Here is a 50,103-nt window from a genome sequence, read left to right as displayed (position 1 = left end):
CCACGCCCACGGCGAACTCCTCGTCCATGACACCGCCCGGGACCTTTGGTGGTACCCCGACGCCGACCTGACCCCACGCACCCAGCCGCTCGGCGGTGGCCGTCACCGGGTCGTACTCACCGGTGAAACACCCATCGACCCCCTCACCCTGGCCGGCGGCCGGCCCATGGAACCCGGCACACATGTGGTGTGGGCGAGCGCCCAACTCCTCGGCGTGGGCCGCAGAGCGCGCGTGACACCCGGCGCCGACACAACGCGCCGCGCAGGCCCCGGGGTCGGTGTCAGCTTCGGCTCTGCCAGGGTCGGAACCCCACCGCGCCTGGTCATTCCGGTCTGGGACGGCCCGGACGGCCAGCTCCGCCTCTCCGTCCGCCCACCAGGGCCGGCCACACTCCCCCACCACCTCTACCTGCGCACCACCTCGGCTCCGCCCGTACGCCGGGTAGCCCGCACCGTCCTCCACCGCCTCCCCGCCGACGTACGCCGCCGAGCGAAGAAGCTGGCGCGCAAGGCGGATCCTTGGAGCGGCGGCCGGCCGTAACAGCCGCACCTACGCCCACGGGAGCTGTCCGCTACGGACACAGGAGATGACCAGATGCAACCCGGCTCGTACGGTCACAGGGTGCGGGGAGGATGAGAGCAGTGACGTCCAGGAGCAACCAGTGCGCGAGCACGTGCGCAGCAGGCTCAGGACAAGAAGAGACACGGAGTTAGGGGCAGATACCGAGGGTGCCTGACATGGGCTGGTTCGCGCGGCCTCGGCGTAGGGGTCGAAGGGGCCATCGCCCGTGAGCCTGTGGTGAGTGAGCTGCTCGGCGACGGCCCGCGCGGGCTTGGCCGGTGCTGTTGTCAGTGGCGGCAGGCAGGATGACCACATGACCACACCATCAGCTCCGATCGTGGACGCCGCGGCCTACGCGCAGGCCGTCGAGGCCCTCGTGGCGGCCGCAGCCGCCTACTACACGGACGGCACCTCATCCCTCGACGACGACGCCTACGACAGGCTGGTGCGTGGTATCGCGGAGTGGGAGGTCGCGCACCCCGACCAGGTGCTGGCGCACTCCCCCACGGGTAAGGTCGCCGGCGGCGCGGTCATGGGCGATGTGCCGCACACGACGCCGATGCTGAGCCTGGACAACGTGTTCTCGCCCGAGCAGTTCACGGCGTGGACGGCCTCCCTGGCCCGCCGCATCGGCCACGAAGTCGAGAAGTTCAGCGTCGAGGCCAAGCTCGACGGTCTCGCCGTGGCGGCCCGCTATACCGAGGGGCGCCTGACGCGGCTGATCACCCGTGGCGACGGGATCGCCGGGGAGGACGTCTCGCACGCGATCGGCACCATCGAGGGCTTGCCCGAGAAGCTGGCCGAGCCGGTCACCGTGGAGGTGCGCGGGGAGGTCCTCATGACGACGGCCCAGTTCGAGCACGCCAACGAGGTGCGCACCGCCCACGGCGGACAGCCCTTCGCCAACCCGCGCGGTGCTTCCGCGGGCTCCCTGCGGGCCAAGGACCGCGCATACACGGTGGCGATGACGTTCTTCGGCTACGGCCTGTTGCCCCAGCCCGACACCGACGCCGAGTTCGCCGAGCATCTGGGCACCCTCGCGCACAGTGACCTGATGGTCCTGGCCGCCCGGCTGGGAGTGCACACCCCGGCCGCCACCGCGGCCCCCGGGATCGTCGCCACGACCGTGGAGGAGGTCCTGGACCGGGTGCGGGAGATCGCCGCCCTGCGCGCCGGGCTGCCCTTCGGGATCGACGGCATCGTCATCAAGGCCGACCTGGCCGCCGACCAGCAGGCCGCGGGATCCGGGTCGCGTGCGCCCCGCTGGGCGATCGCCTACAAGCTGCCCGCCGTGGAGAAGATCACCCGCCTGATCGAGGTGGAGTGGAACGTGGGCCGCACCGGGATCATCGCCCCGCGCGGCGTCCTGGAGCCGGTGCAGATCGAGGGCGCCACCATCACCTACGCCACCCTGCACAACCCGGCCGACATCACCCGCCGCGACCTGCGCCTGGGAGACCACGTCATGGTCCATCGCGCCGGCGATGTCATCCCGCGCATCGAAGCCCCCGTCGCCCACCTGCGCACCGGCGACGAGCAGCCGATCGTGTTCCCCGAGGTGTGCCCGCGGTGCGGCTCCGCCATCGACACCAGCCAGGAACGCTGGCGGTGCGAACAAGGCCGCAACTGCCACCTGGTCGCCTCCCTGTCCTACGCCGCCGGCCGCGACCAGCTCGACATCGAGGGCCTGGGCACCACCCGCATCGTGCAGCTCGTCGAAGCCGGCCTGGTGGCCGATCTCGCCGACTTGTTCGCCCTGACCCGTGACCAACTACTGGCGCTGGAGCGGATGGGCGCGACCAGCACCGACAACCTCCTCGCCGCGATCGCCGCAGCCAAGGACCAGCCGCTGTCGCGGGTCCTGTGCGCGCTCGGCGTCCGTGGCACCGGCCGTTCCATGTCCCGCCGCATCGCCCGCCACTTCGCCACCATGGACAACATCCGGTCCGCCGACGCCGAGACGATGCAGCAGGTCGAAGGCATCGGCACCGAGAAAGCTCCGTCGATCGTCGCCGAGCTCACCGAACTCGCCCCGCTCATCGACAGACTCACCGCGGCGGGAGTGAACATGACCGAACCCGGCGCCACCCCACCGGCGCCCGCAGACGGCAACGCCGAAGCCTCTGCCGGCGACCAGGAGGTGCCGGCCGGGCCGCTGGCGGGGATGACGGTCGTGGTCACCGGTGCGATGACCGGCGCACTGGAAAAACTCAGCCGCAACCAGATGAACGAACTCATCGAACGCGCCGGCGGCCGCTCCTCCTCCAGCGTCTCCAAGAAGACCACCCTGGTCGTGGCCGGGGAAGGCGCAGGATCCAAGCGAGCCAAGGCCGAGGACCTCGGCATCCGCCTGGCCACCCCAGACGAATTCGCCGCCCTGGTCGCCGACTTCACCACCTGACCACGGTGACGGCTGTGCTCCAGCTCACCGCGGTCAGGGCAGCGAGCGGGAACACCTGACGACGGTTGACCGTTCCTCTGTATGTGGCTGGTGGAGGGGACAGAGTCCCCGGGCCTCACGCTCCGCCCCTGGGGACGATCGTACGGCTGAAGCCCCATGGAGCACCCCGCCGCGTGGCGACCGCCCTCCGCCCGCCACCACCCACGGCCCCGGCTGGCCTCCCCCGTCCAGCCGGGGCTTTCGCCTGCCGACCACCGGCACTTCTACTCAGCGGGGACGGCGCCGGATCACACGGGGAAGATCCGGTGTCCGTCCAAACGGCGATGAGGCGTGAGGAGTTGGAGGCCGCGCCGTTGAGGTCGAGCTCTCCGATGATTCCGTTCTCGAAGAACAGGGTGTCGCCGTTCTGCACGCCCGCCGGACAGAGCCTTACGCCGGGGTGCTCATCGATGACGCCCACGACTACTCCGAGCCGCCGCGTTCACAGCCTCACGGGCGACGAGACGCGCCCGGTGTCACACCGTGTGCCGCTCGCGGTGCTCAGGGGTGGGCGCCGGGTTTGTTGACGACGCCCCAGGCGGCGCGGGCGCTGACCGTCTCTCCGTCGTCGCGGGTCTGCCCGAGGTAGGCGTAGCTCTCGGGATCGAAGAAAATCTCCTGTTTGCCCTGCGAGCCCGAGGGCGCCCTCTTGGCATAGTTCACGCTCACGCCGATCGCCGCGCGGCCGAGCGGGTCCTTGACGCCGGTCGTCACCCGGGCGCCGGGGATCTTCGCGAGAGCCCGGAACAGGCCTGCCTGGACTTTCGGCGGGATCAGCACCGACCGGTACAGGACGTCGATCTCCCGCCAGTCGCGCTGTGCGCGCGTCTCCCCGTCGATGGAGCCGATGGCGTGCTCCTCGCGGATGCGCTTCATCATGCGGTCGGGGTCGCTCGGCAGGGTGGCGAGGAAGCGGTAGAACTGCCGCTGGGAGCGGTCGTCGTACCCCTCCCGCTTCCATTTCTCCTCCTGGTTCGGGCCGTACCAGACCTGGAGCTCGTCGGGGTCGAAGTCCGAGATGTCACCAGCCCGGGGGATGCCGGGCAGTTTGGCCTGGCCAGTGCCGTCCCAGCGGGTCCACTCCTCGCTGCTTTGCGGCTTGCCCTCGACGAAGACGGTGCTCTTCTCGTACACCCACTGCTTCGGGCCGGGTTCGGTGCCGTCGTGCTTCTCGACGGTCGCGGCGGCCAGTTCGAGGGCGTCGACGGAGGCGCCCGCCGACAGCACCTGGGGGCGCTTCCCGACGGGGGCGCGGGGGCTGCCCTCGGGCAGAACCGCGACGATCCCGGCGGTCACGGCGAGGGCCCCTGCGGTGGCGGCGCCCACCATGATCATCCGGCGCCGGGGAAGGGCTGCCCGCCCGCGGTGGGTCTCCTGCCGGAGCACCGCGGTGAGCCGGGCCCGCGGCGCGGCGAGCTGGTCGGCGTCGGGAAGGGGGGCGTCGGCGCGCAGGGCACGGGTTTCGGAGAGCTCGTTCATGCGGGATCGCCTTCGTGTATGCGAGCTTCGGTGAGGGGGCCACCGGCCGCGCCGGTTGCGGTACGCAGCTTGCGGCGGGCGCGGTTGAGACGGGAGCGGACGGTGCCGACGGGAATGCCGAGGGCTTCGGCGATCTCCTGGTAACTGAAATCGGCCCAGGCGAAGAGCAGCAGGACGTGCCGGTCACCCGCGGAGAGACGGGCCAGCGCCCCGGCCAGTGGGCGGGTGGCGGCCTCGGCAGCCAGGCGGTCGTCGGCGGATTCGGTCCAGCTATCGGCGACCGGATCGTGGCCGGTGCGGGCGAGCAGCTTCAGCGCCCTGACCTCCTCCCGGCGCTGCCGGCCGATCTGTTTGGCGGCGATGCCGTACAGCCAGGGCCGCACGCCGGCGCGGGCCGGGTCGAACCGGGCCCGTATCCGAAAGGCCGTCAAAAACGTGTCGGCGGTGACGTCGTCGGCTGCGTCCCGGCCCAGGCGTCGGGCGACGTACTGGTGGATCGCCGGGGCGTGACGCTCGAACAGCGCCGCGAAACGCTCGGGTTCGGCGAGTGAGGCCGTGATGAGCTCGGCGTCGCCGCCGGCCGAGTCGGTCATGGACTGTCCGTCCGTTGGTGGGGTCGGTGAGTGTCAGGATGGCTGGTGTTCACACCCTGTACTTGCCGATCCGCGGCGAACGGGTTCACGCCCGGCGTCATAGATGGACAGGGCCCTGGCCCACTCCGTGCACCGGTGTTGCGCCGCACCGCGCCCGAGGTGTCCCGGGCGTTCCCCCTGGGGCGTCGCCGGTGATGACGTTGTATGACGAGCTCCGGTTCGCGGCGAGCTTCGCCCGCGCCTTGAAGTCGCCGATGCCGTTCCCGTCCTACGGCGTCCGCGCCTTCTCTGAACTACGAGCACGCGGGCGGCACGGTAGTTGGAGCACGCTGGGCCAGTCGGCGGCATCCGTGCGAGACATCGGTGTTCCGGTGGGCCTCGTCAGGTCACGGCTTGGAACGGCGGGCGGAGCCGCACGACAGCGGCGTCTCCGCCCACTGCCAGGTTCTCGGTTACCACCCGTGGGCGGCGGCGCGTGTGCTCGGAGCTGTTCGCTTCAGAGACGAGCCGATGTGCCCGCCTGTTCCGGCCCCTGCAGGGTGACGTCGGCCACCCGCAAACAGTCGCGAGGGCACTGACCCGCAAGGCGCGCACACGCCGCCGCTTCCGATCACGCTGCCGAGTGGCGAGCAGGTCATCGTGCCGTTCACCTCGAGGTTCAAGGAAGCTGCCGCGCACCATGGCCTGGTCGTCGGCTATCAGTAGCCGGACGGGGGTCACGTCGGTCGTGGTCATTGGTTCTCTTCGGCCGGCGGGCGGACGGACACCGCGACGCCCTGTGCAGTGGACGACTCACAACCTCAACCTGGCCGCCACTGGCAGGTGGTCGCTGCCGGTGGCAGGCAGCGTCCAGGACGCGCGTGGGTCCACGCCGCGTACGAGGATCTGGTCGATCCTCACCACGGGGAACGAGGCGGGCCAGGTGAGGCCGAACCCGGCACCCGCCTCGGACTGGGCCGAGCGCAGTTGTGAGGTGACGGCGGACAGCGCCCGGTCGTCGAGGGTGCCGTTGAAGTCACCCACGAGCACGATGCGAGGGAGCGTTTCGGCGCGCAGGGCGGCGCCGAGGCGCCGCCCTGCGGCGTTGCGGTCCTCGGTGGTGAAGCCGGAGGAGGTGAAGCGGACCGACATCAGGTGGGCGACGAAGACGGCGACCGGCCCCTTGCGCGTGCGGACAGTGGTGCGCAGGGCGCGCGCCCAGGGCGAGATGTCGACCGGCCGGGTATCGGCGATCGGGTAGCTGCTCCACAGGCCGACGGTGCCTTGCACCGAGTGGTACGGGTAGGTGCGGGCCAGCGTGCTGACGTACTCCGGTGTCTCCGCGCCGCCCAGCTCTTCGAGGGCCACTACGTCGGCACCGGAGGCCGCCAGGGCTCGTGCCGTGCGTACCGGGTGCGGATTGTGCTCGCTGACGTTGTGTGTCACGACGGTCAGATCGCCGCCGCGGGCCCGCTTGTCGACGAGCGTCCCGCCGAAGAGCGAACACCAGATGACCGCGGGCAGCAGGACGGCCGCGGCGGCGGTCACGGACCGGCGGACCAGCGCGCACACCAGCAGCAACGGCACGGCCAGGCCCGTCCAGGGCAGGAAGGTCTCGATGAGGCTGCCGATGTTGCCAACCTTGTTGGGGATGTGGGCGTGGCCCAGCATCACCAGCGCGGCCAGCAGTGCGAGGGCTGCGACAATCCTGCCGCGTCGCCAGGCGCCGGTGCCCAGGCCGGGCTCGGGTACGGGAGAGGGCGCCGGTCGCGGGGAAGGGGTGCTGAGCGTCGATGTCACTGTGGTCTCACTGCGTCCCGGGCTCGGTCTGCGCGAGCCATAGCCGCACACGGTCGATCAACGCGGCACTGTTGGCCAAGGCGGCCTGGAGCCCCTGCTGGGGGCTGGTGCCTGCTTGCTGGTGGAGGACGACGCCGAGGATGAGACGGTCGCGTCCGCTGCCGTCCGGCGCGGTGGCCGCCCACATCAGGTTGCCGCCGGCCGGGGTGCTGGATCCGGTCTTGAGGCCGATCACGCCGGACGTGCCCAGCAGCGCGTTGGTGTTGGGGATAGGGCCAGGTGCGCCGGGGACGCTGGTGCTGGGCATCGCGGCTATGGACCGGATCACCTCGTCGCGCATGACCTGCCGCGCCAGCTTCATCTGGTCGGCGGATGTGCTGGTGGTTGTGGGCTCAAAGCCGCTGGAGCCGGTGTAGGTGGTGCGGCGCATGCCCAGAGCGTGGGCCGCCTGGTTCATTTTCGTAGTGAACGCCTCCTGCGAGCCGGCGTCCCAACGGGCCAGCAGGCGCGCGATGTTGTTTCCGGAGGGGATCAGCATCAGTTCCAGCAGCCGCCGTTCACTCAGCCGTTGCCCCGCCCTGACGGGCACGCTCGACTCCGTGCCGCCCGGCACGTACTCGCCTTCGGCCTGCTGGTCGACGGCGATGTCGGGACCGGCCTCGCCCATCCGCAACGGGTGGTCGCGGAGGATCACGTACGCGGTCATCACCTTCGTGAGGCTGGCGATCGGCACTGGCATCTGTGTGCCCTTCGTCCCGAGATCACCACGATCACCGAGGCCCTCGACCAGGACGCTCGTCTGGCCCTCCCGCGGCCAGGGCAACGTCCCCGCGGCCGAGCGCGCGGTGGTCGGGCCGACGCGCGAGTCGCCGTCGCCGGAAGTGAGCCGGACGGAGACGCCGAGAACGGCCACGCTGATCAGGGCCATGACGCCGACGCCAAGGAGGACCAGGGAGGGGCGGACCGGCCGGTCTGTCCGGCGAGGAGGGAACCACGGGCGGCCCGTCGACGGTGGCCGCCATGGTGGTCTCACCTGGCGCGAGCCGCGCAGGCCGAGAACACGGAAAAGACGCATGAGAGCGGTACCTCCTGGCGGGCTGACGAGCGGCGTTCGCACGTCAGCCACCTTGGGCGAGGAGGATCTCCGCAGGGCCGTGGCCGTGGATCCGGCAGCGCTCGGCCGGTCATCCGTCGTGTATCAGCCCTGTCGCGTCAGCCGGTCGGCGGCAGCCGGAGCGTGGCGACGGCTCCGCCTTCGGTGGCGTTGGAGAAGGTCAGCGACGCGCCGATGACCTGGGCCTGGCCCGAGGCGACGGTCAGCCCGAGACCGTGGCCGCGGCCACGGTCGGCCGTGCTGGTGCGGAAGCGCTGCGGCCCTTCCGCGAGGAGGCTGGCGGGGAAGCCGGAGCCGTGGTCGCGGACGACGACCGTCGTTCCCTCGAGGGTGACCTCGACCGGCGGACTGCCGTGCCGGTGGGCGTTGACGACCAGGTTGGCCAGGATCCGGTCGAGTCGCCGCGGGTCGGTCTCGGCCACGACGGGCGCGCCGCCGACTGCGAGCCGCGCCTCCACGCCGGTGCGGGCCAGCGAGTCCTGGACCACGTCGGCGAGGACGACGGGCCGCAGTTGGGCGCGTTCCACGCCCGCGTCCAGCCGGGAGATCTCCAGCAGGTCGTCGACGAGGGTGCGCAGTACCCGCACCCGGTCCCTGACCAGATCAGTGGCCTCACTCTCCGGGAGCAGCTCGGCGGACGTGACCAGACCCATGAGCGGGGTGCGCAACTCGTGTGCGACATCGGCGGTGAAGCGCTGTTCGGTCAGCAGTCGGCCCCGCAGACTGTCGGCCATCGAGTCGACGGTGTCCGAGATCTCGGCGATCTCGTCGCCGCCCCGGCCGCGCATCTCGGTCCTGGCGGCCAAGTCCCCCGCCGCGATCCGGCGGGCGGTCCGCGCCACCCGTCGCAGCCTCCGGTTGGGCAGTTCGGCGGCGAGAGCCGAGAGGGGTACGACGACGGCCAGCGCGAGCAGGGAGTACTGCCACATGTGCCGGTCCAGGGCGCTGCGGCTGAGCTGGTCGGGGGTCATGTCGACGAAGGTCGCCGCCACTCTGCCGTCAGACAGCAGTTGCCCTGCCCACATCCGCGGCTGATAGCGGTTGCTCTCGTCGTACAGGGCGGCCTGGCCATGAGCCCGCACGCTCCGCGCCAGGGCCGGTGGCATCCCCTCGGGGGTGTGGACAAGGCTGTCCGTCGCCTCCGGGCTGTCCGAGGTGAGGGCGGTACTCAGGGCGGTGTAGGCCCTGGCCGCACCGTCGTTCATCGACCGCTCGTAGGTACTGCGGTGCACCAGCAGGCCGACCGTCAGCGCGATGCCGCAGCATGCCACGGCCACCAACACGGCGATCTTCCAGCGCAGCGACCGCCAGTGGAACAGGGCTCGGACGGTGCCCATCTCAGCGCCGCAACTTGTAGCCGAAGCCTCGGACCGTCTCGATCCGCTCGGACCCGATCTTCTTCCGCAGCCGCTGCACGCACAGGTCGACGACGCGGGTATCGCCGTCCCAGCCGTAGTCCCACACGTTGCGCAGAAGGGTCTGCCGATCCAGGACGATGCCGGGATTCGCGCCGAACTCCAGCAGCAGCCGTAGTTCTGTGGGGGCCAGAGCGACCGACTCGCCGGAGAGGAACACCTCCAAGCCGGCGGTGTCGATGGCCAGATCCCCGAAGACGAGCAGAGCAGGCTGGTCGGACTGGTCGAGATGGCCCGACCGGGCCGGTGTGCCTGACTGCTCCGGTCCGCTCGTTGCCGCGGCGGTTGGAGTGAAGCTGGCCCGCCGCAGCAGTGAGCGGATGCGGGCCACCAGCACAGCGGTGTCGACCGGCTTGACCACGTAGTCGTCGGCGCCCGCCTCCAAGCCGGCGACGACGTCCAGCCCGTCACCACGTGCCGACATCATCAGGATCGGGTCCATGCTGGTCTCCCGGATGCGGCGGCACAGCCCGATGCCGTCGAGCTCCGGCAGCATCACGTCCAGCAACAGCAGGTCGTGCGTGCCCTCCCGGAACAGTTCGAGACCGGTCAGTCCGTCGCCCGCCGTCCTGACGTCGTAGCCGTAACGCTCCAGCGCCATCGAGACCGACCTACGGATCACCTCGTCGTCCTCGACGAGGAGGATCGTGACGGGAGCGGGATCGGGAGCGCCGACACTGACGGACGAGTAGGACATCTTCTCCGACCTGTGCGAGGGGGTGGCGAGGGCTCCATCAATGCCGTCAGGAGCTCTTCGAGAGCCCGGGGGCTCCGGGGCCTCCCAGTCCGGGTGCCCGGGCATGGGCAAGATTTTCTCACCGTACAGCCAACTGCTGAAGTATGAAGTGACCATCGCCGCCGTCGAGGCCGCAAGCGCGGTGAACGCGATACGGCGGCGCCGCGTCCGGCGTGCCGGGCAGGGACCAGAGAGCAGGGGGCCTTGGGCCAAGCCCCATCGTCGTCCGTCGGGAACGCCCGCACCCCGGGGCCCAACTGCCTGTCCGACCTTGACGAGAGCATGCGTCACCACGCATTCCTCGCCGGCACCACCTACGGCCAGGGCTCCCTGCGACAGATGGAGGGCCGTCATCGTGCACACCCTTCGTGATGTCGCCCTTGGCTGGGCGCCTGGGCGTCAGGAGCCCTGGAACCCGGCCACTCGGTGGCCCATGCCGGAGGCCCCCGCTTGGTGCAATTCATCGGCTGAACGGGCGCCGACCCGGCGGCGCGGTCATGACCGCGGCAGTAAGGCCGAGCGCGATCAGCCGGAACCCGCGTACGCCAACTGAGCGCTGCCCGAAACATCCCTGAAGCATGACTGCGGCCTTCGCCCACCAGCCTTGTCGGGCGGCGTCGACTCCTGACGCCGCCAGGACTGCCTGCCTTGCGCCGGAGCCCGTCGCGTTCCGTGAGCGCGGCAGGGTGGGTGAGGATCCAGCGGGTGACGGCGCGGGCTGACGGTGGTGGCCGGGGCCCGATGGGCTGGGCTTGCCCCGCAGCGTGTTCCTGACACCTTCCCAAAGTTTGCAGGCGCTGGTGCAGCCGTCTTGCCAGCGTCGGTCGCGGTAGGGCTTGAAGGCATCGAGCCTGGTCGGGCGGTTTTGCCACTGGTCGGTGAACAGGTCTTCCGGGGTACTGCCGCGGGAGAAGCGCAGGAAGGCGTTGAGGCCCATGCCGGGTTGTCGGGCAACGGACCGCTTGCAGTGTCCGGTGGCCAGGGGCGTGAACGGTCGCGTGCTTGGCGCGGGTTCGCTCGGTGGACAGGTGACTACGCATGGACAGCTCTCCATTGCCAGGCCCTGTTTGTGCCCGTCGCCGCCGCAATCGTGCCCCCTACTTCGCCGACGGCGCGGTAGACGCATTTCTCGACTGTTTCGCCCAGGTTGTGCCAGAGGTGCCACCTGTCGGCCACCTGAAGGGCTTGTGGAACACCATGGGTCGGGGAACGGAACGCCGTGCAGCGCTCGACCTAGACGCGATGCCGGGAGAAGCCCAGCACCTGGGCGACCGCGGCCCCGAGGTTGTCGTGACGGGCCTTGCCGGTCGGCGGGCCGCCCACCTCATGAGACCGGCGCCCGCGCCGCACGCGCCACCGGGCGGTGCCGTGGTCCGCGTGGCCGGTACGGAGCTCCTGTGCCCGGCCGGAAAAACATCGCCGACCCGCACAACCCTTTGATCATCCCGGGAGTCTTGCGAGCACTGTCCATGACAGCGTCATGTCACGTTCCGCTGCACGCTCCCTGGAGTAGCCCGTGCGTAAACGCACTCTGCTGATGTCCGCGACCCTGCTGGCCTCCGGCCTCACCCCCCTGGCCATGGCGAGTGCCGAGGCTGCCGTGGGCACACCGGGCGACGTGAACAAGGACGGATACCGCGACGTCGTCGTCTCCGCCCCGAATGCCACCGTGGCAGGGCACGCGAAGGCAGGTGCCGTGGTGGTGCTCTACGGCACCGCGCACGGCATCGACCCCGCCCGGCGCACCGTCCTCACACAGAACTCCACCGGCATCCCGGGCGCGGCCGAGGCCGGTGACCTCTTCGGGGCGGCCGTCGTGGTCTCCGATCTCAACCGGGACGGTTACAGCGACCTTGTCGTCGGTTCACCCGGCGAGGACGTCGCGGGCGACGACGGCGGAGGCTCGGTCACCGTCGTCTACGGCACGTCCTCGGGACTGACGAAGGCGAAGCCGGTCCAAGACCCCTGGCCGTCGTCCCACGACGCGTACGGGCGGACGCTGGCCGTGGGCACCTACAACGGCCTCAACCCGGTCAACGACGGCAAGCTGTCGATCGCCGTGGGTGCCAACGACGCCGAAGTCACCTTCGTACCCGCTGACCTGACGGCGCAGTCCGGGACCTCGGGCAACGGCTTCGCGTTCAACCCCGCTTACGGCATCGTCGCGTTGACGGCGATCGACCTGCCGAACACCGATGACGACCGCCTGATCGTCCACGGCCGGGGCGTCGGGGACGGCGGCTGGGGCGCCGACGGGACCGGCGACGACCCCGGCACCCACTTCGCGGACCCGGCCGGCTTCGAGGGTGGCGACCTGCCCGCGGGCACCACGTCCGCGGTGGGGGACCTGGACGGCAACGGCTCCCCCGACCTCGTCATCGGCAACCCCGAGGACCCTTCGCAGAGCCCGGACGCCTCCCTCGGCGGCGAGGTCACCGTCTACTACGACGCCGGTTACTCGGGCTCGCCCAGCCGGGTCCAGACCATCACGCAGGACACGGCGGGCGTACCCGGTGCCGGTGAGGCGAAGGACCGCTTCGGCGCCTCCGTCGCGATCGGCGACACCGACAAGGACGGTCGCGCCGACCTCGTGATCGGAGCCCCGGGCGAGAACGGCGCGAGCGGCGCGGTCACCGTCGTACGCGGCACGACCGGACTGCTGGACGCCGCTCACGCCCGCCTCTGGACGCAGAACACCGCGGGTGTGGCGGGCAGTTCGGAGACCGGCGACGCCTTCGGGTCGGCCGTGCGGATCGTCGACACGAACAGGGACGGCTACGGCGATCTCGTCGTCGCCGCCTCCGGTGAGAACGGCGGCGCGGGAGCGGTGTGGTCGCTGCGCGGCTCGGCCTCGTCCGTCACCGCGGCCGGCTCCGTCAACCTCGGCACCGGCGGCGCGGGCCTCGGCTCCGCGGGCGCCGCCCGCCTCGGAAGCGTGGTGACCGGCCCGTGACGCACCTCCGCCCCGCCCCGCACGCCCCCGAACCTGGAGCCGTCATGCCGCACCCCCCGCAGGTCCGCACCTCCCGCGGATTCTCTCGCTTCCTGAGCGCGGCGATCGCCGTCAGCGCGACCACCACGCTGACCGCGGTCGTCCTGCTGGCCGGCCCGGCAGCCGCCGCCGCGCCTTACCGCGGCGCCAACACCGCCGCCGTACAGGATGACTTCAACGGTGACGGCTACCGTGACCTGGCCGTCGGAGCGCCCGGAGCGGCCGACGGCGCGGTGGACGCCGCGGGTGCGGTCGTCGTGCTGTACGGCTCGGCGAGCGGAGTCTCGGCCGCCCACCGCACGGTCATCACCCAGTCCACCACCGGGGTACCCGGGACGTCGGAGGAATGGGACGGGTTCGGCACGGCCGTCACGTCCGCCGACCTCGACCGCGACGGCTACGCCGACCTGCTCGTCGGCACACCCTCCGAGTCCGCCGGCACCATGGGAGGCGTCGGCTCGCTGACCGTTGTGTGGGGAGGCCCGGCCGGCCTCAAGGGCGGAGCCTCCATCTCGACGCCGACCGGGCTCGACGAGGGCTGCGGTTTCGGGGCCGGTCTGGCCGTCGGCGACGTCACCGGTGACGGTGCACCCGACCTCTCGGTGACCGGCGACTGCGGCGCCACCACCTACACCGGTCCGTTCACCCGTACCGGCGGCGCCGCGCAGCGGCACTTCGTCAACGAACTCGGCACCAACCGCGGAGTCGTCATGGGCGACGTCGACGGCGACGGACGCGCCGAACGCTTCTGGCTGCCCGGCCCCACCGACGGGGACGTGAGCGGACCCGTCCACGCCGAGGGCGACGACGGCCGCTACACCGAACTGCCTCTCGCCGACGGCCTGTCCGGGCAGATCGGCGACATCAACGGCGACGGCTACGGTGACCTGGTCACCGGCGTGCCCTACGACGCCTCCCTGATGTCCGGGACCACCCCCGCCCACCGCGGCGGCGAGATCGAGGTGCTCTACGGCAGCGCGCAGGGCATCTCCCCCACGCAGAAGCCCCAGATCATCCACCAGGACACCGCGGGCGTGCCCGGCGCCGGCGAAGACGGCGACCTGTTCGGGATGTCCCTCGGCGTCGGCGACACCGACGGCGACAAGTACGCCGACGTCCTCGTCGGCACTCCGGGGGAGGCGGTGGGGTCCGCCCGCTACGCGGGCGGCGCGACCCTGCTGCGCGGATCGGCCTCCGGTCTCACCACGGCCGGAGCGAAGGGCTACACCCAGAACACCAGTGGCGTGCCCGGGGCCGCCGAGAGCGGCGACAGATTCGGCGCCGCCACCCACCTCGTCGACGTCACCAAGGACGGCAAGGCCGAGGTCATGGTGGGGGCGCCCGGCGAGAACTCCGACGGTCTGCTGTGGACCGCCCGGGGATCCGCGGCCGGGCCCGTGACCAGCGGCTCCACGGTCACGGGCGGAACCGGCGCCGGACTCAAGCGCAGGTACGCCGACATCGACTTCGGCGCGGCCCTGCCGGGGGCCCAGTCCACCGTCTGACGGGCCGGACGGCGCACGTGCCGGGTGGCGTGCCGCAGGGAGCGGCCCGCCACCACCAGCCAGGCAAGGACAAGTGCGGTGCACCTAGTGCTGTAACCGGGATGGTTCACCGTGATCGGAAGGCGCCTGGGACGAGCGCACGCGAAACGGCTGGTATTACTGGGGTATGCAGGAAGAGACCGCACGCTCCGCGATCGACACGTTCATCTCCGCGTTCAACGCCTCGGACGACAGCTATGTGACTGCCCTGCTCTCCCAGGCCCTGACCTCGGACGTGGTCTTCTGGGGGCCGTTGGGTCGCAGCGAAGGAATCGCGGCGGTTGAGCAGTTCGTGCTGGACATCCGGCGCCACCCGGCGGGAACCGGCACGATGGTGCGCTGCTCAGCGGTGGACATGCCCGACGAGTGGGCCCGGTACCAGTGGGTCTTCACGACGCCTGACGGAGGCCCCCGCCTGGCGGGAACGGACGTCGTCCATCTGCGACGGAGCCTCATCGACCAGGTCATCGTCTTCGCGGGGGAGATCAAGCCGTCCGCCCTGTGAGACGGTCGGCCCTGTCGCTTCCCCTCTCCTGCACTTGCCCCTGCGGCGTTCGGGGACTGCGGTTCACGGTTGGTCAGGCTGCGGTGATCGGTCAGAAAGAGCCTTCGCTCCCGTCGCTCAGCTCGCCAGTCCGTGCCGGAACGCGTAGACGACCGCCTGGACGCGGTCGCGGAGGTGCAGTTTGGTGAGGATGCGGGAGACGAACGTCTTCACCGTCTCCTGGCTGATGACCAAGGAGGCGGCGATCTCGCTGTTGGAAAGGCCGTCCGCGATCAGCCGCAGGACCTCCAACTCGCGGGGGGTGAGCGGGATGTCCGCCCGGGTGCCGTCGGTGGGGCGGATGCGGGCCGCGTACCGGCCGACGAGTTGGCGGGTGACGTCGGGGTCCAGCAGCGCCGCTCCCATGGCGACCGTGCGGATACCGTGCAGCAGGCGGTCGGGCGGGGCGTCCTTGAGCAGGAAGCCGCTCGCTCCGGCGCGCAGCGCCTCGTAGACGTACTCGTCCAGGTTGAACGTGGTGATCACGAGGACCTTGACGGGGTGGGCGACCCCGGCCCCCGCCAGCAGGCGAGTGGCTTCGAGGCCGTCGAGGACCGGCATACGGATGTCCATGACCACGACGTCCGGCGTGTGCTTGCGCGCGAGTTCGACGCCGGTCTGTCCGTCACCGCATGCGCCCACGACCTCCATGTCGGGCTGCGCGTCGATGATGGTGACCAGGCCCGTGCGGATGAGCGCCTGGTCGTCGCAGACAAGGACGCGGGTCGGTGCGGCCCCGGGTGGCGACGTGGTGCTCACGAGCGGCTCCCGGCCGGAATCCGCGCCCGAACTACGAAGCCGCCGCCCGCATCGGTGCCTGCGCTGAAGTCACCGCCGAGGACGTCGACCCGCTCGCGCAGACCGGCAAGCCCCCGTCCGCTGCCACCGACGGCGGCTGCCCGTGAGCCGGTACCGTCCGTGCTGACCTCCACGCTGATCTCCCTCTCGCCGTGCCGCACGGTGACCGAAGTGCGGCTGCCGTGAGCGTACTTGAGGGCGTTGGTCAGTGCTTCCTGCACCACCCGGTAGGCCACGAGGTCGGCGCTCCCGGTGGACACCGGCGGAGTGCCCTCCTCGGTGAACGCCACCGGCTGGCCCGCCCGGCGGGTCTGCTCCACGAGGGTGAGCAGGCGGCCGACGGCCGGTGACCTGCGCTCCCCCGGGCCGTCGCCACCGGTGCCGTGATCGGGATTGAGCAGGTCCAGAAGATGCCGTAGATCGGTGATCGCTCGTCGTCCGGTGTCGGAGACGGCACTCAGGGACTGCTCCAGCCGCTCCGGCGCGGCGGTCAGGTAGCGGGCGGCCTCCGCCTGCACCACCATCGCCGTCACGTGATGGGTCACCACGTCGTGCAACTCCCGGGCGATCCGGGTGCGTTCGGCCGTCCGCGTCTCCGCCGCGATCCGCGTACGGCGCTCGGCTTCCGCCCGCCGGGTGGTGCGCAGCCATCCTCCGGTGCCCCACGCCAGGCCCAGCGCCAGGTAGAACGTCACGAACCCTGTCACGTCCTCGCCGGAGCCGACCTGGGAGAGGGTCACCGCCAGGGCCACGTACGCCGCGGTCAGGCCGAACACGCAGATGTGGCGGTGCCGTTCCAAGTGCGAGCCGGTACTCACCAGCATGACGGGCATCGCGGTGGCCGCGAAGGTGTGGTAGCCGAGGAGCTGGTCGATCGCGAACCCGCAGGACACCAGAGCCAGGGAGAGGGCCGGCACCCGGCGCCGCACCGCGAGCGGCAGGGACTCCAGCAGGATCACCACGACGGCCAGCGCGTCGTGCGGGCGGTCGGAAACGCCCCCGAGAACCGTTCCGTTGCTGCGCAGCGCCGGGACGAACGAACCGGTCAGCAGGAGCAGCCCGAACGGAAGGTCCCGCACGACGACGTCCAGCCGGTACCAGGCGTCCCTCAGTCTCTTCTGTACTGCGGCCAGCCGGCGCTGGCTCCCGCTCAGTCGGCGGCGGACTGCAACCTGCACTCCTGTGGGCGGGAACGGCCGGAGCCGGGACCCGGCCGGCCGGTGCCCGGCTCCGTCCTCGCGGTGCCCGCCTGCGTGCGTCCGGTGCTCCGGCGTCTCGGCGGATCGCTGCTCGGACATCAGCGGGCGAGTGCGGCGAGGGTGTTCGCGCGCTCGGCGCGGCGCAGCGGGACGATGTTGCCGCGGCGGTGGGCCACGATCAGGAAACAGAGTGTCAGCAGCGTGCCGAAGAGCACCGCGTACACGCTCGCCTCGGGGCCGAACTCGCCGCCCGTGACCAGCTTGTTGCCCGACAGGCTGGCCTCCAGCAGACCGTGGTTGTCGCCGTTGCCCGACACCTGGGTGCTGAAGATACCGGCCTCCATGTAGTTCCAGGCGAAGTGCACGCCCATCGGCAGCCACAGGTTGCGGGTGGCGGCGTACCCGGCGGCGAGCATCGCGCCGGCCTCGACGGCGATGGCCAGGGCCCCGGCGAGAGTGGCGTCGTCGTTGAGGAGGTGCATGCCGCCGAACACGAGCCCGGACAGTACCAGCGCGATGTACGTGCCCGCGCCGCGTTCCACGAGCCGGAACAGCAGACCGCGGAAGACGATCTCCTCGGTCGCGGCGGCGCCGGCCATGAAGCCGATCAGGCCGATGGCGCCACTCACCGAGTCGATGCCGTGGACCTCGTAGTCACCGAGGAAGTAGATGTTGCCGATGACACAGAGGAACATCAGCGTGCCGAGCAACAGGCCCCACAAGGTTGCGCTCGTCGCGTTCTTCCCCTCGAGCTCGGTGACCTCACGGTTCTCGGTGCGTCCCACCGCCCACCGGTAGACGAACACCATGGCGGCCACCGTGAGGGCGCCCGCCAGCAGCGACAACCACGGATTGTCCTTCACCCCCGTGCTGACGCCGCCGCTGATCGCGTAGACCGCGAACACGGCAACTATCTGCAGGACGATCTTCATGACCTTCACGACGTGGGCTCCCTCTGCCAGTTGCGTCCGGTACGTTTCCCCGGCCCGCGGTGCGACGCTCCGCGACGAACCGAACGCTACGGAGCCGACACTCGGGAATCGTCACCACGCAGTGGACACTCCTGCGTAGCTCGCAAGGGGGACAACGAAGGCAGAAATGGCTCGCGAGAGCCCAACCGGACACGGACAAACGTCAGTTGAGGCCGGAGCAGCCCTCAGCCCCCGCCAGGAGCGATACGGAATACCCCGGCGCGGCCAGGTGCATCGAGGTGGACTGCGTCAGCAACGTCGGTGATGGCCCTCAAAGGAAGAACGTCATCACTGACCTGCCACCTCGCGCACCGCTACGGCCTCGAGGCGAGGGCCTTGCACTCGTACTGGCGGCGGAGCAACACCCCATCCCCGCGCCGGGATTGGCATGTCCCCGTAATCGGCTAGCCTCTCGGTGATCAGCGGAGCGGACACGGTTCCGCACGTCCAGCGGCGGGCCTGCCGCCGGAGGGGGAAATGATGAACAGACATCTGCGCGCCAGACCGACATGGTCGGGACTGCTTCGGTCCTTGTTGGCTTCCGTGCTGCTGACCTTCGGTCTGGCGCTCGTGCCGGCGGCACCCGCACACGCCGCAGGCGACTGCAGGGCGTACGGGGAGACCAGCGTTCAGGGGGCGCTCGCCGTGAAGGCCGCCTGCGACGAGGTGGCGGCCGGCACCATGTACTCCTGGGGAGGCGGCCACGGCCCTGTGCCCGGCAAGACGCACGGCACCCCGGACGGCGGCGGCGACGAGGCGTGGAACGACGGCAATGTCGTCGGCTTCGACTGCTCGGGGCTGACCCGCTGGGCATGGTCGGTGGCCACCGGCCGGGACATCCTCGGGCCCGGGACAACGTCCGACGTCTTCGACCGCTACTGGCCGGTCCGCTTCGCGGGCAGCGACGGAACGGCCCATCTCAAGCCCGGGGACGTGCTGTTCTGGCAGCGCACCCGGTTCTATTGGCAAAGCACCACGCACACCGCGATCTATCTCGGCGACGGGAAGATCGTGGAGGCGGCGGAGTCCCAACACCCCCTCCAGGTCGCCGACTTCAGCTCGCATTCCAGCAGCATCTACGTCGGGGCGATCCGGCCGGGCGAGGGATCGGACTCGGCTTCACCGGACAACTCCGGCCTTCCCGGCCAGCTCTTCAGTACGTGGGGCGAGTGGGTCCGGGCGGGCGACGAACCGCGCCGCGGATCAACGGTGCAGCACACCTTCCCGGGTCCCACCCAGGTGAAGATCTCCTGCCAGACGCGCGGCGAGTCGATCACTGCGGAGGGGATCACCAACGACCTGTGGTCGTACCTGCCCGCATACGACGCCTGGATCACCAACATCTACGTGCGCGGGCCCGCCGCGCTGCCAGGAGTGCCCGACTGCCTCAGCGGGGGCCCCGTCGGCGGGGCCGACCCCGGCGGACGGTTCACCACCTGGGGCGACGGGGTGAACGTACGCTCGCAGCCCACGCTCACCGCCGCCGTCCGGCAGACGATCGGCGGCGAGACGTCGGTGCGTGTCTCGTGCCAGCAGCACGGCGACGTCGTCAACGCGGAGGGCTTCGTCAACACGGTCTGGTCCTATCTGCCTGACTACGACGGCTGGATCACCAACATCTATCTCCAGGGTCCCGCCGTGCTGCCGGGGGTTCCCGACTGCGCCGGTGGCGCGCTGGGCGGTGGCACCGCCACGGCGGGCTGCACCGACGGCGGAGCGCCGAACGGAGCGGACGCCCGCTCGCCGCGCTCGGTGTCGATCGCGGGTCGCCTGATCGAACTGCGCTACAGCGACACCACCGAGTGCGCCTGGGGGCGCGTCACCGGCGGAGCACCCGGCGACGAGGTGTGGGTCGACCGCAGCATCACCGGCGGGCAGTCATGGGACCAGCTCGGCTTCACCAGGATCACCAGCGGCTCGGACGTGTTCACTCCCGAGTGGAACGACCACAACGTGGTGATGCGGGCCTGCGGCAGCCCCGGCGACAGCGACACGGTCGTCTGCACCGACTGGTTCTGACAGCGGGCAACGGTGGCGGACCGCCGGCGGGGGCTGATGACAGGCCGCCGGCGGTCCGCCACCGCCCGTACGACCGTATCGGCCGGGCGATGTGGGGTCGCCTCCAGCGCCACGACCGCATCTACGACGCCGGCCTCGATGCAGGACCACTACAACCTCATCCACCGCGAAGCAGAGCGGGAGATGTTCCCTCTCTGCGCCGACCAGGGCATCGGCGTGATCCCGTGGAGCCCGCTGGCGCGGGGCAGGCTGACGCGGGTCCGGGACACTGGCACGGCGCGTGCCGCAACACCTGGCCTGGGTCATGCGCAACCCGACGGTGACCTCGCCCATCGTCGGGGTCACCAAGCCGGCCCAACTGGCCGACGCGGTCGCCGCGGTGGACGTCGAACTCGACGAAGAAGAGGCCGCCTACCTGGAGGAGTCCTTCTACAAGCGGCAGCCTGTGGCGAGATCCCGGTAGTCCCGGCTACCGCCGTATCCCGGATGTTCCGGCTTCGCGCGTGAACGCGGAGCCTATGCCACGCTGGTCCCGGTGGGCTGACTTCCAGACACGGCAGGTAGCCGCCCTGTTCGAAGCCCACAAAGCACACTGCTGCCGCGTGGCTGGTCGAACTCGTTTTGGCCCTCAGGGTGTTCGGCCGCATCGCGCGGCGAGCTGCTCTCACAGCCCGTACATAGGGAAATCCCTGGAAAGGCCGGCGTGCTCTTGTCGCTGCCACCTGCAGGACGCTTCACTGGCGCTGCTGCACCCCCCACAGGAGAACACCCGTCCCGTCAGTAGAAGGGTTTCTCTTGACCGCCCTACGCGCCTCCGCCGTCACCGCCGCGGCCTGTGCCGCCGTGCTAGCCACCGCGCTGCCGTCCTCGGCCATCAACTCGTACAACGCGACACCCGCACCCGAGCGCACCGAGGTCGGCGCGCTCGTCGCGACCTGGGACAACGACGGCGACCCCACGACACCCGACCGGGTCGACTGGGTCTGCTCCGGCACCATGATCGACGCGGACACGTTCCTGACCGCCGCGCACTGCACCACCGACTGGCCCGACAACGTGAAGTTCTACGTGTCCCTGGACCAGGACGTGCAGGCCGGCCTCGACGCCGCCGCGAAGAAGTACCCCGGCGATCCGGCCGCACAGGCAGGCACCGTCGCCGTCGAGGGCACCGCGCACAGCCATCCCGACTACCCCGGGCCCGCGTCCGACGCGCACGACATCTCGGTGATCGAGCTACCCACGACCAAGGTCAAGGCCCGCTGGACCTTCACCCCGGCCACGCTGCCCACCGTCAACCAGCTCGGCGCGCTCGGCCCGCAGTCGCTGAACTCCACCGACTGGTTCGTCGCCGGATACGGCACCCAGGAGGCCGAGCGCGGCCCCGGCGGCCAGACCCACCCCGGCGGCGGTGTCCGGATGAAGGCGCCTGTCACCTTCGACGCCCTCAACAACGCGTGGGTCCGCCTGGGGATGACCGAGCCCCAGGGCAACGGCGGTGCCTGCTACGGCGACTCCGGCGGCCCCAACTTCGCCGTGATCGGCGGCCGTAACGTGCTCGCGGCCACCACGATCACCGGCGACGGCCCCTGCTACGCGACGAACGTGTCGTACCGCCTGGACACCCCGGGCGCCCGCGCCTTCCTGGCGCCGTTCGTGCAACTGCCGTAGCGCCCCCGGCCGGGCAACAGTGCCATCTCCGCAGCGCCTTACCGCGTTGCCCGGCCCGCCGCCGACGGCTCGGACGAGCCGTCGGCGGGCTGATCTCGGACGGTTCCGGAGCAGTTCGGCGAGGTGGGCTGGGAGCGCCGTTTTGCTGCCTGCCGTGTCGAGCTCCCCCAGCCGACCGCGATGGCGCCGAGACAGACGGGCCGGCCCCTTGACCAGAGCGGGAGGCGTGGAGGCCGCCCATGCCCTGCCAGTCCCGCCCCGCACCCCGGGTTCCCGCCGACCAGGTGCAGCCCCGGCCTCTCCTGCACCGACCAGCCGGCGCCCCCGGCGTTCGTGACGTCCGAAGCGACTGCCGTGCCTGAGTCGTCAGAGCCGCCCGAGCAGCGCGCGAGCCGCCGCCCGAGCCGCCCTGAGGCGCTACTCCACGCTGATGTTGAGAGTCGTCTCCGCGTACATGGGTGGCGTGTAACAGTCCCGCGTCTGCACATTGACCACGTAGCTCGCTTCGGCGTCCGCCGGGAAGGTCCCGGAGATATGCCCCTTGTCCACAGTGACGCCCGTGGGCAGCGCCGGGTTCACCTGGGTGGTGACGAGCGAGCCCTGGAAGATCGAGTCCCCGCCGCTGAAGATGCGGACGTCGAACGCCGATCCCCGCTTCACCGTCAACGACTGGGTGGGTGAAACCGCTTGGGGCCGGTGCGCGTGGGCGTCGGACGCCGCGGCGCCCTGGAGGATCAGCGAGGCTCCCGCCATGAGCCCGTCGGCGACGGAGATGAGCGCCCACATGTGCTTCCCCACGCCCTCGTGCTCGGCGAAGTTGCGAAGCACCTGAACCATCCTCGGCATCGCGTCGAGCACCGAGCCCGCCATGTTCATCGCGTACAGTGAGTACGGCAGTTCGGGGTCCGTCCGGTGCGCCGTCTCGGTGCCTCCGACGTTGCAGATGAGGACGCCGACGCCCAGGACCGCCTGGACGATCGAGCCCGGCACCAGGCTCTTTGCGGCCGTGTCCTTGTCGGTGTCGTACCCGAGGTTCTTGAGTACGGAGGTGACCTTTCCGGTGCTCTCGAAGAACATGGCGGCGATCGAGGAGGCGAGGTCGAGGACGAGGGCGATCGACTTGACCGTGCACCCCGCGATGCCCCAGCCGTCCCACGGCTCCCGCGGAGAGGTCACGGAGGGGATGCTCAGCGCGTAGGACCAGGCGTTGCCCAGGATCTCCAGCGTGTTGAGGATGCCGGCCGCGATCTCCTTCTTGGGGTACTCCGGGATGAAGTCGGTCGGTCCCTTGAGGAGGTCGGTGAGGCCCACCACGAGGGCGAGCATCACGCCGGCCGGGATGGCGCTGCACTGGAACTCCACCAGCCGCATGTTCTCGGCCGGGTCCTGCTCGCCAGGTCCCGCGGAGGGGTCGTCGAAGGACGGGATGGGGATCGCCACGAACTTCCCGCCGGGGAAGGGCGGGTTGTCGACACCGTTGATGAGCTTGTAGAGCGCGGTGACGAAGAAGCCCAGGATGAGGCTGGAGAGTCCGAGGAGGCTCGGCTTCTCGCGGTGGTCCTTGTCGATGTTGGCGCCGGCCTGGACCCAGTCGTAGAGGGTCGCGACGAAGCCCATGTCCTCCAGGGGTGCCAGCAGGAACGCGGCAAGTTCGTCCACGGCCTTGACCGTGAAGTCGACGAAGGACTTGACGAGCTTGCCGGCCGCGACGAGGAAGTCGTCCACGAGTTTCTGCACGGCGCGTACGAGGGTGACGACCTTGGCGCTGGTCGTGGTGCCCGCGTCGGTGGGGTCGAGGAAGTCGAGCAGGGCGCCGCCGAGATCCCCCAGGTCGCTCAGGAGGGTGGTCCAGGCCGGGTCGTTGACGAGGTCGGTGACGAAGGCGTCGAAGTCCTCCAGGAGCGTGTTGGCGCCGGTCACATGGAGGACCTCCGCGAAGGAGGCGGGGAGGTCCGTCGAGCCCAGCGTCTTGTTCTGCATCCAGTTGGCCTGGGGTGTGCTGAGGTCTCCTTGTGCGACAGCGCCTCCGGATTCCGTGGGGATGTCGCCGGTCTTGTTCGGGAAGTCCCCGACGCGCGTGTCGGCGTACTGGGCGCAGACGAGGTCGAAGTACTCCTTGCACACGGGGCGCTGCTCCTCGAACCACCGTTCGGAGCGGTTGCCGAACTTCTGGATCATGGTCCTGCACAGGGGCAGCGCCGTGTCTGTCAGCGAGGACTGGATGGCCTTCTTCGTGTCCCAGATATCCGACATGTCGAAGAGCGACTTCAGCCAGTCGATCACGCGCATGACGGCGTCGGCGATCATCTGGAAGACGGCCTCGACCGCCTGGATGGCCTGCTCGACGGCCTCGATGATCATCTCGCCGAGGGAGACGATGGCGTCGCCGATCCAGACGGCGATCTCGACGACCGCGGAGACGAGGACCTCGGCGACCTGCGTGGCGCCGGTCTTGATGCCCTCCCACACGTCCGAGGCCCAGCTCGTGAAGTCGTCCCACCAGCCCCCGTAGGCCGGGTGCCCGGTGCGGTAGCTGTGGTAGGCGTCGATCTCGCCCTGGTTCCGGAAGGCCTGGAAGGCGGGCCGGTCCGGGTCCCAGAGCTGGATGACGTAGCCGGCGACGGGCTCGGCGCTCTCGCCGTCGAAGGAGAGCCTCAGCTCCTCGGTGCCGGCGGCCTGCGCGTACATGTTGGTGCAGTGGTCGACGACGACCTGCGGGGTGAGTCCGCGTTCTTCGAGAGCGGGCCAGTCGGCGAGCCGGCTTGCCCTCAGCTTCTTGTTGTTCGGGGTGACCTCGGCGTTCTTGAGGACTTCGGCCGAGAACTTGCCCGTCTGGGAGGGCAGGGTGCCTTCGCCGGCGAGGAAGGAGTTCGCCTGGGCGGCGAAGTCGATCGCGGCACCCTGCTGCAGATTGTCGGCGTTGAGGTGCACGACGGGCGGGTTGAGACCGCGGGCGGCGATGGAGACGACGAGCTTGCCCGACGGGTTGGTGGTGACGGCGATGGTGCGGCCGGGGCCCACCTGGTAGGACACCTCGTCGATCTGCACCTCCACCAGGGAGTCGGCGGAGACGCTCACCCGGTGCCCGTTCATCGGCCTGCCCTGCGTGGACAGCAGTGTCACCTCGGCGACGTAGTGGGAGACGACGAACGGTTCCTGGTTCGTGGTCGGCGGGATACGCACCTTGTCCGTCTGCCACTGGGAGGTCGTGACGTCCTGGGTGCAGACGCAGTACGCCTCGGCGGGGCTCATCCCGCTCATCTTGATGAGCTCGGACGGCTTGAAGTCGGGGTAGGGGTCCAGTTGGAAGTCGATGATGTCGGCGTGCAGTCCGACCGTCACGAACGTCGAGGGTCCGGGCGGCGCCTGGTAGACGGGGGCCATGCGGCCGCCGCGCTGCCCCATCACGGAGACCTTCCCGCTGCCGGGGCGGTAGGCGGCCAGGTACTCCATGCTGCCGGTGCCGGCGTAGTCGTACGGGGTCACCGTGTCCGCCGACGAGGCGAAGTCGTATCCGCCGATGCCGTAGCGGTTCCAGATGTCCCGCGTGTACTGCGTGGGGGCCGTCCGGTCGCGCTTGAGGATCCACACGGTCTGGTCGCCGTACTTCGGGACGTCGCCGGGGCGGTAGGCGAAGATGTGGTCGTTCTTCCCGAGGCCGGAGAAGTCGAAGGGGACGAGGCGGTCGTTGGGGCGGATCAGGTCGTAGCCGCCGAGGCCGTGGGTGTCGCTCTGCACCTCGGCGTAGAAGACCCCGTTCTTGTCGGTGCCGAGGATGTACGCCTTTCCGGTGCCGGGGCGGTAGGCCAGCAGGTGGGTGTCGCTGCCGGAGCTGTCGTAGTCGAGACCGACGACGATGTCCGCGGGATGGTCCAGGCTGAAGCCGCCGAGACCGGTCGTGGAGGTGACGGCGGGGTGGAAGGTCCCGTCCTTCTGCGGTGCCAGCACCCAGGCGGTGCCGGTGCCGGGCCGGTAGGCGAGGAGGTGGTCGTTCTTCCCGGAGCCGGTGTAGTCGAACGGCACCAGCCGGTCCGCCCCGCTGGCGAGGTCGTACTTCCGTCCGGGCTCACCGATGCCGCCGCTGGTCGCGGAGACCACCGAGGTGAAGCCGTCGGCGCCGGCCTGCCTCTTGAAGATGGCGAACTTCCCCGCCCCGGGCCGGTAGGCGAGCAGGTGGCGGGGGCTGCCCGCACCGGTGTAGTCGTACGCCACCACCTGGTCCGCGGGGGACGCGAAGTCGTATCCGGGGAGCCCTGATTCGGAGTGGTACACGCGGCCGAAACCGCCGGGTGCGGCGGTACGACCGACAACCCACACCACCCGCGCTCCCGGGCGGTACGCCAGCAGCCGGTCGGCCTTGCCCTGACCGGTGTAGTCGAACGCCACCAGGCGGTCGGACGGGCTGAGCAGGTCGTAGCCTCCGATGCCGGTGGGCTCGGACGCCACCCTCGCCGACGTCCACGCGGGCTGCACCACCCGGGCCCGGTCCGGGCCCGTCCCCCGGTCGATGGTCTGCCAGGTGGACTGGTGGAGGACCTGCAGGTTGCCGGCCGCACCGCCCTGGTCCGAGGAGGTGCCGAACACGTGGAGCAGCCCGTCGGCGTCCTGCCACACGCGTGCGCGGGCCGCGGGGTCGAACCCGGTGTCCATGACGGGGTCCATCATGAGGTGGTGCCCGGGCGTCATGTACGAGCCCGTCACCAGGTACTGGCTGTCGAGATAGGCGAAGCCCACGTCCCCTTGCGGGTTGTCCTGATTGAGGTTGGGGACGTAGTAGCTGCCGCAGAACTGGTCGACGGTCCTGCTGATCTCGTAGGGGCCGCGGAACTGTCCGGCCGTTTCCTCGTAGCGCAGCAACTGCTTCCCGTTCAGGAAGTAGTAGACGTACACGTTCTTCTGGCCGGTCGCCGGATAGTAGGGCAGGAATCCGCCGCCGACGATCGGAAAGCCGGGCGCGTACATCGTGGTGTAGTGCTCGGCCCAGGCGGGGCCGTCGCCCTTGAACGTGGGGAGTTGCGGAAGCAGCACGAAGAACGACGCGCCACCCGAAATCTCGAGCGTCGAACCCAGCACCAGCGGCCCGCTGTTCGGTGAGTACGACACGCACAGCGAACGCGCATACGCGCTTTCTATGGCGAAGTCGGTCCTGCGCTCCCATGCGCACTGCGCCGTGCCGGCGGTCTCGGCCTGAACGGTGAGCACCACGCCGAACGGGCTGGCTCCTCCGTCCGCGCACGAGCAGATGGCCCAGACCTCGCCAGACGGATGCACGACGGCCAGCACTTCGGCGACCGGCGGCACGCCCTCGACGTCCTGCTGCTCCCAGCCGGTCTCGGAGGACTCGGTGCGCTGCAGGTAGGTCAGCTTTCCCGTGGGGGTGACGACCAGCGCTTCCTCGCGTCCCTGCTTGAAGGGGTTCGCGAACAGCGCCTCCTGGTTGATGCCGTCGCCGACGGAGACGCCGACGGCGCGCACGGCGTCCTGCATCATTTGTGTGGTCACGGATAACGAGCCCGGCGCTATCGGAGCGGCGGGTACCTCGTCCGCGAATTCGGGTGAGCGGGAAAATGTCTCGATGCCCATGGAAACTCCAGGGAATTGCGTGCGTCGAACGCGGTCGGAAACGCAGCCGAAGGCCGTGGAACCGAAGTAAATGGGCCCGTAGGCCGGGTCGCGAAAAGGCGACAACTCACAGGGGAGCACGGAGAAATGATGTGCCCTCAGGTGGCTCGCCCGGTGCACCGGTCGGCCATACCGCCACCTTAGGCCGACTGAAGAGGCTGTCAACTGCGTGCGTCCAAGAAACCGCGACATCACTCGCTGTGAAGCTGAACCGAACGCTTATGAAGCAGCCATTCCGTATTTGTGTGCCACTCCGGCATGCACATGAAGAATGCGGTTGCGGGCGTGCGTTTATCCGAATGCGCTCAACAGCGTTGCGGATGAGCGCAGTTGGCATGCGACTAACCGTGCACGTTTACAACTACCGCCACGAGAGGTCGAGTTAAGGCATGGGCACACCCCGAATCCGCAGTGGGCACACCCCGGCACTCGACCCCTCGGAACAGGTGCCCCGACTGCCGCCCGACAGGCGGAAGCTGGTGGTCGTACTGCGACGCCACCGTCGTGATGTCGGCCTCCGGACTCGACATCGACCACATGGTCCCCCTGGCGGACTCGATGGGCAGACAAGATCTTGCCCATGCGCCCGCGCCGCCGAGACCGGCAGCACCAGCGTCGAGTTCATCACGGAGCCCCCCGAAGCGTCCGCAACTCCCCAGCCACAGCCTGGCTTTGGATCCCCCACTGGCCGCAATCATCCAGCATCACCTGAGCCGCACCAGCGATTCTTGTGCGGTCCTGGTGAGGCCTGGTAGGACTGTCACACGCCGTCACCGTCACATGTTCGATTCTGCGGGGGTTGCATGTGGCCGCCACGGCCTTGACTTCTTCGCCCGGGCCGCGCCCTGGTGCCCCGCGTTCCCGTCGGCGGCGGTTGCCGGCCGTGGTCAGGCGGGCCGCCCAGCACGGGTCGGCGCTGGCCGCTGTCGCGGTGACCGTGCTGCTGTGTGCGACGGCGTTGGCCGCGCTCGCGGCGCTGGCCGGGAGTTCCGTGCAGGACGGAGCCGTGCGGCGGCTGGCCGGTCGCGTCGACGCGCAGGCGAGCGTCAGCGCGTCCTTCCGGGCCGGTGGGATGGCTGTCGCCGATCGGGATGTGCGGGCGGCCGCGGAGCGGGTGTTCGACGGGGTGCCGCAGCGGACCTACGTCGGGTTGCTCGGTGTGTCGCCGGTCTCGGTGACCGGGATCGGTGACAAGGGCGGCCCCCCGCGTGTGCCCGGTGCCGGTGGGCTGCATCCGGTTGCCGTCCAAGGGGCCGGCCGGTTCGGGCAGTTGGTTGCCGGGCGGTGGCCCGCCGGCACGGCCGACGCGCAGGCCTCCGCGTTCACCTCCCTCCCCGACGTGCGGGTCGCCACCGGGTCCACCGCCCCGGTCGACGCTGCGGTGCCGGATGCGCTGGCCCGGCGTCTGGGCGTCGGACCCGGTGACGCGGTACAGGTGGAGGACGCCTTCGGGCGTGCCATGACCGTACGGATCACCGGTGTCTTCCGGGCGCGTGGGGCGGTCGGATTCTGGCCGGCCATGGCCGGTGATCTGGCTCCTGGGGCGACCGCCGACCAGAGTCTGCTCGTGGTGTCGGCGTCCGCCATCAACGGCAGCGCCGTCCTCAACGGGCATCTGACGGCTCATTGGAGTGTGCAGCCCGACTTCTCCCGGATCGACACGGGCGACCTCGCCGGGTTGCAGGAGCGGCTGCGTGCGTTCTCCGGGAGCGAGAGTCGTATATCGGTGTTCGGTGGGCGGCAGCCGTCGCTGGACGATCTGACGGTGGTCTCCGGTCTGCCGGGGGCGATCGACGACCTGACGGTGCCGACGGTGGCGGCCCGGTCCTCGGTGTACCTGCCGAGCGTGATGCTGGCGGCCCTTGCCCTTGCCACCCTGGTCCTGGCGGCGCGTCAGTTGACGGTGCACCGGCGCGACGAGCTGGCTCTGCAACGGGCCAGAGGCGCCGGCACGCCACGGTTGCTGGGGGGTGCCGCGGCGGAGTGGGCGCTGACGGGTATTCCGGCCGCTGTGGCCGCGCCTTTTCTGGCCGGACTGCTGCATCCCGGCGCCCGGAGTCCCGGCGCATGGGCGGCGGTGGGGCTGACCCTGCTCGCGCACGCCGCGGCGGTGCTGCTGCCCGTACTGCCGTCCACGCGACCGCACCCGGTCCGGGGTGCCCGGGCCGCCGCCGCGCAGCGTTGGGGCGCCGACCTGTCCCTGGCGGCCGTGGCTGTCCTGGGCTATGTGGAACTGCGGCGGCACCACTCGCTGCTGGCCGGGCTGGGTGGCGGCGGTGCGGCCGCGGACCCGGTGCTGGTTCTGGTGCCGACGCTGGTGGCGGGCGCCGCCGCGCTCTTGCTGCTGCGACTGCTGCCGCTGGCCTCCCGTTTGCTGGACGCGCTCAGCCGTCGTAGCCGGGGTGTGGTCCTCGCGCTGGCCGGCTGGCATCTGGGGCGGCGGGCCTCGCGCAACGCGGGCCCGGTGGTGCTGATGTGCCTGGCCGTGTCGGTGAGCGCCTTCGCGACCACCGCGCTGGCCTGCCTCGGCGCCCTGGCCTCCGAGGAGGCCGCGTTCACGGTGGGCGCGGACGTGCGGATCTCGCCGTCCGCGGCCGGCAGTTACCCCTCCCCCGTGCTGAGCTCCTCCTATCGCGCGCTGCCGGCGGTGACCGCCGTGGCGCCGGTGACGCGGTCGACGGTGAATCTGCCCGGCGGTGCCACCGTGGACCTGGTCGGCACGGTCGGCGGACCCGCTCCCCGCACCCCCGCCCCGGACGTCCACGGCATACGGCTGCCCGGGCGTCCGAGCGCGCTGCTGCTGGACGAGCGGCTGAGCAGTGACGGCAGCCGGGCGGCGCCGGGTCTGGAGCTGACCGTGCAGGACGCCTCGGGTCTCGTCAGCAGGGTGACCACCCATCTGCCCACCGCCGACGGAGCCCGGCACACCGTCGTCGTCCCGCTCGGGGTGGCTCTGAGCGGCGGCCACCCGAGGCAGTACCCGCTGACGGTGACCGCCGTCAGCCTTCTCCCCCAGCCGGACACACGTCCCGCGCGACTGGACCTGGAACTGATCCGGGTGGGCGCGCGCGACACCGCTGACACCTGGGTGACCCGGCTTCCCCGTGGGCAGGTCTGGGCCGACGGCACGGAGCGCGCCTCCGACGCCACCGCAGGCGCGTGCGAGGGAAAGAGCTCCGGTGTCTACGAGCCCGGCACGCCCGGGGTGTGCTCCGTCGCGCGCGGCGGCTCCGAGATCCTGCGGACCACCGTCAGCACCGGTCTGCGGCCCTCACAGGCCGTCGATGACGTCCTCGGCGGCGAGTTGTCCGACAGCGACTACAACACGCGGCCCGCCGGTCGGGTGCGATTCGTCGCGGACCCGGTCGGCCGTCCCGCTCCCCTGCCGGTGCGCGCCGACGACGCGACGCTGGGAGCCGCGCGCCTGAGCGTGGGCGCCACCACGACGCTGGATGTGGGAAGCGCCCGGATCACGGCCAAGGTGGTGGGCCGGGTCGACTCGTTGCCCGGACTGGGCCGCGGACAGGGGCACTTGATCGCCGACCAGCGCCGACTCGCCGCCGCGCTGACGCGCGCCGGTCGTGACCCGGAGGATCCCGCGTTCTGGTGGCTGCGCAGCACCGACAGCGCCCGCACGGCCGCAGCCGCCGAGGCGCAGCCCGCGCTGGGCCGCGTCACCACGACGGAGCGTACCGCCGCGTCCCTGCGGGCAGACCCGTTCCGCAGCGGACTGCGCCGGGCACTGGAACTGGTCCGGTATCTGGCCCCCGCTTTCGCGGTCATCGCCTTCACCGTCCATGCCGTGGTCTCCACCCGGCAGCGCCGCAAGGAGTTCGCCCTGCTGCGGGCGATCGGCGTCCGCGCCAGACCCCTGTCCGCGTTGCTGGGCACCGAGCAACTGGGGCTGGCCTTGTTCGCGGTGGTCCCCGGGACGCTGATGGGTGTGGCCCTCGCGTCGGCGGTGCTGCCCCTGGTCACCGTGGACGACAGCGGGCGGACGCCCTATCCGCCGCTGCCCCTGGTCGTGCCCTGGGCGACCGTGACGCTCTTCACGGTCGCCACGGCTGTCGTCATCAGCGCGGTCGTCGTGGTGCTGGCCCGGCTGCTGTCCCGCGTGGACCTGGTGCGGGTGCTGCGAGCGGGTGAGGACCGTTGAGCCCGCGGCCCGGCATGACGGACAGGGACGGCGCCGGACACGATGGGGAAGGACGGACCGTGACGCGACCCGTCGGGGAAGGGGCAGCCGTGACACGACCCGTGGGCCCGGCGGTGACGCGCCGTCTGATACGCAAGGAGAGCCGCGGTGACCTGCCGCTGCTGGCCTGCCTCGCGGCCGTCGTCCTGCTGCTCACGGCGCTCTGCGCCTGGGCGCCCGCCTACGCGGGCGGCCAGGAGGACCGGGCACTGCGACAGCGTGTCGACGCCGCACAGGCACAAGCGCCCCTGATCAGTCTGAGCACCACCCCCCAGGTCTTCGACACCGTGCCGCCCGCGCTCGACGCGGCGGGGCTGCTCGACGGCGGCAGCGCTCTCACCGAGCAGCTCACGGGCTCCGCCGCACGGCATGTGACCGTCACCGGCGGCAGCTACGACTACGACCAGGCGTCCCTGGTCTCACCGCGCCCGCCCGGCCCGGCGAACACCAGCACCCGGCTGGCGCTCAGCCATCTGCCGTCCGCACAGGCCCACTTGCGTTACGTCAGCGGTCACCCGCCCGCCGACAAAACGCCGTTGGGCACGGCTCCCCAGATCGGGTTGTCCCAGGCCACCGCCCAAGCGCTCGGTGTGCGAGCCGGCAGCCGGCTGACCGTCGAGTTCGCCAAGACGCTCGGCGTGCAGAACGCACCGCCCCGGGCGAAGCTGCTCGTGAGCGGCGTCTACCGCACGTCGGCCGCGCGCGACGCCTTCTGGTCGGGCCGCGAGACACTGGACCAGCCGTCCCGCTACCCGGCCGAGCACTCCGCGGGCACCGTGCTCGCCGTCCGCGGCCTCGTCGGCCTTGACGCGGCGGACCTGCTGGCCGGGGCCGGCGTCGGCGGCCCCCGAATGACCTGGCAACTGCGCGCCGACCTGTCCGGGGCGGCGTTCGACCGGGCCGGCGCGCTTATCGGCCCGCTGTCCCGTTACAGCGCGGACCTGAGCGATGACCTGTGTCAGGGAGCCGACCCCCTCACCGGCGACGTCGCCTGCCATGTCGGCGGCCAGGCCACCGGCCCCCTGCTGGTGATCGACTCCCTGACCCCGCTCCTGGCCGCGTTCACCGCTCAGGACCAACAGGCGCGAGAACTGGCGACGTTCGCCGTCGACGCGCTGGCCGCGGTCGCCCTGGCCACCGTCATCGTGGCGATACGGCTGCTGCTGCGCCGCAGGCAGGAGCATCTGAGGTTGCAGCGCGCGCGGGGCGCCTCCACCGTGCGGTTGGTGCTGCTGCGGTGCGCCGTTGCCTGGCCGGTGGTGGCGGTCGCCGCACTGCTCGGCTGGGTGACCGGCGGGGCCCTCGCTCCCGGCGGCACGTCCGGATCGCCGCAACCGATGACCGCCGTCCTCGCCGCAGCGGCCGTGGCCCTCACGCTGCCGCTGATGACCTGGCTCGCGGTGCGCGAACCCCGCAGACCCGGCCGACTGCGCCGCTCACGCCGGAACACCGTCGTCGGCCGGCGTGTGGTCCTGGAGCTGACGGTGCTGCTCGTGACGGCGGCGGGCGTGGTCGCGCTGCGCTCGCAGGGCCCCGACGGCATCCTCGGCGCCGTACCGGCACTGGTGGCGCTGACCGTCGTACTCGCCCTGCTGCGCTGCTACCCGTTCGTGCTGCGCCTGGTGCTGCGGCAGGTCCGGCGCGGCCGGGGGACGGTGGGCTTCATCGGGGCCGCCCGGGCCGCGCAAGACGCCCCGGCGACCGGGCTGGCCCTGTTCGTCCTGGTCCTGACCCTGGGGACGGCCGTGTTCGGCGGCCTCGTCGACCGTACGATCGACGACGGCCTCGCCACCGGCGCGGCCTGGACCACCGGCTCCGACGCGAGCGCGACCGTCGCCGGGACCGTCACACCCGCGTCGGGCACCTCCACCACCGGAGCACGCACCGCGCTCCAGCATCTGTACACCCTCGACCTGACAGGACAGGCGGACGGTGCGGAGATCTCGCCGGTCGCCGTGATCGCCGTACAACCGGAGCAACTCGCCGCGCTCGCCCCGAAGTCACCACTGGCCTCCACCCTGACGGCCCGGCTCGCCAGGACCGCGGACTCCCGAGGCGACGCGAACGCCCCCCTGCCCGCGCTCCTCTCCCCCGACCTGCGGGCGGCCGAGCACACCGGCGGCTTCACCAGCAAGGTCGTCTCCGAGAGGCGGCGCTCAAGGGATGTGGTCTTCGCACCGGTCGGCACCCTCACCACCGCCGAACTGCACGACCCACTCCTGGGACCGGTCACGGCGCAGGTCGCTGCCGGGACGCCCCTGCTGATCACCACCGCCGAAGCCGTGCGCCTGCTCCCCCCGCAGTCCTCGGGAAGCACCGTCCTGCTCCTCAAGGGCGAGACTCCCGCCGCCTCGTCACCCGCCGCACTGCGGTCGGCGGCGGCCAAAGCACTGGGGCCGCTGGCCCGGATCCGCGTCCGCTCCGAGACGCTGAGCGCTCTGCGCAGTGATGGCCTGACCCAGGGGCTCGCCGGCCTCTACACGACCACCTCGATCCTGGCCGCGCTTTCGGGACTGCTCGCCCTCGTCCTGGAACTGACCCTCACCTCGCACGAACGCAGCCGGACGACCTCCTTCCTGCGCACCCTCGGTCTCGGCGGCACACAGGCCGGGGCGCTGCACTTCCTGCAACTGCTGCCGCTGGCGCTCGCCTCAGCGGTGGGCGGCACACTGCTCGGACTGCTCGAACCGCGGCTGATGGCCCGGACGTTGGACCTGCGGCAGTTCACCGGCGGACCCACCCAGCCGGCGCTGCACACCGACTTCTCACTGACCGTCGCCCTCGTCGTCGGCGTGACCGCGCTGATCCTCGCCGCCGCGGTCACCGAAGCCGTCCTCGCCCGGCGGCGCGGACTGGGAGCCGTGCTGCGCCTCGCGTGAAGCACCGCGTCACGGCACAAGCCTTGCCGCCCCGTGCTCACGCGCTCAGCGTTCGGAACCCCCGCCCGCCGCACCCTGCGTGTCCTGCGCGTCCGCTCGCGCCCGACGGGCGGCCTCGTCGGGCCACACACCCACATGGTCGCTCTCCAGCACGAGCCGCACCCGCTTGCGCAGATGCAGACGCTCGGTGAACTCACCCGGCAACTGCAGTCGGCCGCTGCCGTCCAGCACCGCGTACTCCTCCGCGGTGTGCACCTCGACGCCGTCCTCGTCGGTGGCGACCCGGCGCAGCACCTCGGTCGACGTGCGCCCGTCGCGGATCCGTACGGTGCGCTGCACCTGCTCGGACACCAGCGCGTCGTGGGTGACGACGACCACGGTGACGCCCAGCTCCTCGTTGGCCCGGCGCAGCGCGGCGAAGACCTCGTCGCTGGTGGCGGTGTCGAGTTGACCGGTGGGTTCGTCGGCGAACAGGACCCGCGGCTCGTTCGCGTTGGCGACGGCGATCGCGACCCGCTGCTGCTCGCCGCCGGAGAGCGTGTCAGGGGTGCGGTCCCGGCAGTGGGCGACGGACAGCAGGTCGAGCAGTTCCTCCGCCCGGGCCCGGCGCCGGGAGCGCCTGATCCCGGCGTATGTCATCGGAAGCATCACGTTCTCGGCGGCTGTGAGGTACGGCAGCAGGTTGCGAGAGGTCTGCTGGAGGACGAAGCCCACCGTCCGACGCCGGTAACCGAGGCGCTCGCGGCGCTTCATCGCCAGCAGGTCGTACCCGGCTACCTCGGCACCACCCGCCGTGGGCACGTCCCGACCGGAGAGGATGCCCAGCAAGGTCGACTTGCCCGAACCCGAGGCACCGACCACCGCGATCATCTCGCCCTCGGCCACCGTCAGGTCGAGACCTTGCAGAGCCTGGACCTCGACGCCCTCGGTCTGGAAGATCCGTACCAGGTTCGCGCACACCACCAGCCCCGCCTCGGGCTGCGGGGCCCCGGCCTGGGCCCGCCGCCGCAGTTCGTCCAAGTCCGGTGCATCGGTGGGCTGTTGGTGAACTGGCACACGGTCTCCCGAGACGGTGAACTACGCGGACAACGCTGTCAGGCAGTCGCCAGGGTAATGCGCACGTCCCTACGAGGGGCCGGATCCACGTGTTCGCCCCTCACGCTCGCTGAGCCGGACTCGTGCTGCGCAGCAGGGTGCGTCCGAGGGGGCCGGCGCGACCGCACGGCCCCCATCGATCGCCTGTCCGTCAGCGGCGGCGCTGCCCTGCCATCCACTGCCAGATGTGTGTTCCGTCGATGCCGGGGTCGTTGCGGGCGACGTAGATCCACGACCAGTGACCGTTGAACTGGTGGCCGTTCCAGACGACTTGGTCGTAGAGCGTCATTCGTGCACCGGGGATCACGTCGTGTGCGTGCACGGTGTTGGCCTGTGGGTCCACGGTGGGGTCGTCGCGCGAGGCCACGAGCCAGGTGGGGGTGGTGATCCGGGCCAGCTCGCTGTCGGGGATCAGGGGTGGGCCACCGGGCGGGAACGACCCGACGACGCCGCAGATCGGCACGGACGCGGCGAACAGAGTGGGATAGGCGGTGGTCATCTTCATGCTCATGTAGCCACCGTTGCTGCACCCGACGACGTGGATCCGGTCGCGGTCGACGGGGTTGCGGCGTACGACGTCGCTGATGATCTCGTGGATGAGCGGGGCGAAGCGGGGGCCGTCCTCCATCCAGTACGAGGTGCTCTGCGGGGCGAGAACGTAGGCGCCGTCGAAGACGCGCTGTGCCTGGGGGGTGGCGAAACCCAGGGCGCCGCGGTTGGCTCGCAGCGTGGTCTCGTTGTCGTAGTAGCCGTTGGGCAGTGAGGCGCCCTCACCTCCGCCGTGCAGCCACACGACCAGCGGACGCCTCTTGTGCCGGGACGTGTGGGAGGCACGGGGCGAGTACAGGCGGTACTTCATTCCCGACCCGGAGATGTGCGAGCTGAAGGCGTCCACCTCGGGGTCCGACAGCCGCGGGTTCTGCACGAACCTGTCGATCGTGATCTTGCGGTGGTTGCGCAAGGGGATCGGGGCGTTCTGGGTGAGGGTGTAGACGAGATCGAGCATCACGTTGCGGCCCGCGCGCGCGAGGTAGCCGAGCGTGCCGCCCCCGGTCTGGCCCTCGCCGTGGCTCAGTTCGAGCACGATGTCGCCGTGGTGGTCGAGGCGCACGGCGGTCACCGTCCGGTCGAGGTCGTACTCGCCGTAGATGATGTCGCCCGCGGGGACGGGAAAGGGGCTGGTGGCCTTGGCGTGCACGCTGAAGGTGCCGGTGGTGAGGCCGGCCGGGTCGATCGGGCCGAGCCGGGAGGTCCTGAGGGTGATCGACGTGACCTGCTCGCCGCCGTCGAGCACATGGGCGTTCAGGGTGAATCTCACGCTGGTGGTCGCACGGTCGTCTGCGTGGGCGGTCACGCCGGGCAGGGACAGGCCGACGGCGCCCGCTCCGGCGGCCAGAACGGTGCGACGGCTGATACGTGGTGCCATGCGGACTCCTTATGGGGGTTCGGAGGTTTCACCGCGACCTGTTGCGCCGAACTCGGCCACTGCACCGAGGAGCGAGACAGTCGGCCGCGTCTGCAAGGGCTCACGCAACCGGACTCCCGTCGACGGCAGGAGTCAAGAGCGCGACGCAGTCGACACGGCCACAGCCGGCGCACGGTCAGCGCCGAATCTCCTGAGAGGTCCGTGCATCGGGTGAGACGGGCGACGGGGCGCCCGGAGGAGGAACGCCCCGTCACTGTCTCGTAGTTGCCGGTCAGTCAGCCGGGGTCAGGGCGACCTCGGCGCTGCCCGAGAGGGACGGCAGGCCGGCCGGGGGTGTGTCGGTGTAGGTGGCGTTGAAGACCGCCTTGAGGTTGTCCGAGCCGGAGTGGCCGCCGTCCACGAAGGTCTTGAACGATCCGGAGCAGCCGTTGCTCGTCGACAGCGGGTGGCCGTGCGAGTCGTGGCCGAGGATGAACGAGACGCTGACCTTCGCGCAGTCCACCGGCTGGTCGTCGGTGACGGTGACCTGCCAGGTCACCGTGTCACCCCAGTGGAACGGGGTGCCGCCGTGCGGGGCCGGGTCGGTGGTGAGCGAGACGACCGGCGCCTTGTTGCCGACCACGACCGGGACGGAGGCGGAGGCCGAACGCCCGGTGCTGTCGGTGACCTTCAGCGTGGCGTCGTAGACGGCGTTCTGGGTGAAGGTGTGCGTCGGGTTCGCCTCCCTGGAGTCGACCGTGCCGTCGGCGTCGAAGTCCCAGGCGTAGCGCAGGGCGTCACCGTCGGCGTCCGTCGTGCCGGCGCTGGAGAACTTGACGGTCAGCGGGCTGGTGCCGTTGACCACGTCCGCGGCCACCTTGGGCTCCGGGGTGCGGTTGCCGCGGGTGAAGTCGATGCGGGAGAGCTGGGCCTCGGGCAGCTCCGCGAAGTACCCGGTGCCGTACTCGAGGACGTACAGCGCGCCGTCGGGGCCGAACTCGGCGTCGATCGGGCCGTCCGTCTTGATCGTGGGGATCGCGTCCTCGATCTTGAGGACCTCGTTCTTCTTGCCGAGGGTGATGGCCTTCATCTGGTCACGGGTCCACTCGTAGAAGAGCGGCTTGCCGTCGAAGTACGCGGGCCAGCGGTTCTGCGCCTTGTTGCGCTTGTCGTACTGGTAGACCGGGCCGCCCATGGGCCCGATACCGCCCGTGCCGAGCTCGGGGAACTCCGCGGAGGCCCCGTAGCCGTACACGATCTCCGCGTCCTCGACCGGGGGCAGCACGCTGCGTCCGGTGTTGTGACGCGAGTCGTTGACCGGCTTCGCGCAGTCGAAGGCGCCGCCGGAGGTCTGGGTGGCGAAGTCGTAGTCCTGGTACGGCATCTTCTGGGTCACGCAGAACGGCCAGCCGTAGTTGGCGGGGCGGTCGATGACCATCCAGCGTCCGTGGCCCGCGGGGCCGCGGCCCGGGTTGGCGGTGTTGGCGTCGGGCGAGTAGTCGCCGACGTAGACCTCGCCGGTCTTGTCGTCGACGCCGAAGCGGAACGGGTTGCGCAGCCCCATGGCGTAGATCTCGGGGCGGGTCTTCGGGGTGCCCGGCGCGAAGAGGTTGCCGTGGGGTATCCGGTATCCGCCGCCGGGCTTGACCTGGATGCGCAGGACCTTGCCGCGCAGGTCGTTGGTGTTGCCCGCGGTGCGCCGGGCGTCGTAGGCCGGGTTGCGGTCGGCGCGGTCGTCGAGCGGGGCGTAGCCGTCGGAGGAGAACGGGTTGGAGTCGTCGCCGGTCGACAGGAACAGGGTGCCCTTGCCGTCGAAGTCGATCTTGCCGCCGACGTGGCAGCAGATGCCCCGGTCGGCCGGGACCTCGATGACCTTCTGCTCGGTGGCGAAGTCGAGCTTGTTGCCGACGAGCTTGAACCGCGAAAGGCGGGTGACGCCCTTGTACTTGGCGAAGTCCGCGGCCGTGCCGAACTGCGGTGCGTCGCCTTCGTTGACGCCGGGGGTGGCCGGGTCGTCCATGGGGGTGTCGAGGCGGGGCGAGTAGTAGAGGTAGACCCAGTGGTTCTTGGCGAAGCCGGGGTCGATGGCGATGCCCTGGACGCCTTCCTCGTCGTGCTGGTAGAGCCCCGCGGGGCTCTTCTTCAGGTCGGCGGCAAGGAAGTTGACGCCGCTCTTGGGGTCGTGGATGCGGACCTCTCCGGTGCGCGCCGTGTGCAGCACCCGCCGGTCGGGGAGGACGGCGAGGGCCATGGGCTCGCCCGGGCGGTCGTTGAGGGTGACCTTCTGGAAGTCCGACGCGGCCGGCGGTGCCGGGTCCGGCTTGGCGGCCTGCGCCGGGGACACGGGCATGAGCCCGACGGCTCCGGCCAGGGCGGCTGCCCCCAGGAGGGTGACGATCCGTCTGTTGCGCACTCAGAACTCCTTCGGTCTGGTCGGCGGCCGCGATGCGGGTCCGCGGCCGCCGTCCGGTGCAGGGTGGAGGCGGGTCAACTAGCAGGCGGGCTCAGTACGTTGGATGTCGGAGGGCACGCCTGCTGGCTGTCAGGTGAGGCTTCGTCAGTGGCGGGCGCGCAGGGCGGCGAGGTTGTCGTAGCCGATACGGGCGAAGTCCAGGGACTGGCCGGGCACGGTCGTGCTGGGGGCGTTGTCCTGCTCGACCATCGGGTTGCGGTGGTTCTTGTCTCCCACCCGGGTGAAGAACCGCCGGTAGTCGATGTCGCCGGTGCCGAACGGAACCATGTCGTAGCCCATGCCGCTCTGGGTGTTGATGACGCCGTCCTTGGCGTGAAAGAGCGGGAACCGGGTGCTGTTGCGCTCCACGAGTGCGGCCGGGTCGAAGACGCGCTCACGCTGGGAGCCGTCGTGGGCGGTGTAGGTGTGGAACTTGTACTGGGCCACGTGCGCCCAGAAGACGTCCAGTTCCAGGTAGACACTCTTGCGGTCGGTGACCTTCAGGAAGTACTCCAGCTTGCGGATGCCGGAGCTGCGGGTCGGCCGGCCCTGGGCGTCGAGCGGGCCGCCGTCGAGCAGGAAGTCGTAGGCGCTGTCGTGGTTGTGGGTGTAGAGCTTGATGCCCTCGCGGCAGGCGATGGCGCCCAGGGTGTTCCACTTCTGCGCGGCGACGTCCCAGTCGGCCCGGTAAGGGGTGTTGGTGGGGTCGGCGCCGGTGCCCATGTGGTCCATGCCGAGGATGTTGGCAATCTCCAGCCAGCGCTTGAAGGTGTCGCGGTCGGCCGTCGTCAGCGGCCAGGACGGCGGGATGAAGCCGTGGCTTCCCTGCGCCCGCAGGCCGTACTCGTCGAGCCAGGAGCGCAGCAGCCTCGCGCCCTGGACCGTGCCCAGGTCGGCGCCCCCGGGGGCGTTGGCGTGCTGGCCGTACCCGGCGAACTCCACCTGGCGGTAGCCGAATCGGGAGAGCTGCTTGAAGACCTCGCGGAAGCCGGAGGGCAGGTCGGAGGCGAGCGGGTCGCGGCCGATGGCGTCCCGGACGGTGTAGAGGATGATGCCGCGCTTGTGCGGCGGGACCAGGGCGGAACGGCCGTGGTCATGGCCCCCGGTCCGCGCTCTGTCCTGCGCCAGGGCGGGCGAGGCGCCGAAGACGGGGGCGGCGATCGCCGCCCCGGTGACGGCGGTGCAGGTGCTGAGGAAGCGGCGGCGGCTGACGCCGAGGGTGCGGCGCAGGGCGTCGCCGGTGACGGCTTCTTCGTTGAACGCGGTCACAGTGGTTCTCTCTTTCGTCGTCGCGGTGCTGCGGGTGCCGTGCGGCTTCCGCCTCCGGCGAGGCCGGCGAGCCACAGCAGAGGGGACTTCACTTCGGTGGCCGCTCCACGGCCGGATACTGCGCGGGGGGTGGAGAACAGGACGAGCGGACGCCAGGGGTCGCTCGTGGGGAGCCCGCCGGCCTCGTCCGCGGTACGCCGCCGAGGTCCCGGGCGTACCGCGGACGAGGCCGGGGGCGGGCGGGTCGAGGGGCACGTGTCCGCTCATGTGGGACTGATCTTCCGTGCGAGCGCGCGTGCGGCGGGGGCGAGCCCCAGCAGTGCCAGCGGGGTCAGGCGCGCACCGGATCGGGCGGCGAGCGCCGCCTGGAACGGGATCATGGCGCGGATCCCGCCGCCGACGGCTCGTTGGGTGAGCGGCGCGGACGGATTGAGGGCGGCGTGCAGGTAGGTGATGGCGGAGGTACGGGCGTAGGCGGTGGCCGCCAGTACCGCCAGGGGCCGTTCTGTGGGACGTGCGCGTGCCAATAACAGCCCGAGCGCGGCCGTCGCGCCGAGAGCGGCGAGTGGTGCGCGTGTGGAACCGCCGTACGCCTCGTGTCGGGAGACGGCGGTGACGGCGTAGGTGTGGGCTGCCAGCGCGGCAGCGGAGGTCGCGACGCGGACAGCGGGGCCGGGGGTGACGGTGTGCCTCGTGGCGGGGCCGTGTGGGGCCGCTGGGGATTCGCCGCGGCCTTGAGGGATCGTCAGGGGCGCGCCGGGGCCCTGAGGGACCGCCGTGGTCTCGCTGCGGCCTAGAGGGGCCGGCAGAGGCGCGCCGGGACTGTGTGGGACCGCCAAGGACGCGCCGGGGCCGTGTGAGACCGCCAGGGACGCGAGCTTCGCGCGATGGGTCACCGACGTGCGGCCGGCCTCCGGCTTCTGTTGCCCGCGGGGCGCCGACATGGTGGCCGTGGCACCGAGGACGAGGTCCAGCGCGCGGGCCGCGGCCATCGCCGCCGGGGCCGCGGGGGTGTGCTTGAGACGGAGGTCGTACGCCCAGACGGTGGCGGCCAGTGCCGATGCCACCGCGAGAGCGGGGCGGCCGGCGCGGGCGGCTAGCGTGAGTCCGGCCGCGGTCAGGAGTCCGGCCGCCCCCAGCGCTGCCGTAGGAGAGATACGGCCGGAGGGGAGGGGCCGATGCGGGCGTTCCACGGCGTCCTCGTCGCGGTCGGCCCAGTCGTTGAGCGCCATGCCCGCCTCGTAGAGGCACAGCGAGGCGCCGACCGCGTACGCCGTGCCCCGCCCGGCCCGAAGTCCTGTGGCCGCGGCTCCGGCGAGCGCGTCACCGGGCACGGTGAACAACGCGGAGACACGCAGCAGTTCAGCCCAGTCGCGCAGTCGTGCCCGCCGCCCGCGCCGCCCGGCGGGGGGACGCGTCTGGTCCTGGTCGCTGCCGATCGTGCCGGGTTTCGCGGCACGCGCGCCCGCGGGCGGTACGAGGGCAGCCAGAAGGGAGCGCATCAGTGCGCCTCCCGCAGGCGGTCGGCGAAGGACAGGAGCGCGGCGAACTGCTCCCCGAGACCCGCCGGACCCCCGTCCGGGTCCTTGAAGTAGAAGCCCAGTTCCGGGAGCGGACCGGACAGGCCCGTCTCGTGGGCGCGGGCGACCAGGCGGGCCAGGTCCAGGACGAGCGGTGCGGCCAGGGCCGAGTCGCAGCCCTGCCAGACGGTCTGAAGAATCATGCGTGAGCCGAGGAACCCCTCGAAGGCGATGTGGTCCCAGGCGGTCTTCCAGTCGCCGAGCACGGGCACGTCGTCGATGTGCACCTCGCCCTGCGGGGTGTGCCCGAGGATGTCGGCCAGGACGCGTTCCTTGCCGGCGTTCTTCGCCGCGGCGGCGGCCGGGTCGGCCAGGGCGGCTCCGTCGCCGCCGCCGAGGAGATTGGTGCCGGACCAGGCGCGGACCTCCAGGGCGCGCTGGACGAACATGGGGGCGAGGACCGCGCGCAGCAGGGTCTGGCCGGTCTTGCCGTCACGGCCCGCGTGGGGCAGGGCGGCGGCCGCGGCGGCCTCCATGAGGGCCGGGGTGCGCAACCCGGTGGACGGGGTGAAGTTGACGTAGGGGCAGCCGGCTCGCACGGCGGCGGCCGCGTAGAGGGAGCTGGGGGGCAGCCGTACGGCGTCGGGTTCGGGCAGCGGCTCGGTGGAGGAGACGTTGACGACGATTACTCGTGCCAGTGCGTTGCGCACGCGGAACGAGATGAGGTCGGCCGCGAAGTCCGCGATGAGCTCCTCGTCGCTTCGTGTGTCGCCCGGGAGCGGGCCGCCGAGCCGTATCTCCTCGTCCGCGGCCTGGAGTTCGGCGCGCACGGCGGGGGCGAGCCCGTGCGGCAGGACGCCCGCGTCGGTGAGGTGCTCGGCCCGCTTCGGCAGCGGGGCGTGCGCGGTGTCGTGGCCGCCGAAGACGAGGGAGTGCAGGGGCGGCAGGCCGGCCCCGTCGAAGGGGGCGGTCTCGGTGACCATGCCCGTCGGGGGCCGCAGTTGGGCGGTGACCGCCGCGCAGCCGGCAATGGCGGTGGTCGCCACCGAACCGCGGGCTCCGACGAACCAGACGCCGGTGCGTGTGGTCGGCCCGTCGGGCCGGGGCTCCGATGCGTTCCCGTCGGTGTTCACGGTCTGCCTCCCTGCCAGGTCGGTGTTCCGGTGCGGTTGCAGGACGGTCGGCGGAAGCGCGAGGGCTTCCCGCCCGCCGTCGGCACGGGGACGGCTTGGGCCGCGGCCGCCTGAAGGACCGCTCCGTGGTGGGAGCGCGGCTGCGGCGTGCGAAGGGCGACAGGAGTGCCGCCGGTGAGAAGTGCGTGGTGCCTCAGGGTCTTGGTCGTGCGCTGCGCGGGTCGTTCTTCTCGGTGGGACGGTGGACCTTCTCGTAGGGACGGTCGAACGAGAGGTGTGCCGTACGGCCTGAACGCGTCGTCAGTTTCGAGCCACTGTGTGGTTCCTGTGCACGAAGGGACCGTAGCCCCGTTCGTCCTTGGCCGGAACCCCTTGCGCAGCGAAACGGCGAACTTCTTCCAGATCCAGGACAAAGACGTGAGCGGGTAGGCCCGGGCAGGCCGCACCAGCCCGGCGGCCCGACCGTGACGGTTTGTCAGAGCGCCACCGGGTTCGCACCTTCCGCTACGGAACGCCTCCGGGTCGGTGAAAGACGACCTGGGCCGCCTAGTTGTCGTTGCCTCCGAACGCGGCGTCGAAAGAGGCCGTCGGGGGTTCGAAGTCGTACTTCTTGAGACTCTTCAGTGCCTCGGGGGCGCCCTGGAGGCGGTCCATGCCGGCGTCCTCCCACTCGACCGAGATCGGGCCCCGGTAGTCGATGGAGCGCAGCATGCGAAAGACGTCCTCCCAGGGGACGTCGCCGTGGCCCGCGGAGACGAAGTCCCAGCCGCGGCGCGGGTCGCCCCAGGGCAGGTGGGAGCCGAGGCGGCCGTTGCGGCCGTCGAGGCGCTTGCGGGCCTCCTTGCAGTCCACGTGGTAGATCCGCTCGCGGAAGTCGTAGAGGAAGCCGACCGGGTCGAGGTCCTGCCACACGAAGTGCGAGGGGTCGAAGTTCAGGCCGAACGCCGCCCGGTGGTCCACCGCTGCCAGGGCCCGCTGGGTGGTCCAGTAGTCGTAGGCGATCTCGCTGGGGTGGACCTCGTGCGCGAACCGCACACCCTCCGCGTCGAAGACGTCCAGGATCGGGTTCCAGCGCTCGGCGAAGTCCTCGTAGCCACGGTCGATCATCGCCTCGGGGGCGGGCGGGAACATGGCGACCAGGTGCCAGATCGCCGAGCCGGTGAAGCCGATGACGGTGTCGACCCCGAAGGCGGCCGCGGCCCGCGCGGTGTCCTTCATACGGTTCGCGGCCCGTTGGCGGACGCCTTCCGGGTCGCCGTCGGCCCACACCTGGGCGGGCAGGATGGCCTGGTGGCGTTCGTCGATGATGGCGTCGCAGACGGCCTGGCCGACCAGGTGGTTGGAGACCGCCCAGCACTTGAGGCCGTACTTGTCGAGCAGGGCGTGCCGGGACTCCAGGTACGACGGGTCCGCGAGTGCCTTGTCGACCTCGAAGTGATCTCCCCAACAGGCGAGTTCCAGTCCGTCATAGCCGAAGTCGCGGGCCAGACGGCAGACCTCTTCGAGGGGCAGATCGGCCCACTGGCCGGTGAACAGGGTGAACGGGCGTGGCATGGTGCCTCCGAGCGGGTTCCTTACCGGTTTCTTGCCCAGGTCGTTTCCGGGTTCTTTGCCGGGGTCGTTTCCGGGTTCTTCGCCGGGTCTCTAGCGGACTTCGGCAGCGACGGCCTGGACGGGGGTGCAGACCTGTACAGGCGTGTAGACGGAGTTCTTCCGCGCGCTCTCCTCCACCGCGGCGAGTACTCGCTGGACCTGAAGCGCGTCGGTGAACGACGGCCTCGGCTCGGCGCCCGACGCGATGGCCTCGACCAGGTCGCGGGCCTGGTGGGCGAAGGTGTGCTCGTAGCCGAGCACATGGCCGGGCGGCCACCATCCCTCCAGGTAGGGGTGGTCGGCCTCCGTGACGACTATCCGACGGAACCCCGCTGTGACGGCGGGCTCCCGGTGGTCATGGAAGGACAGCTCGTTGAGCCGCTCCAAGTCGAAGGCGAGCGAACCGAACTCCCCGTTCATCTCCAGCCGCAGGGCGTTCTTGCGCCCCGTCGCCATCCGGGTCGCCTCGAATGTGGCGAGCGCTCCCGAGGCGAGCCGGCCCGTGAAGACGGCCGCGTCGTCGACGGTCACCGGTCCGCGCTGGATGCTGCCGGACGCCGTGAGGCCCGAGGATGCCCCGTCCAGGCGCGGGCGTTCGGTCACGAAGGTCTCCAACTGCGCGGAGACGCCGACCAGGAGCTCGCCCGCCAGATACTGGGCGAGGTCGACGATGTGCGCGCCGAGGTCGCCAAGGGCCCCCGATCCCGCGTGCTCCCGCTGGAGCCGCCAGGTCAGCGGGAACTCGGGGTCGACCAGCCAGTCCTGGAGGTAGCTGACCCGTACGTGACGGAGCCTGCCGAGCCTGCCGTCCGCGATGAGGCGGCGGGCGAAGGTGAGGGCGGGCACACGGCGGTAGTTGAAGCCCACCATGGCCAACTGCCCACGCGAGCGGGCCGCTTCGGCGGCCGCCGCCATGGCCTCCGCCTCGGCGACCGAATTGGCCAGCGGCTTCTCGCAGAGCACGTGCTTGCCCGCCTCCAGCGCCGCGATCGCGATCTCCGCATGGCTGTCGCCCGGTGTGCAGATGTCGACGAGCTGTACGTCGTCGCGGGCTATGAGGGCACGCCAGTCGGTCTCCGCGGCGGCCCAGCCGTGCTTGTCGGCAGCGGCCCGCACACCGCGGGCGTCACGGCCGGCGATCGCGGCCAGGACCGGCCGCAGGGGCAGGTCGAACGCGTGCCCTACGGTGCGCCAGCCCTGGGAGTGCGCGGCGCCCATGAACGCGTAGCCGACCATCCCCACGCCCAGTTCCGGGGGTGCGGTCCGACTGTCCCTCTGGTCCATACGGCTTCCTCCTGGTCGGAGTGTCACTGACTCGTCGTGGTGTGGGCGGGGCCGAGGTCCGGGGCGCTCCGGAACTCGTTGTGGTGCGGGTGGGATCCGCGGTCCGGTGTACTCCGGTGCCGGTGGGCACGGGTGCGGTGTGCTCCGGTCCGGCGCGTTCCGGTGTGGACTGCCCCCGGTCCGGTGCGCTCCGATGTGGCCCGACCCGGCCCGGCCCGGCTAGATGAAGCCGGTCGGCAGGTACTGGTCGACGTTGTCCTTGGTGACCACGGCCGAGTAGAGGGTCAGCGAGGACGGGATCTCGAACTCGGCGAGACCGCCGATTCCCTTGCCCTGGCCGAGGGCGCGGGCGAGGTCGATCGCGGAGGCGGCCATGGTCGGCGGGTACAGGACGGTCGCCTTCAGCACACTGTTGCCGGCCTTGATGGCGTCCATCGCGGACTTGGCGCCGGCGCCGCCGACCATCAGGAAGTCGTCGCGGCCCGCCTGGTCGATGGCACGCAGCGCACCCACGCCCTGGTCGTCGTCGTGGTTCCACAGCGCGTCGAAGCTCGACTGGGCCTGGAGCAACTGGGCCATCTTGGCCTGCCCGGACTCGACCGTGAAGTCGGCCGCTTGGCGGGCCACCTTGCGGATGTTGGGGTAGTTCTTCAGGGCGTCGTCGAAGCCCTTGGTGCGCTGCTGGGTCAGTTCGAGGTTGTCCAGGCCGGCCAGTTCGACGACCTTGGCGTTCTTCTTGCCCTTGAGCTGCTCGCCGATGTAGTGCCCGGCGTTCAGGCCCATGCCGTAGTTGTCGCCGCCTATCCAGCAGCGGTACGCCTGCGGGGAGGCGAACACGCGGTCCAGGTTGACGACGGGAATGCCCGCCCGCATGGCCTGGAGGCCGACCTGGGTGAGGGCCTTGCCGTCGGCCGGCAGGATCACCAGGACGTCGACCTTCTTGTTGATCAGCGTCTGGACCTGGCCGATCTGCTGCGCGGTGTCGTTGGAGCCCTCGGTGATCTCCAGGGTGACGTCCGCGTACTTCTTCGCCCGCGACTTGGCGTTGGAGTTGATGGCGTTGAGCCACCCGTGGTCGGCCTGCGGCCCCGCGAAGCCGACGGTGACCTGCTTGCCCGGCTTGTCGTCCGCGACCGGGGCGGCGTTGTCGGCGGCCTGTGCCTGGTCCTTGGGCTCGTTGCTGGTGCAGGCCGTCAGCAGCGCGCCAGCGGAGACGGCGGCGGTGCCGAACAGGAGCGCTCTGCGGCTGGTGGCGGGGGTTTTGGACATGGTGGTTCGACCCTTCGAGTGGGCGGGTGTGCGTGGGGTGGATCCGGGCGGGCGGTGTGTGCTTGCAGGGAAGCCGGGCGGGGGTGCGTCCGAGAATCCGGCGGGGACGTGTACGTCCGAGGGAGTCCGGCGGGTGGTGTGTGCGTGTGTCCGAGGTCGGCGGGTGGTGTGTGCGTGCGTCGAGACCGGCGGGCGGTCTGTGCGTGCGTCCGAGACCGGTGGCCGGTACGGCTCCGCAGGAGCAGGCGGGGGGTCGGACGGCGGTGTCAGGGGCCGCCGTCCGGGGTGTGCCGGACGGGTGTCAGGTGTCCCCGTGCAGCGAGCGTCGCTGGACCAGGACGGCGGTGACGATGATGGCGCCCTTCGCGATCTGCTGGACAGCGGTCTCGAGGTTGTTGAGGGCGAAGATGTTGGTGATCGTGGTGAAGACCAGAACGCCGAGGACGGAGCCGATGATGGTGCCGCGGCCCCCGCTGAGCAGCGTGCCGCCGATGATCGCCGCGGCGATGGCGTCCAGCTCGTAGAGGTTGCCGTTGGTGTTCTGCCCCGAGCCGGCGAGCACGATCAGCATGAACGCGGCGATACCGCAGCACAGCCCGGACAGCAGATACAGGTACAGACGTTGGCGGCGTACGTCGATACCGGCGAGGCGGGCCGCTTCCGCGTTGCCGCCGACCGCGACGGTACGTCGGCCGAACGTGGTGCGGTTGAGCACCAGCCAGCCGATGACGGTGACCGCGGCGAAGATCAGGACGAGGGGCGGGATGCCGAGGACGTAGGAGTCCCTGGCACCCAGATCGAGTACCGATGCGACGCTGACGATCTGCGTGCTGCCGTCCGTGATCTGGAGCGCGAGGCCCCGGGCGGAGGCGAGCATGGCCAGCGTCGCGATGAACGGCACCATCCTGCCGTAGGCGATCAGCAGTCCGTTCACGAGACCGCAGCCGACACCGACGATCAGCGCGGTGAACAGGATGCCCGCGAAGCCGAACTCCTGGGTGGCCACGGTCGTCGCCCACACCGAGGCGAGCGCCACGATCGCGCCCACCGACAGGTCGATGCCGCCGGAGGTGATGACGAACGTCATGCCGACGGTGACGACGCCGATCACGGACGCCTGGGTGAGGACGAGTTGGAGGTTGCTCGTGGCGAGGAACTGGTCCGGTGCGGTGATCCCGCCGACCGCCACAAGGGCGGCGAGGACTCCGAGCAGGGACAGGGTGCGCACATCCCACCCCCACCGCGGACCCGATCGGCGTGAACTCTCCTGCTCCCCGGGGGACTTGTCGGCGGACGTCGGCGCGTCCTCGTGCGCCGCGGTGGTCGGCTGCGTCATGACGTCGGGCTCCCTTCCATCACAAGATCAAGTACACGGTGCTCGTCGAGCTCCCGGGCGTCCGCCGTGTGGACGACGCTGCCCTCACGCAGCACCAGCACCCGGTCGGCGAGCCCCAGGACCTCGGGCACCTCACTGGACACGAGAAGTACGGCCAGGCCCTCGTCGGCGAGCCGACGGATCACCGCGTAGAGCTCCGCCCGGGCGCCGATGTCGACGCCCCTGGTCGGCTCGTCCAGCAGCAGCACCTTGCAGCCGCGCAGCAACCAGCGGGCGAGGACGGCTTTCTGCTGGTTGCCGCCGGACAGGGTCCTGATCGCGGCATCGGGATTGTCCGGCCGCAACGACAGCTCCCGCACCGCCTGGTGCGTCGCGGCCCGCTCGGTACGACGATCGAGCCAGCCCCCGCGGGCGAACCGGGACAGCGTGGAGATCGAGACGTTGCTGCTGACGGACTCCAGCATCAGCAGGCCCTGCGCCTTGCGTTCTTCGGGCGCGAGACCGATGCCGGCGCTGACGGCGGCGCGCACGCTGCCGGGGCGCAGGGGGGTGCCGTCGACGAGCACGCGGCCCTCGTCGGGCTTGCGCGCCCCGTAGATCGTCTCCAGGATCTCGCTGCGCCCGGACCCGACGAGCCCGGCCAGCCCGACGATCTCCCCGGGCCGCAGCTCCAGATCGACCGGGGCGAACTCCCCACGCCTGCGCAGCCCTTCGACCTTCAGCACGGGTTCACGCGCCGCGGCGAACCCGGCTTCGGGCCGCTCGGGGAAGACGTACTCCACGCTCCGCCCCGTCATCAGGGCCACGACCTCGCGGGTCGGTGTGCTCTTGGCGGGCAGACCGCCCGCGACCGAACGCCCCTCCTTCAGGACCGTGACCCGGTCGCCGATGCGCCGGATCTCCTCCAGCCGGTGGGAGATGTAGATGACGGCGACGCCGTCGGCCGTCAGATCGCCCACGATCCTGAACAGGTTGTCCACCTCTTCGGGGTCGAGCGCCGCCGACGGCTCGTCCATCACGATCAACCGCACCTCGTGGGACAACGCGCGAGCCATCAAGACGATCTGCTGCTGCGCCGCCGAGAGGTCACCGACGAGGCGCGCCGGATCGATCTCCGAGTGTCCGAGCCGTTTCAGCAGCTCCGCGGTCGCCGCACGGGCGGCGGAGCCCCGCACCACGAACCCGGCCGAGGTGGGCT

At 70.9% G+C, this 50,103-nt stretch carries 29 protein-coding genes and 3 pseudogenes (1 of these 32 only partly in view); 11 read left to right on the top strand and 21 right to left on the bottom strand.

Annotated features, from left to right (window positions below; genetic code table 11):
- Positions 1-541: pseudogene (locus tag ACZ66S_RS38525) on the top strand (glycosyltransferase family 2 protein); the annotation flags it as partial.
- A gap of 334 nt (positions 542-875) precedes the next feature.
- Complete coding sequence (gene ligA / locus ACZ66S_RS38520) at positions 876-2,963, top strand: NAD-dependent DNA ligase LigA (protein ID WP_469906235.1); 2,088 nt, start codon at positions 876-878, stop codon at positions 2,961-2,963.
- A gap of 540 nt (positions 2,964-3,503) precedes the next feature.
- On the opposite strand, the gene ACZ66S_RS38515 is transcribed toward ligA, so the two are convergent.
- From ACZ66S_RS38515 to cseB, 6 genes are all read right to left on the bottom strand, one after another.
- Positions 3,504-4,481: a CU044_5270 family protein gene (locus tag ACZ66S_RS38515; RefSeq protein WP_469906234.1), complete on the bottom strand. Its 978-nt coding sequence runs from the start codon at positions 4,479-4,481 to the stop codon at positions 3,504-3,506.
- Positions 4,478-5,074 (bottom strand): RNA polymerase sigma factor, encoded by a 597-nt coding sequence (locus tag ACZ66S_RS38510; RefSeq protein WP_469906233.1) that lies wholly within the window; start codon positions 5,072-5,074, stop codon positions 4,478-4,480. The genes ACZ66S_RS38515 and ACZ66S_RS38510 overlap by 4 nt, the downstream gene beginning before the upstream one ends.
- A gap of 792 nt (positions 5,075-5,866) precedes the next feature.
- Positions 5,867-6,790: an endonuclease/exonuclease/phosphatase family protein gene (locus tag ACZ66S_RS38505; RefSeq protein ID WP_469906242.1), complete on the bottom strand. Its 924-nt coding sequence runs from the start codon at positions 6,788-6,790 to the stop codon at positions 5,867-5,869.
- Between the two features lie 70 nt (positions 6,791-6,860).
- Positions 6,861-7,781 carry a D-alanyl-D-alanine carboxypeptidase family protein gene (locus ACZ66S_RS38500; RefSeq protein WP_469906232.1) on the bottom strand — a complete coding sequence of 307 codons (921 nt, stop codon included), beginning with the start codon at positions 7,779-7,781 and terminating at the stop codon, positions 6,861-6,863.
- 284 nt (positions 7,782-8,065) lie between these two features.
- Entirely contained in the window at positions 8,066-9,304 is a 1,239-nt protein-coding gene (locus ACZ66S_RS38495) for an ATP-binding protein (protein WP_469906231.1), read from the bottom strand.
- A 1-nt stretch (position 9,305) separates the two neighbouring features.
- Positions 9,306-10,079 carry a two-component system response regulator CseB gene (gene cseB, locus ACZ66S_RS38490; RefSeq protein WP_469906230.1) on the bottom strand — a complete coding sequence of 258 codons (774 nt, stop codon included), beginning with the start codon at positions 10,077-10,079 and terminating at the stop codon, positions 9,306-9,308.
- Positions 10,080-11,634: 1,555 nt separating this feature from the next.
- Here cseB and ACZ66S_RS38485 point away from each other — a divergent pair.
- The 3 genes from ACZ66S_RS38485 to ACZ66S_RS38475 all read left to right on the top strand — a co-directional run bounded on the left by ACZ66S_RS38485 (position 11,635) and on the right by ACZ66S_RS38475 (position 15,159).
- Positions 11,635-13,071 carry a hypothetical protein gene (locus ACZ66S_RS38485; protein WP_469906229.1) on the top strand — a complete coding sequence of 479 codons (1,437 nt, stop codon included), beginning with the start codon at positions 11,635-11,637 and terminating at the stop codon, positions 13,069-13,071.
- Positions 13,072-13,115: 44 nt separating this feature from the next.
- Positions 13,116-14,615 carry an FG-GAP and VCBS repeat-containing protein gene (locus tag ACZ66S_RS38480; protein WP_469906228.1) on the top strand — a complete coding sequence of 500 codons (1,500 nt, stop codon included), beginning with the start codon at positions 13,116-13,118 and terminating at the stop codon, positions 14,613-14,615.
- Positions 14,616-14,781: 166 nt separating this feature from the next.
- Positions 14,782-15,159 carry a nuclear transport factor 2 family protein gene (locus tag ACZ66S_RS38475; RefSeq protein WP_469906227.1) on the top strand — a complete coding sequence of 126 codons (378 nt, stop codon included), beginning with the start codon at positions 14,782-14,784 and terminating at the stop codon, positions 15,157-15,159.
- A 117-nt stretch (positions 15,160-15,276) separates the two neighbouring features.
- Here ACZ66S_RS38475 and ACZ66S_RS38470 read toward each other — a convergent pair whose 3' ends face one another.
- From ACZ66S_RS38470 to ACZ66S_RS38460, 3 genes are read right to left on the bottom strand one after another with little or no spacing between them, the layout of a single operon-like run.
- Entirely contained in the window at positions 15,277-15,957 is a 681-nt protein-coding gene (locus tag ACZ66S_RS38470) for a response regulator (RefSeq protein ID WP_469906226.1), read from the bottom strand.
- Positions 15,954-17,294 carry a sensor histidine kinase gene (locus tag ACZ66S_RS38465; protein WP_469906225.1) on the bottom strand — a complete coding sequence of 447 codons (1,341 nt, stop codon included), beginning with the start codon at positions 17,292-17,294 and terminating at the stop codon, positions 15,954-15,956. Before ACZ66S_RS38465 ends, ACZ66S_RS38470 begins: the two co-directional genes overlap by 4 nt.
- A complete protein-coding gene (locus ACZ66S_RS38460) occupies positions 17,294-18,127 on the bottom strand; it encodes a lysostaphin resistance A-like protein (protein WP_469906241.1) in 834 nt (277 codons plus the stop codon). The genes ACZ66S_RS38465 and ACZ66S_RS38460 overlap by 1 nt, the downstream gene beginning before the upstream one ends.
- 570 nt (positions 18,128-18,697) lie before the next feature.
- Here ACZ66S_RS38460 and ACZ66S_RS38455 point away from each other — a divergent pair.
- The 3 genes and pseudogenes from ACZ66S_RS38455 to ACZ66S_RS38445 all read left to right on the top strand — a co-directional run bounded on the left by ACZ66S_RS38455 (position 18,698) and on the right by ACZ66S_RS38445 (position 21,853).
- Positions 18,698-20,185, top strand: a complete 1,488-nt coding sequence (locus tag ACZ66S_RS38455; protein ID WP_469906224.1) for an NlpC/P60 family protein — start codon at positions 18,698-18,700, stop codon at positions 20,183-20,185.
- 135 nt (positions 20,186-20,320) lie between these two features.
- A pseudogene (locus ACZ66S_RS38450) lies at positions 20,321-20,648 on the top strand (aldo/keto reductase); the annotation flags it as partial.
- A gap of 332 nt (positions 20,649-20,980) precedes the next feature.
- A complete protein-coding gene (locus ACZ66S_RS38445) occupies positions 20,981-21,853 on the top strand; it encodes a trypsin-like serine protease (protein WP_469906223.1) in 873 nt (290 codons plus the stop codon).
- A gap of 417 nt (positions 21,854-22,270) precedes the next feature.
- Here the strand turns inward: ACZ66S_RS38445 and ACZ66S_RS38440 are convergent, their stop codons facing one another.
- Positions 22,271-27,355: a hypothetical protein gene (locus ACZ66S_RS38440; protein ID WP_469906222.1), complete on the bottom strand. Its 5,085-nt coding sequence runs from the start codon at positions 27,353-27,355 to the stop codon at positions 22,271-22,273.
- Between the two features lie 570 nt (positions 27,356-27,925).
- Here ACZ66S_RS38440 and ACZ66S_RS38435 point away from each other — a divergent pair.
- From ACZ66S_RS38435 to ACZ66S_RS38425, 3 genes and pseudogenes are all read left to right on the top strand, one after another.
- Positions 27,926-28,033, top strand: a pseudogene (locus ACZ66S_RS38435) (HNH endonuclease); the annotation flags it as partial.
- Between the two features lie 325 nt (positions 28,034-28,358).
- Entirely contained in the window at positions 28,359-31,631 is a 3,273-nt protein-coding gene (locus ACZ66S_RS38430; RefSeq protein WP_469906221.1) for an FtsX-like permease family protein, read from the top strand.
- Between the two features lie 89 nt (positions 31,632-31,720).
- Positions 31,721-34,549, top strand: a complete 2,829-nt coding sequence (locus ACZ66S_RS38425) for a hypothetical protein (RefSeq protein WP_469906220.1) — start codon at positions 31,721-31,723, stop codon at positions 34,547-34,549.
- Between the two features lie 45 nt (positions 34,550-34,594).
- Here ACZ66S_RS38425 and ACZ66S_RS38420 read toward each other — a convergent pair whose 3' ends face one another.
- The 11 genes from ACZ66S_RS38420 to ACZ66S_RS38370 all read right to left on the bottom strand — a co-directional run.
- Positions 34,595-35,605: an ABC transporter ATP-binding protein gene (locus ACZ66S_RS38420; RefSeq protein ID WP_469906219.1), complete on the bottom strand. Its 1,011-nt coding sequence runs from the start codon at positions 35,603-35,605 to the stop codon at positions 34,595-34,597.
- 190 nt (positions 35,606-35,795) lie between these two features.
- Entirely contained in the window at positions 35,796-37,070 is a 1,275-nt protein-coding gene (locus tag ACZ66S_RS38415) for a prolyl oligopeptidase family serine peptidase (RefSeq protein WP_469906218.1), read from the bottom strand.
- A 271-nt stretch (positions 37,071-37,341) separates the two neighbouring features.
- Positions 37,342-39,462 carry a PQQ-dependent sugar dehydrogenase gene (locus ACZ66S_RS38410; RefSeq protein ID WP_469906217.1) on the bottom strand — a complete coding sequence of 707 codons (2,121 nt, stop codon included), beginning with the start codon at positions 39,460-39,462 and terminating at the stop codon, positions 37,342-37,344.
- Between the two features lie 144 nt (positions 39,463-39,606).
- A complete protein-coding gene (locus tag ACZ66S_RS38405; protein WP_469906216.1) occupies positions 39,607-40,770 on the bottom strand; it encodes a sugar phosphate isomerase/epimerase family protein in 1,164 nt (387 codons plus the stop codon).
- A gap of 263 nt (positions 40,771-41,033) precedes the next feature.
- Positions 41,034-42,272: an SCO3242 family prenyltransferase gene (locus tag ACZ66S_RS38400; protein WP_469906215.1), complete on the bottom strand. Its 1,239-nt coding sequence runs from the start codon at positions 42,270-42,272 to the stop codon at positions 41,034-41,036.
- Complete coding sequence (locus ACZ66S_RS38395) at positions 42,272-43,423, bottom strand: inositol-3-phosphate synthase (RefSeq protein ID WP_469906214.1); 1,152 nt, start codon at positions 43,421-43,423, stop codon at positions 42,272-42,274. Before ACZ66S_RS38395 ends, ACZ66S_RS38400 begins: the two co-directional genes overlap by 1 nt.
- Before the next feature lie 546 nt (positions 43,424-43,969).
- Positions 43,970-44,977 carry a sugar phosphate isomerase/epimerase family protein gene (locus tag ACZ66S_RS38390; protein WP_469906213.1) on the bottom strand — a complete coding sequence of 336 codons (1,008 nt, stop codon included), beginning with the start codon at positions 44,975-44,977 and terminating at the stop codon, positions 43,970-43,972.
- 90 nt (positions 44,978-45,067) lie between these two features.
- Complete coding sequence (locus ACZ66S_RS38385) at positions 45,068-46,300, bottom strand: Gfo/Idh/MocA family protein (protein ID WP_469906212.1); 1,233 nt, start codon at positions 46,298-46,300, stop codon at positions 45,068-45,070.
- Positions 46,301-46,519: 219 nt separating this feature from the next.
- The gene (locus ACZ66S_RS38380) at positions 46,520-47,569 is read right to left on the bottom strand and encodes a substrate-binding domain-containing protein (RefSeq protein ID WP_469906211.1); all 1,050 of its coding nucleotides are present in this window, start codon (positions 47,567-47,569) and stop codon (positions 46,520-46,522) included.
- Positions 47,570-47,870: 301 nt separating this feature from the next.
- Entirely contained in the window at positions 47,871-48,905 is a 1,035-nt protein-coding gene (locus ACZ66S_RS38375) for an ABC transporter permease (RefSeq protein ID WP_469906210.1), read from the bottom strand.
- Positions 48,902-50,103, bottom strand: partial view of a sugar ABC transporter ATP-binding protein gene (locus ACZ66S_RS38370; protein ID WP_469906209.1) — the 3' portion only. It continues 322 nt past the right edge of the window; only the last 1,202 of its 1,524 coding nucleotides appear in the window; its start codon lies off the right edge, out of view — the gene reads right to left on this strand; it ends in the stop codon at positions 48,902-48,904. Before ACZ66S_RS38370 ends, ACZ66S_RS38375 begins: the two co-directional genes overlap by 4 nt.

It is taken from the genome of Streptomyces sp. NPDC107471, assembly GCF_055582845.1.
The sequence above is the reverse complement of the archived record's forward strand: the minus strand, read 5'-3'. Positions and strand labels throughout refer to the sequence as shown.

What these genes read in the sequence shown, in the direction of transcription:
- ACZ66S_RS38415 (WP_469906218.1), bottom strand. Translation starts at nt 37,070, where the DNA reads ATGGCACCACGTATCAGCCGTCGCACCGTTCTGGCCGCCGGAGCGGGC.
- ACZ66S_RS38400 (WP_469906215.1), bottom strand. Translation starts at nt 42,272, where the DNA reads ATGCGCTCCCTTCTGGCTGCCCTCGTACCGCCCGCGGGCGCGCGTGCC.
- ACZ66S_RS38465 (WP_469906225.1), bottom strand. Translation starts at nt 17,294, where the DNA reads ATGTCCGAGCAGCGATCCGCCGAGACGCCGGAGCACCGGACGCACGCA.
- ACZ66S_RS38480 (WP_469906228.1), top strand. Translation starts at nt 13,116, where the DNA reads ATGCCGCACCCCCCGCAGGTCCGCACCTCCCGCGGATTCTCTCGCTTC.
- ACZ66S_RS38510 (WP_469906233.1), bottom strand. Translation starts at nt 5,074, where the DNA reads ATGACCGACTCGGCCGGCGGCGACGCCGAGCTCATCACGGCCTCACTC.
- ACZ66S_RS38380 (WP_469906211.1), bottom strand. Translation starts at nt 47,569, where the DNA reads ATGTCCAAAACCCCCGCCACCAGCCGCAGAGCGCTCCTGTTCGGCACC.
- ACZ66S_RS38515 (WP_469906234.1), bottom strand. Translation starts at nt 4,481, where the DNA reads ATGAACGAGCTCTCCGAAACCCGTGCCCTGCGCGCCGACGCCCCCCTT.
- ACZ66S_RS38475 (WP_469906227.1), top strand. Translation starts at nt 14,782, where the DNA reads ATGCAGGAAGAGACCGCACGCTCCGCGATCGACACGTTCATCTCCGCG.
- ACZ66S_RS38495 (WP_469906231.1), bottom strand. Translation starts at nt 9,304, where the DNA reads ATGGGCACCGTCCGAGCCCTGTTCCACTGGCGGTCGCTGCGCTGGAAG.
- ACZ66S_RS38385 (WP_469906212.1), bottom strand. Translation starts at nt 46,300, where the DNA reads ATGGACCAGAGGGACAGTCGGACCGCACCCCCGGAACTGGGCGTGGGG.
- cseB (WP_469906230.1), bottom strand. Translation starts at nt 10,079, where the DNA reads ATGTCCTACTCGTCCGTCAGTGTCGGCGCTCCCGATCCCGCTCCCGTC.
- ACZ66S_RS38375 (WP_469906210.1), bottom strand. Translation starts at nt 48,905, where the DNA reads ATGACGCAGCCGACCACCGCGGCGCACGAGGACGCGCCGACGTCCGCC.
- ACZ66S_RS38460 (WP_469906241.1), bottom strand. Translation starts at nt 18,127, where the DNA reads ATGAAGATCGTCCTGCAGATAGTTGCCGTGTTCGCGGTCTACGCGATC.
- ACZ66S_RS38500 (WP_469906232.1), bottom strand. Translation starts at nt 7,781, where the DNA reads ATGGCCCTGATCAGCGTGGCCGTTCTCGGCGTCTCCGTCCGGCTCACT.
- ACZ66S_RS38390 (WP_469906213.1), bottom strand. Translation starts at nt 44,977, where the DNA reads ATGCCACGCCCGTTCACCCTGTTCACCGGCCAGTGGGCCGATCTGCCC.
- ligA (WP_469906235.1), top strand. Translation starts at nt 876, where the DNA reads ATGACCACACCATCAGCTCCGATCGTGGACGCCGCGGCCTACGCGCAG.